This is a genomic window from Paenarthrobacter sp. 10L420 (assembly GCF_056395385.1).
In genome coordinates this window covers 968,196-1,025,866 of the sequence record NZ_JBFTJK010000001.1, presented here as the reverse complement: position 1 = coordinate 1,025,866, position 57,671 = coordinate 968,196, and the positions used below count along the sequence as shown (strand labels likewise).

The 57,671-nt window shown below is 61.7% G+C and carries 50 protein-coding genes and 3 tRNA genes (2 of these 53 cut by a window edge); 25 read left to right on the top strand and 28 right to left on the bottom strand.

Annotated elements, in window-relative coordinates:
- The 7 genes from AC1DD5_RS04880 to ilvD form a co-directional block, all read right to left on the bottom strand.
- Window positions 1-514 carry the 5' portion of an ABC transporter ATP-binding protein gene (locus AC1DD5_RS04880; RefSeq protein WP_224090846.1) on the bottom strand. The gene continues 242 nt to the left of window position 1, outside the view, so the window shows 514 of its 756 coding nt (coding positions 1-514); its start codon is at window positions 512-514; the stop codon falls past the left edge of the window.
- The gene (locus AC1DD5_RS04875; protein WP_477520691.1) at window positions 511-3,321 is read right to left on the bottom strand and encodes an FtsX-like permease family protein; all 2,811 of its coding nucleotides are present in this window, start codon (window positions 3,319-3,321) and stop codon (window positions 511-513) included. The genes AC1DD5_RS04880 and AC1DD5_RS04875 overlap by 4 nt, the downstream gene beginning before the upstream one ends.
- 210 nt (window positions 3,322-3,531) lie before the next feature.
- On the bottom strand, window positions 3,532-5,127 hold the full coding sequence (gene serA / locus AC1DD5_RS04870) for a phosphoglycerate dehydrogenase (protein WP_442003913.1): 1,596 nt from the start codon (window positions 5,125-5,127) through the stop codon (window positions 3,532-3,534).
- Between the two features lie 266 nt (window positions 5,128-5,393).
- Window positions 5,394-6,419, bottom strand: coding sequence for a ketol-acid reductoisomerase (gene ilvC / locus AC1DD5_RS04865; protein ID WP_442017130.1), 1,026 nt, complete (start codon window positions 6,417-6,419; stop codon window positions 5,394-5,396).
- A 100-nt stretch (window positions 6,420-6,519) separates the two neighbouring features.
- Window positions 6,520-7,032: an acetolactate synthase small subunit gene (gene ilvN / locus AC1DD5_RS04860; RefSeq protein ID WP_216923893.1), complete on the bottom strand. Its 513-nt coding sequence runs from the start codon at window positions 7,030-7,032 to the stop codon at window positions 6,520-6,522.
- Window positions 7,033-7,034: 2 nt separating this feature from the next.
- Window positions 7,035-8,939: an acetolactate synthase large subunit gene (locus AC1DD5_RS04855; protein ID WP_477520690.1), complete on the bottom strand. Its 1,905-nt coding sequence runs from the start codon at window positions 8,937-8,939 to the stop codon at window positions 7,035-7,037.
- Window positions 8,940-9,229: 290 nt separating this feature from the next.
- A complete protein-coding gene (ilvD, locus tag AC1DD5_RS04850) occupies window positions 9,230-10,951 on the bottom strand; it encodes a dihydroxy-acid dehydratase (protein WP_477520689.1) in 1,722 nt (573 codons plus the stop codon).
- Between the two features lie 231 nt (window positions 10,952-11,182).
- Here ilvD and AC1DD5_RS04845 point away from each other — a divergent pair, with 231 nt between their 5' ends.
- From AC1DD5_RS04845 to AC1DD5_RS04830, 4 genes are all read left to right on the top strand, one after another.
- Entirely contained in the window at window positions 11,183-12,139 is a 957-nt protein-coding gene (locus AC1DD5_RS04845) for a sunset domain-containing protein (protein WP_477520688.1), read from the top strand.
- Between the two features lie 71 nt (window positions 12,140-12,210).
- A complete protein-coding gene (locus tag AC1DD5_RS04840; protein WP_477520687.1) occupies window positions 12,211-13,356 on the top strand; it encodes a PQQ-dependent sugar dehydrogenase in 1,146 nt (381 codons plus the stop codon).
- A gap of 119 nt (window positions 13,357-13,475) precedes the next feature.
- Window positions 13,476-13,551 (top strand) — tRNA-Lys (locus AC1DD5_RS04835).
- Between the two features lie 194 nt (window positions 13,552-13,745).
- Window positions 13,746-13,818, top strand: a tRNA-Lys gene (locus tag AC1DD5_RS04830).
- Between the two features lie 51 nt (window positions 13,819-13,869).
- Here the strand turns inward: AC1DD5_RS04830 and AC1DD5_RS04825 are convergent.
- Window positions 13,870-14,328, bottom strand: coding sequence for a MarR family winged helix-turn-helix transcriptional regulator (locus AC1DD5_RS04825; RefSeq protein ID WP_477520686.1), 459 nt, complete (start codon window positions 14,326-14,328; stop codon window positions 13,870-13,872).
- Between the two features lie 85 nt (window positions 14,329-14,413).
- Between AC1DD5_RS04825 and bcp the strand changes: the two genes are divergently transcribed.
- The 7 genes from bcp (at window position 14,414) to AC1DD5_RS04790 (ending at window position 23,547) form a co-directional block, all read left to right on the top strand.
- Window positions 14,414-14,887: a thioredoxin-dependent thiol peroxidase gene (bcp, locus tag AC1DD5_RS04820; protein ID WP_477520685.1), complete on the top strand. Its 474-nt coding sequence runs from the start codon at window positions 14,414-14,416 to the stop codon at window positions 14,885-14,887.
- A gap of 63 nt (window positions 14,888-14,950) precedes the next feature.
- Window positions 14,951-15,032 (top strand) — tRNA-Leu (locus tag AC1DD5_RS04815).
- A gap of 242 nt (window positions 15,033-15,274) precedes the next feature.
- Window positions 15,275-16,942, top strand: a complete 1,668-nt coding sequence (locus AC1DD5_RS04810) for an ABC transporter substrate-binding protein (RefSeq protein WP_477520684.1) — start codon at window positions 15,275-15,277, stop codon at window positions 16,940-16,942.
- A gap of 79 nt (window positions 16,943-17,021) precedes the next feature.
- Window positions 17,022-18,527 carry a malate:quinone oxidoreductase gene (locus AC1DD5_RS04805; protein WP_477520683.1) on the top strand — a complete coding sequence of 502 codons (1,506 nt, stop codon included), beginning with the start codon at window positions 17,022-17,024 and terminating at the stop codon, window positions 18,525-18,527.
- A gap of 66 nt (window positions 18,528-18,593) precedes the next feature.
- The gene (locus tag AC1DD5_RS04800) at window positions 18,594-21,809 is read left to right on the top strand and encodes an efflux RND transporter permease subunit (RefSeq protein ID WP_442017123.1); all 3,216 of its coding nucleotides are present in this window, start codon (window positions 18,594-18,596) and stop codon (window positions 21,807-21,809) included.
- Window positions 21,810-21,946: 137 nt separating this feature from the next.
- Window positions 21,947-23,071, top strand: coding sequence for an LLM class flavin-dependent oxidoreductase (locus AC1DD5_RS04795; RefSeq protein WP_224164618.1), 1,125 nt, complete (start codon window positions 21,947-21,949; stop codon window positions 23,069-23,071).
- Window positions 23,071-23,547, top strand: coding sequence for a MarR family winged helix-turn-helix transcriptional regulator (locus AC1DD5_RS04790; RefSeq protein WP_442017122.1), 477 nt, complete (start codon window positions 23,071-23,073; stop codon window positions 23,545-23,547). Before AC1DD5_RS04795 ends, AC1DD5_RS04790 begins: the two co-directional genes overlap by 1 nt.
- Before the next feature lie 50 nt (window positions 23,548-23,597).
- Here the strand turns inward: AC1DD5_RS04790 and AC1DD5_RS04785 are convergent, their stop codons facing one another.
- Both AC1DD5_RS04785 and AC1DD5_RS04780 read right to left on the bottom strand, forming a co-directional pair.
- Window positions 23,598-24,404 (bottom strand): transglutaminase-like domain-containing protein, encoded by an 807-nt coding sequence (locus AC1DD5_RS04785; protein WP_442017121.1) that lies wholly within the window; start codon window positions 24,402-24,404, stop codon window positions 23,598-23,600.
- Window positions 24,405-24,473: 69 nt separating this feature from the next.
- Entirely contained in the window at window positions 24,474-25,337 is an 864-nt protein-coding gene (locus tag AC1DD5_RS04780; protein WP_442017120.1) for a hypothetical protein, read from the bottom strand.
- Between the two features lie 62 nt (window positions 25,338-25,399).
- Here AC1DD5_RS04780 and AC1DD5_RS04775 point away from each other — a divergent pair, with 62 nt between their 5' ends.
- The 4 genes from AC1DD5_RS04775 to AC1DD5_RS04760 all read left to right on the top strand — a co-directional run bounded on the left by AC1DD5_RS04775 (window position 25,400) and on the right by AC1DD5_RS04760 (window position 28,145).
- Window positions 25,400-26,074 (top strand): DUF1684 domain-containing protein, encoded by a 675-nt coding sequence (locus AC1DD5_RS04775; RefSeq protein WP_442017119.1) that lies wholly within the window; start codon window positions 25,400-25,402, stop codon window positions 26,072-26,074.
- A gap of 90 nt (window positions 26,075-26,164) precedes the next feature.
- The gene (locus AC1DD5_RS04770) at window positions 26,165-26,767 is read left to right on the top strand and encodes a DM13 domain-containing protein (protein WP_442017118.1); all 603 of its coding nucleotides are present in this window, start codon (window positions 26,165-26,167) and stop codon (window positions 26,765-26,767) included.
- A 25-nt stretch (window positions 26,768-26,792) separates the two neighbouring features.
- On the top strand, window positions 26,793-27,641 hold the full coding sequence (locus AC1DD5_RS04765; protein WP_442017117.1) for a fumarylacetoacetate hydrolase family protein: 849 nt from the start codon (window positions 26,793-26,795) through the stop codon (window positions 27,639-27,641).
- Window positions 27,642-27,659: 18 nt separating this feature from the next.
- Window positions 27,660-28,145 (top strand): GtrA family protein, encoded by a 486-nt coding sequence (locus AC1DD5_RS04760; protein ID WP_442017116.1) that lies wholly within the window; start codon window positions 27,660-27,662, stop codon window positions 28,143-28,145.
- 18 nt (window positions 28,146-28,163) lie between these two features.
- Here the strand turns inward: AC1DD5_RS04760 and AC1DD5_RS04755 are convergent, their stop codons facing one another.
- The 6 genes from AC1DD5_RS04755 to AC1DD5_RS04730 form a co-directional block, all read right to left on the bottom strand.
- The gene (locus tag AC1DD5_RS04755; protein WP_442017115.1) at window positions 28,164-29,330 is read right to left on the bottom strand and encodes a cysteine desulfurase family protein; all 1,167 of its coding nucleotides are present in this window, start codon (window positions 29,328-29,330) and stop codon (window positions 28,164-28,166) included.
- A gap of 5 nt (window positions 29,331-29,335) precedes the next feature.
- Window positions 29,336-30,244 (bottom strand): carboxylating nicotinate-nucleotide diphosphorylase, encoded by a 909-nt coding sequence (nadC, locus tag AC1DD5_RS04750; RefSeq protein ID WP_442017174.1) that lies wholly within the window; start codon window positions 30,242-30,244, stop codon window positions 29,336-29,338.
- Between the two features lie 10 nt (window positions 30,245-30,254).
- The gene (nadB, locus tag AC1DD5_RS04745; RefSeq protein ID WP_442017114.1) at window positions 30,255-32,000 is read right to left on the bottom strand and encodes an L-aspartate oxidase; all 1,746 of its coding nucleotides are present in this window, start codon (window positions 31,998-32,000) and stop codon (window positions 30,255-30,257) included.
- Between the two features lie 45 nt (window positions 32,001-32,045).
- Window positions 32,046-33,353, bottom strand: coding sequence for a quinolinate synthase NadA (gene nadA, locus AC1DD5_RS04740; RefSeq protein ID WP_442017113.1), 1,308 nt, complete (start codon window positions 33,351-33,353; stop codon window positions 32,046-32,048).
- A complete protein-coding gene (locus AC1DD5_RS04735; protein ID WP_431115590.1) occupies window positions 33,350-34,069 on the bottom strand; it encodes an NUDIX hydrolase in 720 nt (239 codons plus the stop codon). The genes nadA and AC1DD5_RS04735 overlap by 4 nt, the downstream gene beginning before the upstream one ends.
- Window positions 34,070-34,181: 112 nt before the next feature.
- Window positions 34,182-34,655, bottom strand: a complete 474-nt coding sequence (locus tag AC1DD5_RS04730) for an Lrp/AsnC family transcriptional regulator (protein ID WP_216923913.1) — start codon at window positions 34,653-34,655, stop codon at window positions 34,182-34,184.
- 176 nt (window positions 34,656-34,831) lie between these two features.
- Between AC1DD5_RS04730 and AC1DD5_RS04725 the strand changes: the two genes are divergently transcribed.
- The 5 genes from AC1DD5_RS04725 to AC1DD5_RS04705 all read left to right on the top strand — a co-directional run bounded on the left by AC1DD5_RS04725 (window position 34,832) and on the right by AC1DD5_RS04705 (window position 39,640).
- Entirely contained in the window at window positions 34,832-36,217 is a 1,386-nt protein-coding gene (locus AC1DD5_RS04725) for an amino acid permease (RefSeq protein WP_442017112.1), read from the top strand.
- 138 nt (window positions 36,218-36,355) lie between these two features.
- Window positions 36,356-37,408: a thiamine pyrophosphate-dependent enzyme gene (locus AC1DD5_RS04720; RefSeq protein WP_477520682.1), complete on the top strand. Its 1,053-nt coding sequence runs from the start codon at window positions 36,356-36,358 to the stop codon at window positions 37,406-37,408.
- On the top strand, window positions 37,401-38,486 hold the full coding sequence (locus tag AC1DD5_RS04715; RefSeq protein WP_442017110.1) for an alpha-ketoacid dehydrogenase subunit beta: 1,086 nt from the start codon (window positions 37,401-37,403) through the stop codon (window positions 38,484-38,486). Before AC1DD5_RS04720 ends, AC1DD5_RS04715 begins: the two co-directional genes overlap by 8 nt.
- Window positions 38,479-38,808, top strand: a complete 330-nt coding sequence (locus AC1DD5_RS04710) for a biotin/lipoyl-containing protein (RefSeq protein WP_442017109.1) — start codon at window positions 38,479-38,481, stop codon at window positions 38,806-38,808. Before AC1DD5_RS04715 ends, AC1DD5_RS04710 begins: the two co-directional genes overlap by 8 nt.
- Before the next feature lies 1 nt (window position 38,809).
- The gene (locus AC1DD5_RS04705) at window positions 38,810-39,640 is read left to right on the top strand and encodes an alpha/beta fold hydrolase (protein WP_442017108.1); all 831 of its coding nucleotides are present in this window, start codon (window positions 38,810-38,812) and stop codon (window positions 39,638-39,640) included.
- A gap of 18 nt (window positions 39,641-39,658) precedes the next feature.
- Here the strand turns inward: AC1DD5_RS04705 and AC1DD5_RS04700 are convergent, their stop codons facing one another.
- The gene (locus AC1DD5_RS04700; protein ID WP_442017107.1) at window positions 39,659-40,072 is read right to left on the bottom strand and encodes a MarR family transcriptional regulator; all 414 of its coding nucleotides are present in this window, start codon (window positions 40,070-40,072) and stop codon (window positions 39,659-39,661) included.
- A gap of 69 nt (window positions 40,073-40,141) precedes the next feature.
- Here AC1DD5_RS04700 and AC1DD5_RS04695 point away from each other — a divergent pair, with 69 nt between their 5' ends.
- Entirely contained in the window at window positions 40,142-40,825 is a 684-nt protein-coding gene (locus AC1DD5_RS04695) for a phosphoribosyltransferase (RefSeq protein WP_442017106.1), read from the top strand.
- 82 nt (window positions 40,826-40,907) lie between these two features.
- Here the strand turns inward: AC1DD5_RS04695 and AC1DD5_RS04690 are convergent, their stop codons facing one another.
- Window positions 40,908-42,242, bottom strand: a complete 1,335-nt coding sequence (locus tag AC1DD5_RS04690) for an MFS transporter (protein ID WP_442017105.1) — start codon at window positions 42,240-42,242, stop codon at window positions 40,908-40,910.
- A 249-nt stretch (window positions 42,243-42,491) separates the two neighbouring features.
- Here AC1DD5_RS04690 and AC1DD5_RS04685 point away from each other — a divergent pair, with 249 nt between their 5' ends.
- Window positions 42,492-43,238 (top strand): IclR family transcriptional regulator, encoded by a 747-nt coding sequence (locus AC1DD5_RS04685; RefSeq protein ID WP_442003884.1) that lies wholly within the window; start codon window positions 42,492-42,494, stop codon window positions 43,236-43,238.
- An 88-nt stretch (window positions 43,239-43,326) separates the two neighbouring features.
- On the opposite strand, the gene AC1DD5_RS04680 is transcribed toward AC1DD5_RS04685, so the two are convergent.
- Window positions 43,327-44,802 carry an APC family permease gene (locus tag AC1DD5_RS04680; protein ID WP_477520681.1) on the bottom strand — a complete coding sequence of 492 codons (1,476 nt, stop codon included), beginning with the start codon at window positions 44,800-44,802 and terminating at the stop codon, window positions 43,327-43,329.
- A gap of 236 nt (window positions 44,803-45,038) precedes the next feature.
- Here AC1DD5_RS04680 and AC1DD5_RS04675 point away from each other — a divergent pair, with 236 nt between their 5' ends.
- On the top strand, window positions 45,039-46,052 hold the full coding sequence (locus AC1DD5_RS04675) for an AraC-like ligand-binding domain-containing protein (protein WP_477520680.1): 1,014 nt from the start codon (window positions 45,039-45,041) through the stop codon (window positions 46,050-46,052).
- Here the strand turns inward: AC1DD5_RS04675 and AC1DD5_RS04670 are convergent, their stop codons facing one another.
- The 6 genes from AC1DD5_RS04670 to AC1DD5_RS04645 all read right to left on the bottom strand — a co-directional run bounded on the left by AC1DD5_RS04670 (window position 46,053) and on the right by AC1DD5_RS04645 (window position 53,565).
- Window positions 46,053-47,471 (bottom strand): MFS transporter, encoded by a 1,419-nt coding sequence (locus AC1DD5_RS04670; protein ID WP_477520679.1) that lies wholly within the window; start codon window positions 47,469-47,471, stop codon window positions 46,053-46,055. It abuts the gene before it with no gap.
- A gap of 87 nt (window positions 47,472-47,558) precedes the next feature.
- A complete protein-coding gene (locus AC1DD5_RS04665; protein WP_477518352.1) occupies window positions 47,559-50,567 on the bottom strand; it encodes an AAA family ATPase in 3,009 nt (1,002 codons plus the stop codon).
- Window positions 50,564-51,739, bottom strand: coding sequence for an exonuclease SbcCD subunit D (locus tag AC1DD5_RS04660; RefSeq protein ID WP_477518351.1), 1,176 nt, complete (start codon window positions 51,737-51,739; stop codon window positions 50,564-50,566). Before AC1DD5_RS04660 ends, AC1DD5_RS04665 begins: the two co-directional genes overlap by 4 nt.
- 71 nt (window positions 51,740-51,810) lie before the next feature.
- Window positions 51,811-52,728: an MIP/aquaporin family protein gene (locus AC1DD5_RS04655; RefSeq protein ID WP_477518350.1), complete on the bottom strand. Its 918-nt coding sequence runs from the start codon at window positions 52,726-52,728 to the stop codon at window positions 51,811-51,813.
- Between the two features lie 99 nt (window positions 52,729-52,827).
- A complete protein-coding gene (locus AC1DD5_RS04650; protein WP_442003877.1) occupies window positions 52,828-53,202 on the bottom strand; it encodes a DUF202 domain-containing protein in 375 nt (124 codons plus the stop codon).
- A 6-nt stretch (window positions 53,203-53,208) separates the two neighbouring features.
- The gene (locus AC1DD5_RS04645; RefSeq protein ID WP_442003876.1) at window positions 53,209-53,565 is read right to left on the bottom strand and encodes a YidH family protein; all 357 of its coding nucleotides are present in this window, start codon (window positions 53,563-53,565) and stop codon (window positions 53,209-53,211) included.
- A 145-nt stretch (window positions 53,566-53,710) separates the two neighbouring features.
- Between AC1DD5_RS04645 and AC1DD5_RS04640 the strand changes: the two genes are divergently transcribed.
- Entirely contained in the window at window positions 53,711-54,781 is a 1,071-nt protein-coding gene (locus AC1DD5_RS04640) for an ADP-ribosylglycohydrolase family protein (RefSeq protein WP_442017098.1), read from the top strand.
- An 11-nt stretch (window positions 54,782-54,792) separates the two neighbouring features.
- On the opposite strand, the gene AC1DD5_RS04635 is transcribed toward AC1DD5_RS04640, so the two are convergent.
- Window positions 54,793-55,341, bottom strand: a complete 549-nt coding sequence (locus AC1DD5_RS04635) for a DUF4395 domain-containing protein (protein WP_477518349.1) — start codon at window positions 55,339-55,341, stop codon at window positions 54,793-54,795.
- A gap of 78 nt (window positions 55,342-55,419) precedes the next feature.
- On the bottom strand, window positions 55,420-56,466 hold the full coding sequence (locus AC1DD5_RS04630) for a 3'-5' exonuclease (protein ID WP_477518348.1): 1,047 nt from the start codon (window positions 56,464-56,466) through the stop codon (window positions 55,420-55,422).
- 111 nt (window positions 56,467-56,577) lie between these two features.
- Here AC1DD5_RS04630 and AC1DD5_RS04625 point away from each other — a divergent pair, with 111 nt between their 5' ends.
- Entirely contained in the window at window positions 56,578-57,342 is a 765-nt protein-coding gene (locus AC1DD5_RS04625) for a DedA family protein (protein ID WP_477518366.1), read from the top strand.
- A 71-nt stretch (window positions 57,343-57,413) separates the two neighbouring features.
- Here AC1DD5_RS04625 and rdgB read toward each other — a convergent pair whose 3' ends face one another.
- On the bottom strand, window positions 57,414-57,671 hold the 3' portion of the coding sequence (rdgB, locus tag AC1DD5_RS04620; protein WP_477518347.1) for an RdgB/HAM1 family non-canonical purine NTP pyrophosphatase. Its footprint extends 465 nt past the window's final position; 258 of the gene's 723 nt are visible here — the last part of the coding sequence; its start codon lies off the right edge, out of view; it ends in the stop codon at window positions 57,414-57,416.

The following is a 57,671-nucleotide window of genomic DNA, read 5'->3' as shown; positions in this document are numbered from 1 at the left end:
TGCGGCGTCCGAGGCCCACCAGGTCCAGGAGGTCCTTGGCCATCTCCGTACGCTGTTCCACTTCTCCATCCGGCACGGCGGGAAGCAGCACGTTCTCGAGGGCGCTCATGCCGTCGATCAAGGCGCCGCCCTGATCGACATAGCCAATCAAGGCACGACGCCGGTCAGCGATCTCGTCGTCGCCCATGGACGCCAAGGACTGGCCTTCCCAAAACACGGTGCCCGACGTCGGCAGGGTCAGCCCTGCGCTGACGGTCAGGATACTGGTCTTGCCCGAGCCGCTTCGGCCGGCGATGCAGTGCATCTCGCCTGCGTGCAGGGTGAGGTTGAAGTCATCCACGACGTCGACTTCCTCGGCGCCGCCCTTGTCTCCGCCGTAGTGGATGGTGACACGGCTGAGCTCCAAGGGTGTGGCGTGGTCGGATGCCCGGACGATGGTGTTGGCACGTGTCTGCAGCGACTCGTCCGTGGATTCCGGGGTCGCCGTCAGCTCGGGGTTGAGGTTGTCAGTCATTTGACTACTTTCGTTGCAATCGGAATCCAGCAAATTACGGCCAGCAGCCCGGCCAGTCCGGCCCAGAGTGCTGCGTACGGAGCAAGGAGCAGCCCCAGTCCAAGGGCACCAAGGACGCCCAAGGGAAGCGCCACAGTGCCGACAAGTGCGTTTTCAAAGAAGCGGACCTGGCCCAGCATGTCCGGGTTCCAGCCCATGGCACGCAAAGTGCCCAGGTACTCGCGCTTGGCGTGGAGCTCGAACCGCCCGGTCACGAGTGTGAGCAGCAGACCCACAACTACGCCGAACACAGCGAGGATCACGCTTGGCAAGGCGATGCTCGCGGCGGCCAGCCCACTCAAGGCACTGGCTCCTGCTGCCCGGGGGATGTCGATCAACAGTGCGATCAAGGCGCCGACTGCGGCACCGAAGACGCCTACGGCCACGGCCAGCGAAACAGAGTTGAACCGGTTGGTAGTGAGCTGCCTGTTGGCGAACGTCAGGGGCGAATCAACAGTGACGAGGCGTTCATCATGCTGGGGTTCCTGGTCTACCTCCACGCGGTGACGCAGTTGCTGGGCAGCCAGCAACGCAGCGCCCACGTAGATGATGAGCATGGTCACTGAGACGATCACAGTGGCAAGGTTCCAACTGAGCAGGCTCAAGATGATCCCTGCCGCAGCCAGGGCAGCCGCGCCCACGGCGAACTCTTCGAGCACCCAGGACCTGACGCGCTTCTGCGTCCAGCCCATTGCCCTCAGGATGCCTGCTTCGCTCCGGCGCTGCCGGATGTAGCTGACGGTCGAGGCACCAGTCAGGAGCGTGGCGCCAAGAAGCGTCAGGAAGAGGAGGGTGATGTTGGTGCCTGTCAGCGAACCCGAAACGGCGTCAGCCGCGTCCTGCCGAACCCAGGACTGCTTGACTGTGCCCAGCGGAGATTCCTTGCCGGCGTCGTCCTTGCTGTACCCAGGGACGAAGATGTTGGCGTCTTCGCGGGCGGAACCCGCCACGACGGTCGCTTCAAGGCCCAGTTCACGGATCTGGGCGGCCAGCTTTTCAACGTCCGGCTGGGCCTGCTTCCACGTTCCGGTGGCGTTGGCGCGGACACGAATGGCATCGATGACGTCGGCATTGGTGTCATAGCCACGGGCTGCGGCCAGGCCGTAGTAGTCAGTGATGGCGCCGGCGGACTGGCTGACCAGACCTGTGGCGCTCAGTGATGGCTTCAGGACAGTGCCATTGGCGTCCTTGCCCTCGGCGTCCTTGCTCAGTGTCAACGGAGCTGGGTCATAGCCACCCAACGGGAGCTTGTTGACGTCACCGGCCGCGGCCTGAACGTCTGCCGGGTTAAACGTGCCGTACACCATCGGCATGGGAGTCGCGGGCTTTTTTCCGGTTTCCAGGTCTTCACGGTAGGAGCGCTCGTCCACAGGCTTGCGCTGGGTCTGGTCCACGGCTGCGCCGAAGGACGACTTTTCCGGAAGCCGGTTGACTGTCACCCAATCCCCCGGCGTTGCCGTCTTGTCCGAAGCACCATTGGAGGCTTCGTCGCCCTCCTTGTACTTCGGGGCTGCAGCAAAAGCTGTACTCCAGGTCGCCGGGTTGTAGAGCCCTTGGCTGAAGGAGGCAGTACTGCCCAGGAGTTGGCTGTGATCCGTGGAACCCGGCCATTCAAGGGCAAACGGGGCCTTGGAAACGAACGGCAGGTAGTCCTTGTCCAGGGACCGCGTTGCAGTACCGACATCCTTGACTACTTTGCCGTTGTTGTCGATTTCCTCGATCTTGACCGAGTACTTCAAATCCAGCGACGTTCCCGAGCGGACAATCAGCGGAATGGCCTGGGAGTCATCGGTCAGCAGTCCGTCACGCTTTGCCTGCTGGTACTGCGTCATCAAGGGAGCCCAGTACTTCAGCTTCACACCGAGGAAATCAGGTCCTTCTTCAAGCTGGTTCATGCTGAGGCCGCTGGTGAAGAGGCTTTCGAAATGCCGGCCAATAGCGCCTGCATTGCGGGCGTCCGCTGGCGGAGCCTTCTCCAAGGGTGCAAGGAAATCACCTGCGGAGCCCAAGAGCGCCCGCTCGGAGGCAGGATCGACGGCGACGACGGATTCCGTCACCTCCGGCGCCAGTGGAAGCGCCACCGAAAGATTGAAGAGGTTGTGCTCCGATCCGAGTGCTGGAGCCGGGAACTTTATCCCGGTCTCGCCGTCCGGACCTGCAATCCGGACGTTCGAACCACCAGCAGCTTGTTCCTGGATCAAACGGCCCTTGCCCAGGGTGCCTTCGGCGCTGGTCTTGAAAAGGGTCTGCTGGTTGACGCCATCTGAGCTTGTGGCGGAGGCCGTCAGCCGGTACTTCTTGGGCGTGTCGGACAAAACAGATTCAGCTGCGGGCCACTTGCTGGAGTCCATGGCCGAGGGGTCACCTGCAGTTATTCCACCGGCAAGGCCTGCGTTGTACCCAAGGTAGTCCATGGCATTGAGGCGCGGAGCCTCGAGGTTCTGAGAAACCCGCGAAACAAGGCTGATGGGGGCAGCGACAGCAGTCTGGCCCATGGTGCGGATTTTCTCCAGCTGCTCAAAGCTGATGCCGCCCTGCCCATTGGCAATTTCCGGCTGGATCAGTGCGCCGCCGTCCCCGTCCTGTGAGGGGTCCGGCTTCGCCTGGACCAGGATGTCGTAGAGTCCCCGCGAGTTCTCATCCACAGTCCTGTTCAGAGCGGCCTGTGACTGGCTCTGGACTAGGACGGACAAGCACATCGCGACGATCAAAATGGCCGCGGTCAGCAGCAGCACACGGCTTCTGATGAACCTTTGGACGGCGTTCATTGGGCTCCCTGAGACCTTGATTGCGGGCGCGCACACATGCTCCGCGAATCCTTGAAAAACACAAAGGAATCCCGGGCTCTATGTGCAAAAAGTAGTGGCCGGCCTGCTGCCGGGTCCGAATCCCGGACCAAGCCATTGTAAGCAGACCGGCCACCGTTGCGTGTCAGTGGTGTGTCTCCGGCACGCGAACTTGGCTGATGAGGAGCAGTCCTAGTCCTCCAGGTCCACCTCGCGGACCATGTCCGCGCCAATGCCCGCCTTGATGGCTTCCAGTACCTGCTGCGGAACAGAACTGTCGATTGTCAGGAGCGCAAGCACCTGGCCCCCCTCGGTCTGGCGTGCAACCTGCATGCCGCCGATGTTGATGTTGTTCATGCCCAGGATGTGGCCGATGGTGCCAATGACACCGGGACGGTCCGCGTAGGCCACCACCACCAGGTGCTCACTGATGGGGATTTCCACGTCATAGCCGTTGACGCCGACGAGCTTCTCCACCTGCTTGGGTCCGGTCAGGGTACCGGCAACGGAGATCTGGGAACCGTCGCTGAGCGCACCACGGATCGTGAGGACGTTGCGGTAGTCCTCGGCGTCCGGGGTGGTGATCAGGCGGGTATTGATACCGCGCTGCTCTGCGATGACGGGGGCGTTGACGTAGGAGACCTGCTCCGTGACGACATCGGCGAAGACGCCCTTCAAGGCAGCGAGCTCAAGCACCTTGACGTCCAGCGCGGCAATCTCGCCGGCAACCTCGACGTCGATCTGGGTCAGCGACGCATGGGTCAGCGCCGTGAAGATCCGGCCGAGCTTTTCGATCAGCGGGATGCCCGGTCGGATGTCCGGAGCGATCACACCGCCTGCAACGTTCACAGCATCCGGCACGAGCTCACCGGCAAGGGCAAGGCGTACGGACTTGGCCACCGAGACACCAGCCTTTTCCTGGGCCTCGTCCGTGGATGCGCCGAGGTGCGGGGTGACTACCACGTTGTCCAGTTCGAAGAAAGGCAGATCCGTGCTGGGTTCCTTGACGAAGACATCCACGCCGGCACCGGCAATCTGGCCTTCCTTCAGGGCGATGTAGAGGGCTTCCTCATCAACCAGGCCGCCACGGGCAACGTTGATGACGTAGGCCGTTTCCTTCATCTTGCGGAAGGCGTCGGCGCCAAGCATGCCCACAGTCTCGGGCGTCTTGGGCATGTGGATAGTGATGAAGTCGGAGTTTTCCAGGAGTTCATCCAAGGTGACCAGCTTGACCCCGAGCTGTGCGGCACGAGCGGCCGTGATGTAGGGGTCGTACGCCAGGATCTCGGTTTCGAACCCCTGCAGGCGGGCTGCCACGAGGGCGCCGATACGGCCCAGGCCGATGATGCCGATCTTCTTCTCGAAGAGTTCGATGCCGGTGTACTTGGAACGCTTCCATTCACCGTTCTTCAGCGCGGAGCTCGCCTGGGGAATGTGGCGGGCGAGGCTCAGGATGTGGCCTACCGTCAACTCGGCTGCTGAAACGATGTTGGACGTCGGTGCGTTGACCACCATGACACCGGCCTGCGTCGCGGACTTGATGTCCACGTTGTCCAGTCCCACCCCGGCACGGGCGATGACCTTAAGGTTCTTCGCAGCGGCAATGGCCTCGGCATCAACCTGGGTGGCAGAGCGAACCAGGATTGCGTCGACGTCGGCGATGGCGGACAGCAGCTGGGAACGGTCGGCGCCGTCGATTTGGCGGATTTCAAAGTCCGGGCCCAATGCCTCGACGGTGGCGGGTGAAAGTTCCTCAGCGAGGAGGACGACGGGTTTGGTGGCTGACACGGGGTGGCACCTTACTTTGGACAACTTTGGGACAGTACTGGACAAGGAGCGGATGCGGGGGCCGGACACGACGCCGGACCAGCCCAGAATATCGAACCTGGGCAAGGATTCCGGTGCCGGTGAACGATGTTACGGCCCCGTTGAGGTTGTTGTGAAGAAATTCACAGGACGCTGTGTTGGGAGGAGCGGCTGCGAAACAGCGACGCCCGCCCGGCTTTGTTTGCCGGACGGGCGTCGGTTCAGTGCCCAGGGCACTGGGCAAAAGGTCAGCGGGCTGCGGAGCCTTCGACGTAGTCCTGGTCCTGCTGCTGCCAGGAGAACAAGGAACGCAGTTCGCGACCAACCTCTTCGATCGGGTGCTGCTCTGCCTTGGCACGCAGTTCCTTGAACTCGACGGCGCCGTTGTCCTGGTCCTCGATGAAGCGCTTGGCGAAGGCACCACTCTGGATGTCCGCGAGGACAGCCTTCATGTTTTCCTTCACCTCGGGAGTGATGACGCGGGGGCCGGAAACGTAGTCGCCGTACTCTGCGGTGTCGGAGACGCTCCAGCGCTGCTTGGCGATGCCACCTTCCCACATGAGGTCAACGATGAGCTTGAGCTCGTGAAGGACCTCGAAGTAGGCGATCTGCGGCTGGTAGCCGGCTTCGGTGAGGGTTTCGAAGCCGTACTGGACCAGCTGGGAAACGCCGCCACAAAGGACGGACTGCTCGCCGAAGAGGTCCGTTTCGGTCTCTTCGGTGAAGGTGGTCTTGATGACACCGGCGCGCGTGCCACCGATGGCCTTGGCGTAGGACTTAGCCAACTCCCAAGCGGAACCGGATGCGTCCTGCTCAACAGCGATGATGTCCGGGATGCCTCGGCCGGCTTCGAATTCGCGGCGCACGGTGTGGCCCGGAGCCTTCGGAGCGATCAGGATGACGTCGACGCCTGCGGGCGGCTCGATGTAGCCGAAGCGGATGTTGAAGCCGTGGGCGAAGGCGAGTGCCTTGCCTTCGGTCAGCTTGTCCTTGATGGAGTCGTTGTAGATCGCGCGCTGGTGCTGGTCCGGCGCAAGGATCATGATGACGTCGGCCCATTCAGCGGCGTCGGCAACGTTCTTGACCGTGAAGCCTGCGTCCTCTGCCTTGGCGGTCGACTTCGACCCTTCCTTCAGCGCGATAACAACCTCGACGCCGGAATCGCGCAGGTTCAGTGCGTGCGCGTGGCCCTGGGAACCGTAGCCGACGATGGCAACCTTGCGGCCCTGGATGATCGACAGGTCTGCGTCGTCGTCGTAGAACATTTCAGTCACTTGCGTAACTCCTCTTGAGTGGTTTCTGGATATTGATGTGGTGCTGCGGTACTGGACGCAACGCTCGGCATGGCATGCTAACGCAGGCCTTGCCTGTTTCCTACGCGGAGCGGAGCGCCCTGTCACTCATGGAGCGGGATCCCCGTCCAACGGCCAGGGTGCCGGACTGCACGATTTCACGGATGCCGAATGGCTCGAGCACTGAGAGCAGTGCAGCGAGCTTCTCGGGGGTACCGGTTGCCTCGATCACCAACGAGTCTGTAGACACGTCGACGACGGCGGCACGGAACAGGTCTGCAGCTTGGGTTACCTGCAGGCGTGTCGCGGCATCCGCACGTACCTTGACCAGGATGTGGTCGCGTTGTACGGAAGATTCGGAAGTCAGTTCAACGATCTTGATCACGTTGATCAACTTGTTGAGCTGCTTGGTGACCTGCTCGATGAGGTCGCCGTCGGCATCGACGACGACCGTCATGCGGGACATGCCGGGAACTTCAGTGGGTCCCACAGCCAGTGAGTTGATGTTGAACGCGCGCCGGGCGAAGAGGCTGGCTACGCGGGTCAGCACGCCGGGCTTGTCTTCGACCAGAACGGACAGTGTGTGGCGGCTCATGCCTAGTCCTCCTCTTCCCATTCCGGGGTCATATTGCGGGCAACCTGAATCTGGTCATTGCTGACACCTGCGGGGACCATCGGCCACACCATCGAGTTGGGGCTGACGACGAAGTCGATCACGACAGGACGGTCATTGATTTCCAGTGCCTTTTGGATGGTGGCATCGATGTCTTCGTCCCGCTCACAACGCAGTGCAGCACAACCATACGCATCTGCAAGCTTGACGAAGTCCGGAATGCGGACGGTGTCGTGGCCGGTGTTCAGATCGGTGTTCGAGTAGCGGCCTTCGTAGAACAGTGTCTGCCATTGGCGGACCATGCCCAGCGAGGAATTGTTGATGATGGCGACCTTGATCGGGATGTTGTTGATGGCGCAGGTGGCCAGTTCCTGATTGGTCATCTGGAAGCAGCCGTCACCGTCAATGGCCCAGACCACGCGGTCCGGCTCACCAACCTTGGCACCCATTGCTGCCGGAACCGAGTATCCCATGGTTCCGGCTCCACCGGAGTTCAGCCAGGCGTGGGGACGCTCATACTTGATGAATTGCGCAGCCCACATCTGGTGCTGGCCAACGCCGGCCACATAGATACCTTCCGGACCTGTGAGCTCGCCGATGCGCTTGATCACGCGCTGCGGGGCCGTTAGTCCATCCTCGGGCTCAGTCCAACCCAAGGGGTAGGTGTCGCGCAGATTGCCCAGGAACGCCCACCATGAGTCCAGATCCGGTGCGCCGCTGAGCTCGAACTGCGTCTTCACGGCCTCGGTCAGTTCCGGGATGATCTCCTTCACGGAACCGACAATCGGGACATCGGCCGTCCGGTTCTTGGAGATCTCCGCCGGATCGATGTCCGCGTGGATCACCTTGGCAAAAGGAGCGAAGGTCTTCAACACACCGGTGACGCGGTCATCGAACCTGGCGCCGAGGGTGATGAGGAGGTCTGCCTGCTGCAGGGCGGTAACCGCAGATACCGAACCGTGCATGCCCGGCATTCCAACGTGGAGGGGATGCGAGTCCGGGAACGCGCCGCGGGCCATCAGCGTAGTGACTACCGGCGCTCCGGTTGCCAGGGCCAATTCCATGAGTTCGGCAGAGGCATGTCCCTTGACCACACCGCCACCCACATAGAGAACGGGCTTGCGGGAGGCTGCGATCAGCTTGGCAGCTTCACGGACCTGCTTGCTGTGGCCACGGACCACAGGACGGTAGCCTGGCAAGTCAACCTTCGGCGGCCACGAGAAGGTCATCTGGCCTACCTGGGCATCCTTGGCAATATCTACCAGGACGGGTCCCGGGCGGCCGGTAGAAGCAAGGTGGAAGGCTTCGGCCATGACATGCGGGATGTCGTTGGGATCGGTTACCAGGAAGGAGTGCTTGGTGATGGGCATGGTGATGCCCACGATGTCCGCTTCCTGGAACGCGTCCGTACCAATGACGCCACTGGCGACCTGGCCGGTAATGGCTACCATCGGCACGGAGTCCATGTGGGCGTCCATGATGGCGGTAACGAGGTTGGTGGCACCGGGTCCCGAGGTGGCGATGCAAACGCCAACCCGTCCGGTAACCATGGCGTAGCCTTGCGCGGCGTGGCCGGCTCCCTGTTCGTGACGGACCAGGATGTGATTCATGCTGGAGGCCATCAAGGGGTCGTAGGTGGGCAGGATCGCGCCACCGGGCAAACCGAAAATATCGTCCACGCCGAGTTCTTCGAGCGAACGGACAATTGCTTGCGAGCCGGTCATCACCGTTGGGGGTACAACGTTGTTCGGCCCAAGTACAGGAGAGAGAGGTGCAGCAGTGTCGACGACGACGGCCTCAGCCGTTCGGTCGACCTTTTCCGGAGCCTTTGGGACTCCAGCGGACTTTGCAGCCATCAGCGAGGGGCTGATCGGCGATCCTTTGCTCATCGGACTCTTCCTTAGTGGATCTTCAGTTGATGGGTCTTGCTTCGGGGAATAAAAAAACCCCTCAGCCTTGCGGCTTTTCGAGGGGTTGCGCGTGACAGTTCGTTACCAGTCGGGCTAAGCCACGCGCTTGGTAAGTACGACGACGCCGACGGTAACGAATGAGATCATGCGTTCAGTGTTCCCTCTAAGTGAGATACGTGTCAATTGACCACCATCGTATCTCACCATATGGACAGGGCTGTCCGCCTGCCGGACTCCCCTGCCAAGGCCGGGGAGTCCGGGGTCCGGCATCAGCCGCAGTAAGCGCCGGTCGAGGCGCTGTGGACCAGCTTTGCGTACTTGGCCAAAACACCCTTGGTGAACTTCGCTGGAAGGGGCTCCCAGCCAACCTTGCGGGCTTCAAGCTCAGCTTCGTCCACCAGGAGGTCGAATGAACGTGCTCCAATGTCCACACGGATGCGGTCACCGTCCTGGACGAAGGCGATGGGACCGCCGTCGACCGCTTCAGGCGCAACGTGGCCGATGCACAAACCGGTGGTCCCGCCGGAGAAGCGGCCATCGGTCAGCAGCAGCACATCCTTGCCCAGTCCAGCGCCCTTGATGGCACCGGTGATCGCAAGCATTTCGCGCATGCCGGGACCACCCTTGGGTCCTTCATAGCGGATGACCACAACGTCGCCCTTGTGGATCTCGCCATTGTCCAGTGCGTTGAGGGCCTCTTGCTCGCGCTCAAAGACGCGGGCTGTGCCCTCAAAGACGTCGGCGTCGAAGCCGGCGCTCTTCACCACGGCCCCTTCCGGAGCCATGGTGCCGTGGAGGATGGTGATACCACCGGTCTTGTGGATGGGGTTGTCCAGTGCCCGAAGGATCTTTCCGTCAAGGTCCGGCGGGTTGATCGAGGCAAGGTTCTCGGCAAGCGTCTTGCCGGTGACGGTAAGGCAGTCGCCGTGCAGCAGCCCGGCGTCGAGAAGTGCCTTCATGATGACCGGCACGCCGCCAATCTTGTCCACATCAGTCATGACGTAGCGACCGAAGGGCTTCAGGTCACCGAGGTGCGGGATTTTGTCGCCAATGCGGTTGAAATCGTCCAACGTCAGTTCCACCTCGGCTTCGCGGGCAATGGCTAGCAAGTGCAGGACTGCGTTGGTGGATCCGCCGAACGCCATGGTGACCGCGATGGCATTTTCGAACGCCTTCTTGGTCATGATGTCGCGGGCGGTGATTCCGAGGCGAAGCAGGTTCACCACAGCTTCGCCGGACTTGCGTGCAAAGTCATCACGACGGCGGTCTGCCGAGGGCGGAGCGGCCGAACCCGGGAGGGACATTCCCAGCGCCTCACCGATGCATGCCATCGTGTTGGCCGTGTACATACCGCCACAGGCACCTTCGCCCGGGCAAATTGCCTTTTCGATACGAGTGAGGTCCTCCATGCTCATCTTGCCTGCGGCACAGGCGCCGACGGCTTCGAAGGCATCAATAAGCGTGACTTCCTTCTCCGAGCCGTCCTCGAGCTTGACCCAACCGGGCATGATCGATCCGGCGTAGAGGAATACCGAGGCGAGGTCCAGCCGGGCCGCAGCCATCAGCATGCCGGGGAGGGACTTGTCGCACCCGGCAAGGAGCACCGAGCCATCAATGCGCTCGGCCTGCATCACCGTTTCCACGGAATCGGCTATGACCTCGCGGGAAACGAGCGAGAAGTGCATGCCCTCGTGGCCCATGGAAATACCATCCGAGACGGAGATGGTGCCGAACTGCATAGGGAATCCACCACCGGCGTGGACACCTTCCTTGGCGCCCTGCGCAAGACGATTGAGGGACAGGTTGCAGGGGGTAATTTCATTCCACGAACTGGCGACACCAATTTGTGGTTTGGCGAAGTCGTCATCCCCCATCCCCACCGCACGGAACATGCCACGCGCGGGCGCGGCGTGAATTCCGTCGGTTACGACCCTGCTGCGGGGCTTGATGTCCGGTTTGGTATCTGTCGCAATTTGGGTGGCGTCGCTCATGGTCCAAAGTCTATGTGTCCACGGCAGCGGCCCACGACGTAATCCTCCCGGGTTAAGCACGAAGGTAAGAATATTTCCTCGTCAGCGCGGAAAATCTGAGCCCCTTTTCATGGGATCACCAACTCCATCACAACCCAGGCTGGACGGCCCCTAAACGCTGGACACCCCATTAGCAGCCACGTAACGTCGGAAATACCACTAACTGCACCCTGTGAGCAGAAGGGCCTCACCATGGACTGGTTGATTTGGGTCATTGTTATTGTGCTGATCGTCGCGATTGTTTGGTGGCTCCTGAGCCGCAACAACGCCAGGAATTCCTCAACTGGACCTTTGGGCACTGCCCCTGGCACCGGGACTCCCGGACGGACAGGCACTGCCGCACCAGCTGCCATGGAACCCAGCGACACGATGTCGATGCCCGATACAGCCGCGGCGGTGGCTGGCGTAGCGGGCCTGGCTGGGGTTACGAATATGGGGAAGGCAGCGGCTGAGGGCAGCGGCCCCGTCGAATCCAGCATGGAATCACGCGTCGAAACCGAAGCTCAGGCTGGACCGCCGGTGGACGAACCTGTGATTGAAACGCCGGAGGTCGACGAGCCAGTGGTCGATGAGCCAGTGGTGGACACGGATGCACAGGTCACTGCCGGTGATGTCGATGACTGGGAGGCTGCCGGAACGCCAGCATCTGAACCCCCGGCGGCCGAGCCTGCGATTTCTGAGCCAGCGGCTTCCGGCTCCGGGGACGGAGTGACGGCGGATGACGTGACGCGCGCAGATGATACGCCAAAGGTGGAGGAGTCAGCGGACACCAACGCAGCAGACAAAGCTGAGTGGGAATCCTCGTGGACTGACGCAGGCGGCACTGCGATCCACCATCACGAATACACGGATGCACACTCAGCCACCCTCGCCGGCGCCGAGACCGCGGCTGCTGAAATGGACGACGAAGATTCAATGACACCAACGGGCCATCTCGCGGCTGAACATCCATATGGGGTTGGCTCAGCCAGCGCCGGAGCAGACGGCAGCGGCCCCGAGGGCTACCCGGTGAAGGCCGACGCTTCAACCATGACCTATCACGATGAAGATGCCGCGGGCTATGACGAAGCCACCGCCGATGTGTGGTTTGAATCGGCCGCACATGCGGAAGCGGCCGGGTTCCGCCCTCCCCCAAGGAACAGGCACTAAACGGAACAAGCGATATGGGCAGAGGTGCAGTAAGAGCTGACGGCCGACCCGCCACCGGTTTCTGCGGGTTGATGCCCGCCCGAACTTCGGCCAGGCTTCTGGCCGCTCTTTTACTGGCGGGCCTGTCAGCGGCTTGCACGGGTAGTCCGTCGTCGCCTGGTTCGGCCGCCACGCCTGAGGGCTCCATCAGTTCCAGTGTCCCCGTATCGCCAGGGACGGGCCCTGCATCGGAGTCAGCGCCGCCTGCTGTCCCACGAAAACTGGAGGTACAGCAAAAGGTCGACGCCGGCCTGCAGCTGCCCTGGTCCATCGTCTTCCTGCCGGACGGCACAGCCGTCGTGTCCGAACGCGATTCGGCCCAGGTCAAGAGCATTCGTAACGGCGGGGCCACAACCATTGGCGAGGTTGCCGGCGTCGAACCTGGTGGTGAAGGCGGCCTGCTGGGCCTTGCCTTGTCTCCTGCATTCGCCAGTGACCACTGGCTCTACGCCTATTTCACGTCAGCCACCGACAACCGGATCGCCAGAATGCACTTGTCGGAAGAGCCGGGAGGCGCTTTGAGGCTTGGCGGCCCTGAAGTGGTCTTTTCCGGCATATCAAAGGCTTCTACCCATAACGGTGGCCGGATCCGTTTTGGCCCTGACGGATTCCTGTATGTGGGCACCGGCGATTCGCAGCGCCGGGAACAGCCACAGGATACACACGCCTTGGGTGGAAAGATCCTGCGGCTGACTCCCGAAGGACGCCCTGCTCCGGGCAACCCGTTCGGTGAAAACCCTGTCTATAGCTATGGACACCGGAATGTTCAGGGCTTGGCGTGGGACAACGAAGGAAGGTTGTGGGCCAGCGAGTTTGGTCCGGACGTGGACGACGAACTAAACCTCATTACCCCTGGCGGCAACTATGGTTGGCCCACAGTGACAGGAGCCCCCGGCCGCAGCGGGTTCATCGACGCCAAAGTTGTTTGGCCTTCAACCTCAGACGCATCGCCCAGCGGATTGGAAATTGCCGACGGCGTGGCTTACACCGGAGCCCTTCGCGGCCAACGGCTTTGGGCCATCCCGCTCAACGGCAACAAGGCGGGTTCACCTGTGGCTTACTTCACAGGCGAGTATGGTCGGCTGAGGGATGTCGCCAAGGCTCCCGACGGGACGTTGTGGGTCCTCAGCAACAACAGAAACCCTGATTTTGCGCTGATTTTGAGGCGCTCTTCGTGAACCCAGGACCCTTGGCGCCGCCGATTTCCCTCATCCGCCGAAGTCGTGTAGAGTTACATGTCGTTGCGGAGATCGCCGAGGGAACAAAAGCCCCCGGGTTTGGGTCGAAATCAACAGCTGCACCTCTAGCTCAACTGGCAGAGCAATTGACTCTTAATCAATGGGTTCCGGGTTCGAGTCCCGGGGGGTGCACCAACGAAAGGCCCTGGAGTGATATTCACTCCAGGGCCTTTTTTCGTTGCCTTGTTCCGCTCGAACACTGCTCTTCGTGGAATGCATCACGCCGGGATAATTCTGGTTAGCCGCCGTCAAAAAGTGGTGTAGAGTTATCTGTCGTTGCGGACGTCAATGGAGAATATGACTCCTTCGTATTGACCGAAACAATAGCTGCACCTCTAGCTCAACTGGCAGAGCAATTGACTCTTAATCAATGGGTTCCGGGTTCGAGTCCCGGGGGGTGCACAGAATAGGAAAGGCTCCGGATCGTTGCTACGATCCGGAGCCTTTTCTTATTCAAGCCTGAGGGTTGGCGTCCCCCGCTGGGCGGTCGAGCGCAGGCATTCCGGCAAGTCCCCGGACCACGATCTTGAGTTCGTCGCGCAGCCGGGCGGTGTCGACCTGAACCAGGGCGAGCACGTCCTGCTCAAGCCGCACTGCCTCGGCCAAAGCTGCGGAGCCGGCGTCTGTGAGCGTCACAACGTGACTGCGACGATCCGAGTCGCTGCGCTGACGACTTACGTGCCCGTGCAGCTCAAGCCTTGCAAGAGTAGTGCCCATGGTCTGCGCCTTGACCCTGGCAACTTCAGCCAAAGCAGCCTGTGTAATGGGCCCTTTTGCAGCAAGGACTTCCATGGCGATCACGCCGGCATGCGTCAGTCCGATGTTCTTCAATTTTTCATTCCACGAGATTTCCACGAGTCGCGCAGCCGTTGAAAGCAATCGCGTCGTGGGCCATCTCTCCATATCTGGCATGCCGACAGTATATGCGCGTGGAGGCTGTTGCCGTTGCTTCTGGCCACTAAACTGGGGAGTCGCGAACGTTAGCAAGGAGCAAATTATGGCGGAACGTCTTATTCCCGGTGGCGTAGCCCCGGACTTCACTCTTCAAGACCAAGATGGCAACGACGTCAGTCTTTCGGACTTCCGTGGACGTAAGACGATTGTCTATTTTTATCCGGCAGCATCGACGCCCGGCTGTACCAAAGAGGCTTGTGATTTCCGGGATAGCCTCGCATCCCTGCAGGCTTCGGGTTATGAAGTAGTAGGAGTCTCTCCGGATTCAGTCAAGGCACTCGCCAAGTTTGCGGCGGAAGAACAACTGACGTTTCGCATACTCTCGGACGAAGATCATTCGGTGGCCGAGGCCTATGGCGCCTGGGGCGAGAAAAAGAACTATGGCCGCACGTACATGGGCTTGATCCGTTCCACGATCGTGGTGGACCCGGACGGAAAGGTCCACCTGGCCCAGTACAACGTCAGAGCCACAGGGCACGTCGCCAAGCTTCGCCGCGACCTCAAACTCGACAAGTAGCGGGTACACTGGAGGCCGGAAGAAGGCTCCGGTCAGCCCATAGGGCAGTCCAGTGGCCAGCCAGCGCGAGTGGTGAAATTGGCAGACACGCAGGATTTAGGTTCCTGTGCCTTCGGGCGTGGGGGTTCAAGTCCCCCCTTGCGCACAGCAGTTGGAACAACAGCAGTTGGAGCAACACGGCAGCAACACAGTGGTGAAGAACCACGGATTCTTCAAACACCCCCGGTTCACTGAGCATTTCATTCGGACCGGGGGTGTTTTTCCTCAAGCAGACGGGGACTTTGCCCCGCAACACGCCCGAACCGGCACCGGGGGCGTTCAACTAGACTGGAATGCGGTCTGGCCGAAGCCGGCCACAGCACTTCCGACCGGCTTGAGGGGACAAGAGTGGCAAGCAGCAAGATACGGCGGCTGGGAATACCGTTCACGGCAGTCCTGCTGATTTTGGGACTGGCATCATGTACCGGAACGCCGGGGCCCGCAGCGTCATCATCGGCAAGCAGCACGGCAGCTGCGGAGCCGAAGGCTACCTTCAATTTCGGTACAGCATCCATGCCGCTGGGGCTCGACCCTGCGATGACAGCGGATTCGGAGTCATACCGTGTGACCCGACAGGTCCTTGAGGGACTTGTAGGCGTGGACGGCACCACCGGGCAGACTACCCCGCTGCTCGCCACGGAATGGAAAGACAGCAACAACGGGCTGAGCTACGACTTCAAGCTCCGTGAAAAAGTAACTTTCCATGATGGAACTCCGTTCGATGCCGCCGCCGTTTGCGCCAACTTCAACCGCTGGTTTACGTTTCCCGCCGACCTGAGGAAACAAGCGCCCGGGATCTCTTTCCAAAACGTCTTCAAAGCCTATTCGGACGAGCCAGTGTTTTCGATCTTCAAGGACTGCAAGGTTGTTTCCGCCAGCAACGTCCAGATCAACCTCACCCGACCCTTCACTGGTTTCCTGCAGGCCCTGACGCTGCCCGCCTTTGCGATCTCCTCGCCCACCGCCCTTGAAGGGCAGAAGGCCAACGTCCTGGACAAGGTGCAAAATGGCCAGGCGGTGTCCGCCTACGCCAGCCATCCGGTGGGGACAGGTCCTTACGCATTCACGGCCTGGGACGAACACAAGATCACGTTGGCCAGCTACAAGGGCTACTGGGGCAACAGGGGCCAAATCGGCGTTATCAACTTCATTCCTTACGACCACGCAGAAACGCGCCAGCAAGCGCTCCTTGACGGCAAGATCGACGCCTACGATCTCGTGACGTCCGGAACCTTTGATCAACTTGTCAAAAAGGGTGTCCAGATCATCCAGCGTGACCCGTTCTCGGTGATGTACCTCGGTATGAACCAAGCGGTTGCACCGTTGGACAAGCTGGAGGTCCGCCAGGCCATCGAGATGGCTATTGATAAGGAATCACTGATCCGCAGGTTCTTCATCGACAACACGGCGCAAGCTTCACAATTTGTTCCCCCGAAGCTCAGTGGTTTCAACAACAACGCCCCTTCTTTGGGATACAACCCTGAGAAGGCCAAGGAGCTTCTGGAGAAGGCCGGCTACAAGGGCGAGGAACTGAAGTTCTACTATCCGCTGAACGCCACTCGGGCTTACATGCCCACACCAGAGAAGATCTACGCCGAGATCAGCCGCCAACTGGTTGCCGTAGGAATCAACATCAAGCCGGTTCCCGTGGACTGGGAGGATGGCTATCTTCAAAAGGTGCAGTCCCCTGGCGACCACGCACTGCACCTCCTGGGCTGGAATGGCTCCTATGCCGATGCTGACAACTTCCTGGGCCCGCTTTTCGGAGAGCCCAGGGGCGAGTTCGGATACACGGATTCGGAAGTCTTCCACAAGATCGAGCGAGCCCGCGCCCTGCCCAACGGCGATGACCGCAACACCCAGTACCAGTCCATCAATGCCGAGATAGCGGCGTCGGTACCGGCCGTGCCCATAGCCTTCCCTATCTCTGCGCTGGCCCTGTCCGACAAGGTGGAAAGTTACCCCGCTTCACCTGTCCTCAACGAAGTTTTCACAAACGTCCGCTTAAAGCCTTGACGATTCCCTGCAATTTCAGTATTGCGTCTGCGCGGGGATATTCTGTGACAGCCAGTGCCGCCGCTAACGGAGATTGATCGTGACCTTCATTTCCAAGACTCAACATGCCGACGTCGTCCTTATTGGCGGCGGAATCATGAGTGCCACCCTTGGTGCGTTCCTCAAGCAACTCGAACCCACCTGGACCATCTCCCTCTTTGAACGACTCGACGAAGCGGGACTCGAAAGCTCCGGACCATGGAACAACGCCGGCACCGGACATGCTGCGCTGTGTGAGCTTAATTACTCCCCCGCGGCCAAGGACGGCTCCGTGGATCCTTCCAAGGCCATCCACATCAATGAGCAGTTTCAGCTTTCGCGCCAGTTCTGGTCCCATCTGGTGGACAGCAATGTCATTGGCTCCCCCAAGGGCTTCATCAACACTGTTCCGCACATGAGCTTCGTCATCGGCGATGATCACGCGAACTTCCTGAAGACCCGGTACGAGGCCCTCAAGCCCAACACGCTGTTCCGCAGCATGGAATACACCGAGGACCAGGACAAGATCGCCAAGTGGGCGCCCCTCATCGTCAAGGGCCGGGACCGCAAGCAGCGCGTTGCCGCCACCCGCGCGGCGGAAGGCACCGACGTCGATTTCGGCGCATTGACCCGCGAACTGACCGGCTATCTGCGGAACACTGGCGCCGAGGTCAACTTTGGTCACGACGTCACCAACATCCATCGTGCATCAGGCGGCGGTTGGGATCTTTCCCTCAAACACCCCAAGTCGGGTGAGCACGGCCGCATCCACGCCAAGTTCGTCTTCGTAGGAGCCGGCGGTGGAGCACTCCACCTGCTTCAGGCCTCGGGCATTCCGGAAAGCAAGGGCTACGGCGGATTCCCCGTATCCGGCCAGTTCTTCCGCTGCACCGACGACTCCATCACCTCGCAGCACAGCGCCAAGGTCTATGGCCAGGCTTCCGTTGGCGCCCCACCCATGTCCGTCCCCCACTTGGACACCCGGTTTGTTGAAGGCAAGCGTTCCCTCCTCTTTGGCCCGTACGCTGGTTTCTCCACGAACTTCCTGAAAACCTCCAGCTACCTTGACCTCCCGCTGTCCATCCGCCCGGGAAACATTATTCCGATGCTGGCGGTGGCCAAGGACAACATGGACCTCACGGCGTACCTCATCAAAGAGGTGGCCAAGCGCCACGAGGCGAAGGTGGAGTCCTTGCGTGAGTACTATCCCGAGGCCGTTGGCGATGATTGGGAGCTGATCACTGCAGGCCAGCGTGTCCAGATCATCAAGAAGCACCCGCAAAAGGGCGGCATCCTGCAGTTCGGTACTGAGGTCATCGCGTCCCGCGACGGTTCCATCGGCGCCCTTCTGGGTGCGTCTCCGGGAGCTTCCACTGCTGTTCCGATCATGATTGAACTGCTGCAGAAGACGTTCCCCAAGAACTTCAAGGGTTGGCAGTCCAAGCTCAAGGACATGATGCCGGGCTATGGCGTGAAGCTTAACGAGAACCCTGAGCTTGCCGCCGAGCTTGAGGCAAGCACTGCACGGTCATTGCAACTTGAAGTGGCCAACGCCCTCCAGGGCTAAGCCGGCCGGGGCTGCGGCCGGGTTCCCGTCAGCCGAATTGTTCCGTAGATCTCAGGAGACTATGCAATGTTCCGTCTGGCCACTTTGTCCCTGGGAAACCGTGCCCTGATCGCGCTGATCACCGTCTTTGCGGCGGTGTTCGGCGTGATCACCATGGGCTCGCTCAAGCAGGAACTTATTCCCTCGATCGAGTTCCCGCAGATCACAGTTATCACGTCCATGCCCGGCGCTTCTCCCGAAGTAGTGGACAAGCAGCTGAGCAGGCCCCTTGAGACGGCCCTGAACAGCGTCGAGGGACTTGAGTCCACCACCTCCACATCCCGCAACGGTGTTTCGCAGATCACCATGGTGTTCACGTACGGCTCCAACCTTGACCGTGCACGGAACCAGATCGACCGCGCGATTTCCAACGCCAAACGCGTGCTTCCGGCCGACGTCGAGCCGCAATCCATTGCCGGCAACATCAGCGACTTTCCCATCGTGTTCCTGGCTGTCTCCTCTGACAAACCACTCAGCGAACTCAATGCCGACCTCCAGCGCTTGAGCGTTCCCCGACTGCAAAAGATCGACGGCGTCCGCGGCGCCGATCTGACTGGCGGCTCCAAGCAGCACATCCTGATCCAGCCCCGTCCTGCCGATCTCGCGGCGAAGGGTGCGTCCATCCAGTCGATCAGCAGCGCACTGAAGAACAACGGCACGCTGGTTCCTGTGGGCACCTTAGAGGACCAGGGCAAAACCCTATCCCTGCAACTGGGCAGCCCGGTTGATTCCCTTGAAGTCATCAAGGGCTTGCCGATATCGGGCGCAAAAGATTCCGCCACCATCGGAACTGTTGCCGACGTCAGCATCGAAGACGACCCTGCCACATCCATCACGCGCACAAATGGCAAGCCAACACTTGCGCTGTCAGTCACCAAGAAGCCCGAAGGCGACACTGTGGCGATTTCGCATGCGGTGCGGGATGCGCTTGCGCCGATGGAGGCGGAGCTGGGGAACAACGCTGCGTTCACGCCCGTCTTCGACCAGGCTCCTTTTATAGAGAAGTCCATCAAGGACCTCACTACTGAAGGGCTCCTGGGCCTGGGATTTGCCGTCGCTGTCATCCTGGTCTTCCTGATGTCCGTACGGTCCACGCTGGTTACGGCCGTGTCCATCCCCCTTTCCCTCCTGATCACGTTCATTGGCATTTCCGCCACGGGCTACTCGTTGAACATCCTCACTCTTGGTGCGCTCACCATCGCCATTGGCCGGGTCGTTGATGATTCGATCGTGGTGATTGAGAACATCAAGCGCCATTTGAGTTATGGCGAGCACAAGCTGGCCGCCATCTTGACGTCCATCCGGGAAGTTGCCGGCGCCATCACTGCGTCCACGTTGACCACCGTGGCCGTTTTCCTGCCCATCGCGTTCGTGGGCGATCTGGCAGGTGAGTTGTTCCGGCCCTTTGCGCTGACGGTAACCATCGCCCTGTTGTCATCCTTGCTGGTTTCCCTCACGATCGTTCCCGTCCTGGCTTACTGGTTCCTTCCTTCGCCTCGGCCAGATGCCGAATCAGCAATGACGCGCAGGGAGGCTGCAGCGAAGGCCCGGGAGGCCGAACAGCGGAGTCGGCTCCAGCGAGGTTACTTACCTATCCTCGCGAAGACGCAGAAGCACCCCGTCCTCACCTTGTCTGCGGCGGCCTTGGTGCTGGTGGCAACGCTCGCGGTGTCGCCGCTGCTTGCCACAGACCTGCTGGGGAGATCCGGCGAGAACAGCATGACAGTGCGTCAGGTCCTTCCGGCAGGAACGAGCCTGGAGGCTACCAGCGCTGAAGCCACCAAGGTGGAGGACATGCTCCGAGGCATGGAGGGCATCAAAGACGTCCAGGTGACCTCTGGTAACGCCCAGTCTGGCTTCGCCGCGCTAACGTCAACTGGCTCCTCCAACTCGACCTTCACGATCGTTACGGACGAGAAAGCGAACCAGAAGAAGCTTCAGGATGATGTCCGCTCCAAGCTCCAGGGCGCCGCAGGCAAGATCAGTGTGGGTTCGCAGCAGGGCGGATTTGGCACATCATCCACCGTGGACATCACCATCAAGGCCGCAAACTCGGCTGATCTTCAGTCTGCAAGTGACGCCATGGTAAAGGCGATGCAGGACGTTCCCGGCAGCACCGAGGTGTCCACCAACCTCGCCGCGAACCAGTCCGTAGTCCAGGTGCGCGTGGATCGGGCGAAGGCAGTGGCAGCCGGACTGACGGAGGAACAAGTGGGTGCCTTCCTGGCATCGACAGTCAGCCCGGTCCCCGCAGGGACAGTACGCATCGAGACCAACGACTACCCCGTCCAAATTGGAAAAGGGACACGCTTCACCAGCATCACCTCAGTCCGGGCACTGCCACTCCCGACGGCGCGTGGTCCCGTGACGCTGGAGAGTATCGCCACCGTCGAACAAGTCGATGCGCCTGTGTCCATCACGAGCAGCAACGGCCAGCGGACCGCGAAGGTAACCGTGACGCCCTCGGGTTCCAATCTGGGCAGCGTCAGCACCGAAGTGCAGAAGCGGTTGGCGTCCGTTGAGCTGCCTGCCGGCGTAACGGCCGCCATTGGTGGTGCTACGACGCAGCAAGCGGAGTCCTTCCGTCAGCTTGGCTTGGCTCTCCTGGCTGCGATCGCGATCGTCTACGTGATCATGGTGGCTGCCTTCAAATCGTTGGTGCAGCCGTTGATCCTCCTGGTTTCTGTTCCCTTCGCCGCGACAGGCGCTGTGGGCTTGCTATTGGCGACGGGCGTTCCCCTGGGGTTGCCATCGCTGATTGGCATGCTGATGCTGGTTGGCATCGTGGTCACCAACGCAATCGTTCTGATCGACCTCATCAACCAGTACCGCAAACCACACAACGGCACACCGGGCATGAGCGTGGCCGATGCCATCACCCACGGCGCCCGCCAACGCCTGCGACCCATCCTGATGACGGCATTGGCCACAGTGTTCGCGCTGACCCCTATGGCCCTGGGCCTCACCGGTGGCGGAGGGTTCATTTCGCAGCCGCTGGCAATCGTCGTGATCGGTGGCCTGGTGTCTTCAACGGCGCTGACACTCATCCTGGTCCCCGTCCTTTACAAACTGGTGGAAGGACGCCGGGAGAAAAAACAACTCCTGAAGCAGCTGCAGCACCGCCCCGAAGTCACGCCGGATACGGGAAATGGCGGGAACGGCCACGACGACTTCGTCGACTGGACCACCGGCATGGTGCCCCGGATTACGGGACGCCGGGCGGCGAACAACCCCGCGGAGTAGAGCCGCATCAGCAGCCAACAGGGCCGGGAACAATTCCCGGCCCTGCCCTGTTACAGGAACTGATACATGCAAATGCATCTAGTTTGAGATACACTGTTTACAGAGCCCGGGACCACGGGCAGGGAGAAAGGCACATCATGCAGATCGGCGTATTCAGCGTCAGTGACATCACCACTGACCCCACCACGGGCCGTACGCCCACGGAGAACGAACGCATCAAGGCCTCCGTTGCCATTGCCAAAAAGGTCGAAGAAATCGGCATGGATGTCTACGCCATTGGCGAGCACCACAACCGCCCCTTCTTCTCCTCCTCCCCAACGACCACCCTGGCTTATATCGCGGCCCAGACCGAGCGCATCACGTTGTCCACGGCCACAACCCTGATCACCACCAATGACCCGGTCAAGATCGCCGAGGACTTTGCGATGCTGCAGCATCTCTCCGATGGCAGGGTTGACTTGGTGCTTGGGCGCGGCAACACGGCGCCTGTATACCCTTGGTTCGGAAAGAACATCCAGGACGGGATCGAGCTCGCGATCGAAAACTACAGCCTGCTCCGCAAGCTGTGGGATGAGGATACGGTCAATTGGTCGGGCAAGTTCCGCACCCCCCTGCAGAACTTCACCTCTACACCGCGCCCGCTCGACGGCGTTGCCCCCTTCGTCTGGCACGGCTCCATCCGCACGCCGCAGATCGCCGAAGTAGCTGCCTACTATGGTGACGGCTTCTTCGCCAACAACATCTTCTGGCCCAAGGAGCACTACCAGCAGTTGATTGGCCTGTACCGCGAGCGCTACGAGCACTATGGGCACGGCACGGCCGACCAAGCAATCGTGGGCCTTGGTGGACAGTTCTTCATGAGGAAGAACTCCCAGGACGCCGTCAAGGAGTTCCGCCCATACTTCGACAACGCACCGGTGTACGGTCACGGTCCTTCCTTGGAGGACTTCACGTCACAGACACCCCTGACCGTGGGCAGTCCGCAGGAAGTCATCGAGAAGACGCTCACCTTCCGTGAATTCTTTGGCGACTACCAGCGGCAGTTGTTCCTGATCGATCACGCGGGTCTGCCTCTGAAGACCGTCCTGGAGCAGCTTGACCTCTTCGGCGAAGAAGTCCTTCCCGTGCTCCGCAAGGAATATGCTGCCCTGAAGCCGGCCAACGTGCCGGACGCGCCGACGCACGCTTCGCGCGTTGCTGCGGCCATGGAGGCCAGCGTCAACGAGTCCGCTCCAGCTGGAGCCCCGGGTCAGGAGGCCTGATGTCCAACCCTTCGGCGTCCTCCGCCGTTCGCCTCGCCGCCGAGACCTGGGAGTCGCTGTTCCGCTCCCAGGTGGCGGTGATGCGGAAACTTCAATCAGGTCCGGCGTTCAAGTCCCTGCCGGTCAAGGAGTATGACGTCCTGTTTACACTCTCGCGATGCCCTTCCGGCCAGCTGCGGTTGAACGAGATCAATGACAAAGTGCTGCTGAGCCAGTCCAGCCTGAGCCGTTTGGTGGACAGGCTGGAGAAGCGCGGTTTGGTGGAGCGGACAACAGCGCCCGACGACGGCCGTGGAGTACTGCTGTCCCTGACAGAATCAGGCAGCGAGTTGCAGAAAACGATTGGTCGGGAACACGTGCGCGATATTGCCCAACTCGTTGGGCCGGCGCTTACAGTCGAGGAGCAGCGGGAACTGTTGCGGCTGACGGAGAAGCTACGGGCCTCAGTGGCAGGACACCAGGCAACGCACAGGTAGGGGTGCCGCTCCCCGTCGTCTCAGGGGCGGTCATCTCAGGGCACGTCATCTCAGTGCAGGCGGACGAGGTGCCGTGGATCCTCCACAGGGAGCTCGCCGTTGACTGATGCGCTGACCTTGAGGGTCTTCAGCGACAGGCTCCCACCCACCGTGGACAAGAATGCTGTATCTGAAGAATCCCGTCCTGCCGTGATGCGAAGCATGGACTCGCGCGGCGCCAGCCCAGTCGGATCAATGATGTGCCATCCATCATCTATGTAGGCCTCTGCCACAGCGTGGAAGTCCATGGGACTCAAACCGGGTGCGTACACAGCTGCGAGGCGGGCCGGCACATCCTTGGCCCTCAAGAGGGCAATGGCCAAGTGTGCGAAGTCACGGCAAACACCGCGGCGGTGGAGGAGCGTCTCCACCGCACCGTCGGTTCCTCGCGAGGATCCACTGACGTAGCGCAGCTCTCCATTGACCCAATCACGGACAGCGTGGAGCAGTTCGGCCCCGCTAAGGCTGCCGAACTCGGCATAAGAGGTGGGCAGCAACCGATCAGATTCGGCGTAGCGGCTCGGCCGGACGTACCGGATGAGTTCCATGGGAGAGGGTGTGTCGCGGTCTGCGAAGCCATGGACCGTGGCTTGGTAGTCAACAGTCACTTCGCTGGGCTCCGTGAATTCCATGTATTGGAAGCGGCCCCCGTGATGGTCGCTGAGTTCAGCAAAGGGAATCTCGTTCCCATCAAGAGTGATGGAGAGTGTTTCCGTTACTGACTCGTACCCCGGATTGTTGGCCACGGCGATGGCCATTGCCACTTTCGTGTTGGCTACAGACTTGAAAACGAGCTTGGCAGCAACGTTGCGTTCCATTAATCTCCGGGGTGGGTTGCGGCGGGACAGCCCCGATGCCGCCGTTATATGGATCAGCCAACCGCAGGACTACAGATTGACCTTCAGAGACAGTAGCATCCGTTGGACGTTGGCGAATTCAGAATCATGGGCGACGTACTTCGCGGCCAGGTCCAAGGTGTCAAAAGTCTTTGCCGGGGCTACTTTTTCATCGGCGACGAAGGCATGGACCGCTGTAACATCCCCGAAAGAGTAGTCGCCCTTGCCGGAAGGTCCCTGAACGCGGTTCCTTAGTTCGCAAGCCTGGCCGTCGACGCCAGCCACCATGTTGGTGATGCCGAAGGAACCGAAGAATTTGTAGCCTTGGATCACGCGGAAAACGACGCGGGGATCGATGGTGTCCGGACCATCGGAGTGCGGAACATCCAATGGCGCACTGCTGATAACTATGTAGGGATGGCTTTGGCCAGCGGGGCAAGCGATAGGCCCTGCAGGAGGCAGTCCTGTCTGCAGGGTCGCGATGTATCGGCCCCCGCCATCTTTGACTTCGACCTTCAGGGCACCCGGAAGTGAGCCGGCTTCAGCCGTGACAGACTGGGCAATCCAATTCTCCGGGAGTTCGAAGCTGACCTTTTTGGCGGGATCCGTGTAGGTCTTCCAGGTCAATGCCGTGGCTGCCGGGCTGGGGTCCGAGGTGGATGCAGCAGTTGAACCGGGTGTCGCGGACGGCGTGCTGGAGACGGCGTCTCGTGACGGCGTCGTACTTTCTGATCCGGAGCCCTGGGACGGGAGGCCTGATTCGGAACTGTTTGGATGGGAACCGGAGGTCTGGGAAACCTGTGGGCCCTTGTTCTCAGTGGAACAGGCCGCGGTGGCCGTGAGCAGGATGACACTCAGTGCCACTGTGCTGAGCCGAAGCGTCGTCGTACGGTTCGGATGGGTGGTGCCGTTCATGCGCACAGCTTATCGGCGGGTAAGGCCCGACACGGGATTTGACGTCGTACTAGGCTGAAGACATGGCTCCCGATCAGCACGACGCATTCGAGGACAACATGCCCAACATGTCCGCTGTTGATATTGCGGATTGGCGGTTGCGGACCTTCGCCCTCTATGACCAAGTGCGGCAGCTCGCAGCTACAGATCCGTTCGATGCACACAACTATTGGCGCCAGGAGCGGGACCGGATGTTTGCCACCCATCCCGCGTCGGCTCTGACAGCAGAGATGAAAGCATCCTTCGCCGGGTTGCGCACGGCCGACTATGACCCCGCCTTCCGGATGTACGTTCCGCTGTCACCGGAGGGGACGGGACAGGAAATGAATGTTGAAACAGGGACCGACGGCGTAGTTCCGTTTGTGAGGATTGGAACCTTTGAGTTGCCTGGACTCGGATCCTTGGCCGTTTGGCGGCTGCGAAGCTACGGCGGCGGCATCTTCGTGCCTTTGCGCGACGCTACCGCCGGCAAAGCCGGTGGAAGCTACGGCGCCGGAAGATACCTTTTGGACACAGTGAAGGGCGCCTACCACGGTGTTCGGCGCATCGATGAACGGCAGGAGTTCATCGTGGACCTAAACTTCGCCTACAACCCGTCTTGCGCCTACAACGAAGCCTGGGCGTGCCCCTTAGCCGGACCGGCCAACCGACTCGCAGCCGAGGTACCAGTGGGTGAGCTGTATTTAGGAGACGGCTAACGCCAATTGGGCGAGGGGCCCGGCGCAGCGTCACGGAACCGTAAGTTCTGGAGCGCCCTCGGACAGACCGTAAAAGCCTAGCCTTGGAGCATGAACAGAATCGGCGGGATGATCCGTGCTCACAGGATCCTTGCCACCACGGTCGGCGCAACGGTCGTGTTCCTGGTCATCGTTGCCGCCGCCCTGTTCCAGCCTTGGCGGCTGTTTACGAGCAGCAGCGTGAACGAGGCCCTGCCGCTGGCTCCTCCCGCATCAACGTCGGCGTCCCCTTCGACTGCACCGACTACCGATTCACAGGGCAACGGCTCGCTTTCCCCCAACACGTCAGCCTCAGCGCCAGCAGGCAACACCGATCCTGTGGTGCTGGGCTTCGGCAATTTCCAATCCCAGGAGCATCAGACTTCTGGTACTGCACAGCTCCTGGAACTGCCCGATGGCTCCCGTGTGCTGAGGTTGGAAAACCTGGCCAGCAGCGATGGTCCGGACGTCAAGGTCTGGCTCAGCAGCCTTGAGGCAGGAGGCGATTGGTACAAGTATCGCTCGGATCGGTATGTGGACCTCGGCCCCGTCAAAGCCACGCACGGCAACCAGAACTATGTCATCCCCGCCGCCGTGGACCTCTCCGGCCTGCAATCGGTAGTGCTCTGGTGTGACCGTTTCAGCGTAGCTTTTGGATCGGCGCAGCTTGCCTGATGGCAGGAGGACGTAGGATGTCATCATGACTTCCCGCCTCCCCCGTCGCATCGCCCGCGTCCGCCCCCTGGATTCACAGGACCTGAACGAACAATTCTTCGTTTCCAACGACGCCCGGGACTTCGAATCGGAGGCGGGGAAGCGCTGGATTGTCATCGATTCGCCCTTCGGGGCATCAAGGGCAAACGCGAGTAGCCCGTCGCGCCATGGTTGGGAATCAGGGATTGGAGTGACTGAGGATGCTTTCACTTTCCTCGCGCCTTCAGTGCCTGCCAACGTCTTTGGTATGGCCCACAACACAGGGCAAGCCGGCAGGGACCTTCAACCACAGGCATTTCACAAGGCCGCGTCCAGCGTGATTGGTCCGGGGGAGGCGATCGAGCTGAGTTCGAACGTCGGTCATGTGGACCCGGAAGCGGAACTGACGGTCGTCGTCGGACGTACAGCGCGAGGCCTGACGCTGGAAACGGCGGGGTCGGCAATCCTCGGCTACACCATCGGGAACGATGTCTCTGCACGCGACCTCCAAAAGACCGACGAACTCTGGATCAGCGCCAAGAGCCAAGACACCTTTACGCCTGCGGGTCCCTGGATCGTCACCGAACTGGACGCCACAGATCTTTCCATCGGGATCGTCCACAACGGCACCGCGCTCAAAACCGCCAGCTCCGCGGACCTCGGCTGGAAAGTGGACGAGATCTTGGTCTACCTGTCCTCGTTCATGACCCTGCATCCCGGCGACCTGATTCTGACTGGCTTCCCCGCCGAGTGCGCACGCATTCAGCCAGGTGACACTGTGGTGTGCCGGGTGGAAGGAATTGGGGAGCTCTCCAACCCCGTCACGAAGGCTTCCTGGGAGGTCCTGCCCGCATAGTGTGTCAGGCTTAACCACATGGAGACAGCCGCAGACGCCACCGAACTGCGGCCGCCTCCCTTACAAAAGCCTCCCAGGAAGAGGCATCGCGGCCTCCTCAAGTACCCCGTGGTCCGGCAACTGCTTCGCTTCACCGGCGTCGGAATTCTCTGCACGGCGATTTCGCTTGCCCTCTACGCGCTGCTGCGTCCCTGGATCGACCCGCAGCTTGCCAACGCCGTGGCGTTGATCGTCACGTCGCTCATGAATACAGCACTGAACCGCAGGTTGACGTTCAAGATCAGCGGCAGCAGGAAACGCGGCCAGGACCACATGCATGGGTTGATTGTGATTGGCATTGCGCTGGTCATCACTGGAGGGAGTCTGGGCATCCTGCATCTCATCCACCCCGACGCTACCGTGAGTGAAGAACTCTGGACCACGACGCTCTCGGGCTTCGTCGCCACAGGCGTCCGGTTCACCCTGTTGAGGCACTGGATTTTCCGCCGCGCCCGCCACGTGTGACTAGGCGGCAACGTGTGACTAGTTGGGTTGGGGAGACGCCAGGTTCCGGACACGCCCGACGGCGGTTTCCACGGCTCCAGCAGCTTGCTCCAGTTCGGCTTCGGTGACATTTGAGGCGAAGCTGAAGCGGACGGCCGTCTGGGCTATCTCCGGGGCAATGCCCAACGCCACCAGCACCGGTGACGGCGCATCAGATCCGGCAGCACAGGCGGAGCCGCTGGAGCAGACCACGCCGAGGCGTTCCAGCTCAAGCAGGACTGATTCGCCGCTGGTTCCAGGGAAGCAGAACGATGCGATCGATGGCAGCCTCTGGCTTCGATGCCCTGTCAACAGGGCGCCTGGGACGGTTTGGAGGATGTGCGAGACGAACCGCTCCCGCAACTCAGAAACCCGCGAGGCCAGCTCCGGCTGCTCGCCAACGCTCAAAGTCAGGGCGGTGGACAACGCCACGGCCCCGGCTACATTCTCTGTTCCGGACCTCTTTCCCCGCTCCTGGCCTCCACCATGAACCAACGGCTCAACGCGCATCCGGCCCTTCGTGAACAAGACTCCGGATCCCTTGGGCGCGCCGAGCTTGTGCCCGGAAATGCTCAGCGCATCTACGCCCAGGGCCTTGACATCCAAGCTCAACCAACCGGCGGCTTGGACAGCGTCAGTGTGGAAGGGGATGCCAAACCCATGTGCTACGGCAGCAAGGTCCGCGACGGGCTGGACAGTACCAATCTCATTGTTCGCATACATGATGCTCACCATGGCTGTGTCCGGCCGAAGAACAGCTCGGAGCGCGTCCACTGTGACCACTCCGTCCCGGTCCACCGGCACCACGTCCACGCTGACGCCATGCACGCGTTCCAGGTAGCGGGCGGATTCTTCCACAGCCGGATGCTCGATGGCGCTTATCACTACCCGCTTCAGCGAGGGATCCGCTGCCTGCCGCGCGAGTGCGATTCCCTTGACGGCCAGGTTGTCCGCCTCTGTTCCACCCGACGTGAAGGTCACCTCACCCGCGCGGCAATTAAGCACCTTCGCGACGGCGGATCTCGCCCCTGCGAGCGCTGTGGCCGCCGCTTCACCCAGGCTGTGGTGGCTGGATGGGTTGCCAAACTCGCCGCTGAGGTAGGGCCACATGGCTTCGAGTACCTCGCGCCGGACCGGCGTGGTGGCTGCAGCGTCCAGGAAGATCATGGAAGTCAGACTGCTTTCAGCGCTGCATCCATGCGCGGCTCTGCGTCGGTTCGCAGCTCAATATCCAGCCCGAGATCCAGTGCCGAAACACTGTGCGTGAGCCCGCCGATCGAGATGACGTCCACGCCCGTTGCCGCGATCTCTGCCACGGTGTGAACGTTGACGTTGCCGCTGGCTTCCACGTTGGCCCGTCCATCTACCTGCTTGACGCCTGCCCGCAGTTCATCAATAGAGAAGTTGTCCAGCATGATCGTGTCCACTCCCGCGGCCAGCACGGGTTCGATCTGATCTGCGCGGTCAACCTCAACTTCAAAGTGCGTGGTGTGTCCCAGCTGGGCTTTGGCGGCTACGAGCAGTTCGGTCAGTTTTGCAGGGTCTCCGCCAGTCATGACAGCCAGGTGGTTGTCCTTTGCCAGCACAGCGTCCGAGAGGCTGTAGCGGTGGTTCGCTCCCCCGCCGCAGCGCACGGCATAGCGTTCCAGCACCCGCAAGCCGGGCGTTGTTTTACGGGTGTCCGTGATCCGGGCGCGCGTTCCTTCAACGAGCCTGACGAACTCTGCCGTCTTCGTGGCAATGGCGCTCATCCGCTGCACCAGGTTGAGTCCGACCCGTTCCGCCAGCAATACCGAGCGTGCGCTGCCGGTGACGCGGGCGAGGTGGGTGCCCGCGTCGAACGTTGCACCGTCGGCCAGCAGCAGCTGGACGTCCGTGTCCGGGTCGACGAGCTTCATGGCATCCCGGAACACGGTTCCACCGCTGAACACGCCCGGGACGCGGGCATTCAGGACCGCTGTGGCACGCGCCCCGGCGGGGATCAGCAGCTGTGAGGTGATGTCGCCGCTGGGCGCGTCCTCCGCGAAGGCCCTTTCCAGGATGTCTCGCACGGGCGCCGCGGGAAGGGTCAGATTGGTCATGGAGATCAGGTCAGTCATTGACGAGGCTCGCTTTCCGGCTCATGGTGTAACGCTTGTCAAAATCGTCGACGGCGGCTGGTTCCCTCACGCCGTCGCTGCGGTAGTGGGCCCCAAGCGACTCCCGCCGCCCCCGCGCCGCCCGGACCAACAGCTGCGCCGCAAGCAACAAATTGGAGTCCTCATGCACTCGAACATCAAGGGAATCAGGAACACTCAGAGGCAGATCATCGCTCTCCCCCGCCCAATTCCCAAGCTCGGCCTCGGCTTCAGCCAACAGCACCCCGGTCCGCAGGACCCCGGCCTTGGCAGTCATCAACCGGCGAAGTGCCTGCCGCGAAAACCCGCCTGGAAGTGCTGTCGCTGGGGCGGTTGCGTTGAAAAGGCCGCTGCGATAGTCGTCTGGCGGGGTCCCGGCAGCGTGCGTAAAAGCGAGGCCGCCCGCGGCCGAGTTAGCACGCAGAGGGACTCCGTTAGGCGACCCACCGCGGTCCCCAGCCAGGAAGGCAGAAACAGCCCGCCGCCCGAACACGAGCCCTTCGAGCAAAGAGTTGCTCGCCAGCCGATTAGCCCCTTGAACCCCGGTGCAGGCAACTTCGCCAGCGGCCAACAACCCAGGAACAGAGGTCCGGCCGTAAAGGTCGGTCACCACCCCACCCATCCAGTAATGCGCCGCTGGAGCGACGGGCACAGGCTCACGGCTCCAGTCAAAGCCGGCTTGGCGGGTGCGTTCGCTGATGGTGGGGAAGCGCTTCTCAAGGAAGCCCTTCCCCCGCTGTTCCTCGATCACGGTCGCATCGAGGAACACGTGACCGTTGGGGTCACCGAGTGCTGCAAGGTGCAGGGCTATGCTCCGGGAGACGACGTCCCTGGGGGCGAGCTCGCCGTCCGGGTGGTAATCGGCCATGAACCGGCGTCCAGTGGCGTCCACGAGAATGGCGCCTTCGCCGCGGACTGCCTCGGAGATGAGCAGGGGGTCAGTGTTGCCTTCGGCTTCGAGGGCATCCCCTGTACGGACCATGCACGTGGGGTGGAACTGGAAAAATTCGAGGTCGGCCACTGCGGCGCCGGCCCGCCATGCCAAGGCGAGCCCGTCTGCTGTGGCGACTGCCGGATTGGTCGTTTGTGCGAACAGTTGACCGGCCCCTCCTGTTGCGAGGAGCACGGCGTCGGCGTAGTAGCCAAGTTCCCTGCCGTCATGGAGGAAGTTGACGCCCACCACGCGACCGTCGCTCCGGGACAGTGAAGTCACCTGCGCATGCCCGATCACCTGGATTCTTCCAGCCGCCTGGAAGTCCAGCACGGTCTTGATCAGGGCGGCCGCAACACGGGCACCTGTGGCGTCGCCCCCGGCGTGGAGGATACGCGGGGCAGAGTGGGCGGCTTCGAGGCCCAAGGAGGGATCGCCGTCGTCGTCAAGGTCGAAACGGACGCCGAAGCGCTCAAGTCCCGCAATGTCCATCCGGGCCTCGGTGCACAGCACCCGCACGGCTTCCTCGTCGCAGTGGCCCGCGCCGGCATTGAGGGTATCGGCAATGTGGGCAGCAACGGTGTCCCCCGGAGCTGGCTCGTCCAGAACGGCCGAGATGCCGCCCTGGGCCAAGTATGTATTGCTGTCCGCGAGCGCGCCCTTGGTGAGCAGCACCACTTCGGCTCCGGCTTCGGCGGCCAGCAGGGCTGAGTACAGCCCCGCTATGCCACTTCCGACGACGATCAGCCGCTTGGGCTGGTGCCCTTCAGCGAGGCTTCCTGAGGTCATGTGAGGCTCGATTCGGATCGTCCGGAGAACCGGTGTGGGTAACGGTTAGGCAGGCTTTGCGGCCAGCATGCGCTCCAGCGCAATTTTGGCGTTGTCCTGTACGGCGTCATCCACAGTGATGCGGTTGACGATGCGTCCTTCGACGAGTTCCTCAAGCACCCAGGCAAGGTAACCCGGGTGTATGCGGTACATGGTGGAGCAGGGGCAGATCACCGGGTCCAGGCAGAAGATGGTGTGCTGTGGGTTTTCCGCGGCGAGCCGGTTCACCATGTTGATTTCGGTACCGATGGCGAAGGTGGTTGGTTCGGTGGCCGCAGCGATGGCCTTCTTGATGAAGTCGGTGGACCCGGCAGAATCGGCAGCGTCCACAACTTCCATGGGGCATTCTGGGTGCACGATCACGTTGACGCCGGGGAAGTCGAGCCGGGCTTTTTCGATCTGGCCCACGTTGAAGCGCTTGTGCACCGAGCAGAAGCCGTGCCAGAGGATCACGCGGGAGTCCAGCAACGTCTGTTCGTCGTTGCCGCCCAGTTCCTTGCGCGGGTTCCACATAGGCATCTGCTCCAGGGGGACGCCCAACGCCTTGGCGGTGTTGCGGCCCAGGTGCTGGTCGGGGAAGAACAAGACACGCTGCCCGCGCTCGAAGGCCCATTCCAGGACCACCTTGGCGTTGGAGGACGTGCAGACAATTCCGCCGTTGCGGCCACAGAAGGCCTTCAGCGCAGCGGAGGAGTTCATGTACGTGACGGGAATGACCGGGACCCGGCCGTGGGCATCGGTGTCCGTGCCGAAGATTTCTTCGAGCTGTTCCCAGCATTCCTCTACGGAGTCCTCATCGGCCATGTCTGCCATGGAGCAGCCGGCCGCCAGGTTGGGCAGGATGACTGCCTGTTCGGGTGTGGAGAGGATATCCGCCGTCTCTGCCATGAAGTGGACGCCGCAGAAGATGATGGCTTCGGCGTCGGGCTTGGTCAGTGCAGCATTTGCTAGCTGGAAAGAGTCACCCACGAAGTCGGCGTACTGGATGACTTCGTCACGCTGGTAGAAGTGCCCCAGGATCACGGCGCGGTCCCCGAGCGTCTTTTTCGCAGCCAGGATACGGGCATCCAGTTCGGCATCCGTCGCCCGCTTGTACTCGTCCGGGAGCTGTCCCTGGCGTGGCGTCTCCTTGGGAGCGACATCGCTGCTGGAGGCTCCCGGCCCGTAGGCGGGGGCACCGGCAAGAGCCTCGGCAAGGTCATACTCCCAGGGCCCTTTGGCCAGGGCCGGGCTGCAGGTGGATCCCGCGCGGGAAAGGCCCTTCTCGGCTTCCTCACGTGTGATCAGCTGGACGGCAGTGTTGACGCTGCTCATGGTGTACTCCTGTTATCTGGCCCGAGACCGGGCGTGCCGGTGAAGCGGTAGAGGCGTGGCGGACGGTGTTTTCCGCCCTGCAGGTATTCACCGGTTTCTTCAATGTCCGGTGTGGCTTTGATATGGCGGCGGAAGTTTGCCGGATCCAGTTGGCGGTCCAGCACGGCTTCATAGACTTCACGGACCTGCGCGAGGGTGAAGAACTCACCCAGCAGGTGGTAGGCGATGGAACCGTAGGCCATCTTGTTGCGCAGGCGCCAGAGTGCGTAGTCCACAATCGCGTTGTGGTCGAAGGCGAGTTCGCCGAGCCTGTCCGCCCGGAACCACCGGACATTTTCCGATTCGTCCGCGAGGGCGGCTTCGGTTGGCTGGACGAGTGCCCAGTAGACGATCGATACGACGCGCTGGCTGGGCGAACGATGCAGACCGCCGAAGGCGTAGAGCTGCTCCAGGTACTGCGGTGCCAGCCCCGTGGTTTCGCGGAGGTTGCGCGAGGCGGCGTCCTGGAGGGATTCATCGTGGGCCAAGGGTCCGCCGGGAAGGGCCCACAGATCCTTGTAGGGCTCGCGGATCCTTCGTACAAGCGGCAGCCAGAGTGTGGGGCGGCCGGATGTTTCGCTGGGACGGAGGGCGAAAATCACCGTTGAAATGGCCAACGACGGCGGCGCCAAGCGGCGTTCAGCAACGTTCGCTGAGATCGGGTTCACGGCGTTCACCTCGCTTCGTCGCCGCCTGGAGATCTTCCTCCACGCACTGGAATCTTAGTTAAAGTCATATTGACTAGAACTAATGGTACGACTTCGCAGCCTCTTGGCAAAATGCCCTGCGTCACACTGACTTGGCGGCAGCTTCCATCAGTGGCAGGGTCCGGCCCTGGATGTGGCTGTTGAGCACAATGACGGACGAGCAACGCACCACGGATTTGGTGGCGATCATCGCGTCCAGGACCCGCTGCATATCAGGATTTGAACGCGCTGCGATGCGAACCATCAGATCGGAATTTCCCGTCACGGTGTGCACTTCAATGATCTCCGGGATGGCGCTAAGGCTCTGGATAATGGCGTCGTGACCGATCTCCTGGGTAATGGTGACCGAACAGAACGCCACTACGGGGAACCCGAAGTTGGCCGGATCCGGTTGTGGGACCCAGGAGCCGATCACTCCGTTTTCGATCATTCGGTCAATCCGGGACTGCACCGTAGCCCTGGCAACCCTCAGCACGCGGGACGCCTCCAACACAGAGGACCTCGGCGAATCCGTGAAAAAACGTACAATTTTTGCATCAAGCGCATCGACCAGCATCAAAGTTCCTGTCCCCGGGGATTCTTACCCATCACATCGCCACAGCAAAAAGTGATGTATCTTACAAACTGCGAGAATTATTCCACGGCTCTTGCTGCGTCGTCGACGCCCAGCTTGCTCAGCCCAAGAGGCAAGCTCGCTACACCGAGTATGAAATCCATAGAAGGTAGACACGTATGACAACGAAGTCCATCGCGGCTCCTGCCCAAACATCCGGCCTTGGCCATTCACTCAAGCCACGCCAACTCACCATGATGGGGCTTGGGAGCGCCATCGGAGCAGGCCTCTTCCTCGGCTCCGGCGCAGGCATCCAGGCCGCCGGCCCGGCGGTCCTGATCTCCTACCTCGTGGCGGGAACCCTGATCATCCTGGTCATGTGGGCCTTGGGCGAGATGGCCGCGGCAAATCCCAACAGCGGAGCATTCTCCGTCTACGCCGAAAAAGCCATGGGCAAGACCGCTGGCGGCACCATTGGCTGGCTCTGGTGGCTTCAACTGGTGGTGGTCATCGCAGCCGAAGCACTTGGCGCGGCAGGCCTGCTCTTCACCGTGTGGCCAGTGATTCCGGTGTGGGTGCTCGCCCTGGTGTTCATGGTGGCATTCACGGGCATCAACCTCGTGGGCGTCCGCAACTTTGGCGAGTTCGAATTCTGGTTCGCGATTCTGAAAGTCGCGGCAATCGTCATCTTCCTCCTCATCGGCGCCGCCCTGCTGTTCGGCTGGCTGCCCAACGTTGCCTCGCCGGGCCTCTCGGCCTTCGGGGACTTCGCCCCCAACGGAATCGGCGGCATCGCGGCTGCTTTGTTCGTGGTGATCTTCGCGTTCGGTGGAACGGAAATCGTCAGCGTCGCCGCCGCTGAAACCGAGAACCCCGCACACAGCGTCGGCAAGGCCATCCGGACTGTGGTTTGGCGCATCCTGGTCTTCTACATCGGCTCCGTTTTCGTCATCGCAGCAGCTCTTCCCGTTGGTTCAGAAGGACTGAAGTCCCCGTTCGCGGGAGTACTGGACCTTGCGGGTATCCCTGGTGCCGGCACCGCCATCACCCTGGTGGCCGTAGTTGCCCTGCTTTCCGCCCTGAACGCCAACTTGTACGGCGCTTCAAGGATGATCTTCTCCCTCTCAGAGCGCGGCGAGGCTCCGGGCTTCCTGTCCAAGCTGAGCGACTCCAAGGTGCCGGTGGCCGCCGTCGGGATTTCCGTTGCTTTCGGCTTCATCGCAACCGTCCTGGAACTGCTCTTCCCCGAGCACGTACTGCCGGCGCTCCTGAACCTCGTGGGCTCCACGTGCCTGGTGGTGTGGGGCACAGCTTTGGTCTCCCAGTTCATCCTGCGCCGCAGGGCCGACCGCGAGGGAACCGAATTGCCGCTGCGCATGAAGGGCTTCCCGGTCCTCACGGTCGTTGGAATCGTCCTGCTGGGCATCATCCTCGTGGTGGGCTTTGCCAACCCTGAGAGCGCCGGCCAGCTGATCGGTACGTTCATCCTGATCCTGGTTATCGCCGCTGGATGCTTCCTCAACGCCAAGTCGAAGGCCGGTAAGCAGCCACTGCATACCAAGTAGCCGCCTGCTTATTGAAACCAAGAGGTCCTGCGCAGTTTGTTTTGCGCAGGACCTCTTTCCGTATCCAAATTGTACAAAGTGTTTCGTCGAAACTTAGCTGATTGCGCACGCCCCTCGCTGGTGACTAGGGTCACAGCCATGACTACCAAACCCGTGCTCGGCGCCGTCGATGAGGATGCGGCTCCGCTTACGCACGAACAACTGCGTGAGCTCTACTCCCTGATGGCCTCCGTCCGTCACCTGGACACCGCGGCCGTTGCCTGGCAGCGCCAAGGCATCATTCCCGGCTATGCGCCCCAGCTGGGCCAGGAAGCCGCGCAGGTAGGCAGCGGATATGCCGTTGACCGGACCCGCGACTTCGTGTTCCCCACATATCGCGAGATGGGCGTGGCCCGGGCCATGGGCCTGGACATGGTGGGCTATATGTCCACGCACAAAGCCACGTGGCATGGCGGAATGTACAACCCGCTGGAATCCCGCTTCGCCCCCATCCAGGCCGTTGTGGCCGGATCGGTATTGCATGCTGTTGGCTGGGCCCACGGCCAAACCCTCTCCGGAAAGCCCGACGGCGAACGCGGCGTTGCCATGACATACTTCGGCGACGGCGCATCCTCCCAGGGCGATGTCCACGAGGCCATGAACTTTGCTGCTGTGATGAAGGCGCCAGTGGTCTTCTTCATCCAGAACAACGGCTGGGCAATCTCCGTGCCCACAGAGCGCCAGGTTGCCGGCGGCTCAGTCGCTGCGCGCGCAGCCGGATACGGGATTCCTTCGCTGCAAGTGGACGGCAACGACGTCGTCGCAGTCCATGAGGCCACGCGTTCGGCTTTTGCCCATTGCCGCGCCGGTAACGGTCCTGTCGTCATTGAAGCCATGACCTACCGCCGCGGGCCCCACTCCACGGCGGACGACCCCGGGCGTTACCGCAGCCTGGAAGAGGAACGGCTCAGTGCGGGCGAGGATCCCCTTGAGCGCTTCAAGCAGCGCCTCCTCGACGACGGCATTGCGGATGACGCATTCTTCGCCCTGGCACAGCAGCAGGCCCAGGAGGAAGAGGAAGCCATCCGCGGCGGCATCGAAGCACTTGGGCCCCGTCCCGGTGCCGAGATGTTCAGCCTCGTCTTCCAGGAACCAACGCCCACCCTTCAATCCCAGGCCACTGCATGGCGCAAGGAGTCCGAACATGTCTGAGACAGCCACGGTACTATCGTTCGCTCCCGGGTCAGTCACGATGGACACCGAACCCGTGCTGCACCTTTCCATGCAGCAGGCCCTGAACCGCGCGCTTGACGAGATTCTGGCCGACAATCCCAAAACGATCATCTTCGGCGAGGACTGCGGCCGCTTGGGCGGCGTGTTCCGGATTACCGACGGCTTGCAGGCCAAGCACGGTGAAGAACGGGTCTTCGACACCCCGCTGGCCGAGTCTGCCATCCTGGGCATGTCGGTAGGACTGGCCATGGCAGGCTTCCATCCCATCCCCGAAGTACAGTTCGATGGCTTCGCCTACCCGGCCATCAACCAGATCGTGTGCCAAATCGCCCGGATGAACTACCGCAGCCGTGGCACACTCCCGATGCCAATCACGCTCAGGGTTCCCAGCTTCGGCGGAATCCGCGCTCCGGAACACCACGGCGAAAGCCTTGAAGCGCTGTTTGCGCACGTTCCCGGGCTGAAGGTGGTTTCGCCCTCCAACCCACACGACGCCTATCACCTCCTCAAGTACGCTGCCACGCGGCCGGATCCTGTCATCTTCATGGAACCGAAATCCCGCTACTGGCAGAAGGGTCCGGTGGACTTCAGCACTGCGACTCCGGGTCAAGCACCTCAGGATCAAGAAACGCCCGACGGCGGCAGCCTCACCGGTGCGCGGGTTGCGCGGGAAGGCGGTCACCTGACACTCGTCGCGTGGGGCGCCATGGTTGCACGGTGTCTTCAGGTTGCCGAACTCGCAGCGGAAGATGGCATCGACGTCGAAGTCCTGGACCTGCGTTGGCTGAAACCAATCGACGCCGAAGCTCTGGCGAAGTCCGTGGGAAAGACGCGGCGCGCCGTCGTCGTCCACGAAGCTCCCTTGACTTCAGGCCTCGGCGCCGAGGTCGCCCAACTGATCACGCAGCATTGCTTCCAAACGCTGAAGGCGCCCGTGGAGCGCGTGACCGGATTCGACGTGCCTTATCCCTCCGGTGATCTGGAGGACGAATACATTCCCAACATCGACCGCATCCTCTTTGGGATCCAACGCGTACTGGAGTACCGCCGTGGCTGAAATTTCCTTCCCGCTCCCGGATCTGGGCGAGGGCCTCATCGAAGCGACCGTCCTGGATTGGCTCGTATCACCGGGTCAGCAGGTGGAGCGCAACCAGCCAATTGTGGAGCTGGAAACCAGCAAGTCCGCACTCGAATTGCCCAGCCCGCAGGCGGGTAAAGTGGTGCGTATTCACGGGGCGCCGGGCGAGACCATCAACGTCGGCGAACCGCTGATTGTGTTCGAGGTTCCGGACGACACCGCCGGGATCGTGGGCACTGTTCCGAAGGACGAAGCACCCAAGCGCCGGGTCCGCCTGAGCGCCGTACTCGATGAGGACTGACATGATGACCGGCAGGCACACCGTGGAACAGCACAGGCACACAGTGGAGGGCACAGACCCCGAATTGTTCGTGGAAGTCCATGAGCCGGCCACCGACGCCGGCCTCCGCCCCATCCTGCTGATCCATGGCTTTTCGTCCTCGAGCAAACTGAACTGGGCCGACAGCGGCTGGATCACCACCCTCCAGGAGGCTGGCCGCCGGGTGATTACGGTGGACCTTCCCGGCCACGGTCAGAGCCACTCCCCCGAGGATCTGGACTCGTACACGCCCAGCCGGATCCGTGCGGACCTCCTCCAGATTGTCACGGACGCCGGGGCGCGTCCGTTGCGCGACGGCGATCCTTCCACGGGACTGGACATCGTGGGCTACTCCTTGGGATCCCGGTTGGCTTGGGAGTTCGCCGCAACCCAGCCGGACCTGGTTCACCGGATCGTCCTGGGCGGACCGAGTTCAGCAGATCCGTTGGCAGCCTTCGACCTCGTCGCAGCACAGCGGCACTTGGCCGATGGCACACCCATTGAGGACCAGTCCACCGCCGGGTTGCTGAAGATGGCACAGTTGCTGCCCAGCAATGACCTGTTTGCCATGCTGTCGCTCATCGAGGCCATCAAGGGTGAACCGTTCGATCCTGCCGAGGCTGCACCGCACGTACCTATCCTCTTGGTTGCCGGCGAAAAAGATGATCGTGCGGCCACCATGCCGGAACTTGCGCACCTCGCCGGCAAGCGGGGGGCGCTGGTAGAGACCCTCGTGGTCCCGGGACGCACCCACACGAACGTAATCACAAGCAGGGCTTTCAAGGACGCTGCCATCGAATTCCTTGGCGTGTAGCGATGTGCGCCAGCGGCGCTAACGGCTCAACCGCTCCGCGTTAAGGCTCATTCGCTCCAGGACGCTCAATGCCATGGCATATTCATCGATTCCTATGCCCATGGAAAGGTCCTGGCGGGCGGCTTCCACATAGCGGAGGGCCTCGTGGTATTTCTCCCGGCCGAGCTCGCTGAGCGCCAGGCGGTCATCAATCATGGTGATCATGCCCCTGCCCACCAACGAGGCAAGCTCACGCTCCCGCAGTCGTGTGTCATCGCCCCAGAACGGGCGCAGGATCTCATCCAGCTCATCAGGACGAACCGTTCCCTCGGCCAGAGTGCCCAGGGCCTGCCACTGGCGGCGGCTCAGCTTGACCCGGGCCAGCGTGGCATCGAGTTGGAGTTCCAGGGCGGCGTCGAGCCTCTTGATCCAATATCCAATGGGCTTGTTCACAAGCCCATGCTTCCAGCGGATGCCTTAACCGGCAAGCTTTGAACGGTAGGCTGGAAGCAGCCAAATTACGTGGAAGTGGGGCAAATGGGCATGCGTTTCAAGGACCGGGCGGAAGCCGGGCGGCGCCTGGCCGAAGGACTCCCCCAGTTCAGGGAACGGCCGGACACGATCGTCCTTGGCCTCGCCCGCGGAGGTGTCCCCCTGGCCGTGGCCGCCGCCTCGGCGTTATATCTGCCCTTTGGTACCATCTTGGTCCGCAAACTGGGGATACCCGGGCGCGAGGAGACTGCCTATGGCGCATTGGCGTGGTGCCAGGGAGACGTCGTCCGCATCGTCAACAAGCCGCTCAAGGAACATGTCCTCGCCCAAGGCATCAGCCAAGCCGCGTTGGATGCAGTCGAAGCACATGAACGCGCCGAACTGCTTCGGCGCGCAAGGCAATACCCAGGAATCGAGAACGACCTTCGAGGTATGACTGTCATTCTGGTGGACGATGGCCTTGCCACCGGAGCCACCATGCGTGCTGCCGTGGAGGCCGTGCGGGCATCGGGTGCCCGAACAGTGGTCGCCGCCGTGCCCGTGGCTTCGCTGGAAGCCGCAACATCCTTGGCACGGGTCTGCGACTTCATGATGTCACTGCACACGCCGGGTAAATTTCATGCTGTTGGCTCGTTTTACGAGCGTTTTGAACAGTTGACGGACGCCGACGTCGTGGCGCAGCTCGACGGCGCTGAGGCTCCGAGGGCGAAATAGCGGTTAACGCCCGAGGCGGGCCCGGTGTCACAACCGCGCCCGCCCGGCGAATCAATTTATTACGGATGGATCTGTCGCTGGCCTAGTGGTGAACGCTGAAGCCGAGGGGACGGCCCTTGGTTTCCTTGGCAAGAATCACGCCCACGGCTGAGATGATGCACAGGCCCATGATGTACAGGCCGACTGATCCGGACCACTTGGTGGCGTCCAACAAAGCCTGGGCAATCAACGGGGCGAAGGCACCTCCGAGAATGGCACCCAAGGCGTAGCCGATGGAGATTCCCGAGTAGCGGACGTTTGCGGGGAACATCTCGGCGTACATGGCTGACATGGGCCCATAGGACAAGCCAAGCCCAATGGTGAGGACGAACAAAGCTGTTCCGTAGAGCACGATGTCCCTGGAATCGATCAAAGCAAACATGGGGATCATCCACGCGAACACCAGGCCGTAACCGAGCAGGAAGGTCTTTACGCGGCCAATCTTGTCCGAAAGCCAGCCTCCCACCATAGTGAAGATGAGCCACCCGAAGGAAGCAACCGTGGTGGCGAGGAGGATCTGCGGCGCCGGCATCTTCAGCGACTTGGTGGCATAGGAGATAAAGAAGGCGATCAACAGGTAGCCTGCGGCGTTGTTGGCGATGAAGATAAGTGCCGCGAGGATTACCTCCTTCTTGTTGTTCCGGAACAGCTCACTCAGGGGCGCCTTGCTTTCCGCCTTGCGCTGCGCGATCTCCTTGAAGACCGGGCTTTCCCCGACTGCGCGGCGGATGAGGTAGCCCACCACGATCAGGACCACGGAGAGCAGGAACGGCACCCGCCAACCCCAGGCGGCAAAGTCTTCCTTCGACATGCCCGACTGCAGGAAGAACAGGAGACCGGTTGCCAGGATCATGCCGATGGGCACGCCGATCTGCGGGTATGCGCCGAAGAGTCCGCGCTTGGTGATCGGAGCGTGCTCCACAGCCATCAGAGCGGCACCACCCCACTCGCCACCGGCCGAGAAGCCCTGGACCACCCGCAGGGTGATCAGCAGAATGGGAGCCCAAAGCCCGATTGTCCCGTAGGTAGGCAGCACGCCGATCAGGGCGGTCGCCGCCCCCATCATGACAAGTGTCATGACCAGGACTGCCTTGCGTCCCAACCTGTCGCCGAGGTGGCCGGCAACAAAGGCCCCCAGTGGCCGGAAGAGAAAGCTGATGCCGATGGTGGCGAAGGACAGAATTTGCGCCACTCCTGGATTCGATTTTTCCAGCGGAGTCAGGAACAGCGGCGACAACAGCGTTGCCGTGAGCTGGGCAAAGATGAAGAAGTCGTACCACTCGATTGTGGTGCCAACCAGGGTTCCTGCCAGGACCCGGCGCTCTTCGCGCTTACTGCTTGGGCCCGACGCAGAGTCGACTGTGGAGGTTGCGGTCATTGGAACTCCAGGGGTGAGGGTGACTGGTCGGCGCGTGACGTGCATTAACCGACAGAACGGTCAGTTAGGAAATCGTACTACATGCAGTGACCCAGCACACAGCATTTGCATCGGCACAACGAGGAGTGTGAGGCATCGAGATCCACTCTGTTCCATAGTTGAATAGCCGATTCGTATATGGAACGATATCTTGGTGAGACGCGCAACACAAGAGTTGTCCGCCCCCGCGCCTTCAGGCGCCAACATAGGATGGTTCGCATGAGTCCCCGCAGCGACGTCAAAAGTCCGCAGGAAGCAGCAAGCCAGGCCCCGCCGTCGCAAACCCTTTCACGGGGAATCCGCGCACTTGAGATCCTGGCCGAAGCCGAACGCCCGCTCAGCATTGCCGAACTCGCCGAGGCACTGGGGGTGCACCGCTCCGTTGCCTACCGCATCCTCCGAACGCTGGAGGACCACTCGCTGCTGATCAGGGACGATTCAGGCCGCGTCCAGCCGGGCCCCGGACTGGCGGTGCTGGCACGTGGCGTCTCGCGCAACCTGCAAACAGCTGCTCTGCCCGAGCTCACCCAACTGGCGAACACCCTGCACATGACCGCATTCCTGGCTGTTTGGGACCATCAGGAATGCGTTACGTTGGTCACCGTGGAACCGCGCCACTCGGGCGCCGCACTCGCCCAACATCCGGGAAGCCGCCACCCCATCGGCATTGGCGCACCCGGTATCGCCATCCAATCGACCATGACCGAGGACCGCTGGCACCAAGTAGGAGCAGGTATCCCCTACCGCGCCGAAGCGCACGAAGCCCGGCGCGCCGGCTACGCCACCAGCCACGACGAAGTCATCGCTGGATTGTCATCGATCGCCGCTCCCATCCATGTCCCGGGCGGAAGGCCGGCCGCTATCGCCGTCGTCTATATCCGCCTCGACCAGGACGCTGACGCCGTAGGTAAGGAGTTGGCTGCGAGCGCTATGCGGATCGAGAGCCAGTTGGCCTGAATCGCGGGAACCCAATACTCAACACGAAGAAAGCCCCGGCACCCGCCGGGGCTTTCTTTCGTGCAGTGCTTCCGCGTTCGAAGCGACTTCAGTCTTCCGAACCGTGGCCGATCCGGGCATAGAGTCCGGGCTGCGAGCGCCGCAGTCGCAGCCCCCACGCGATTCCCACGAGCCCCGGCAGCAGTACCACGAGCGGCAGGACGAAAGTTGCCGCCGTCGATTCCGTCTGGCCGAGAAGGACGTTGAAGTTGGCGAGGATGAGCACAAACACTACCGCCAGGAGCACGAAGCCAAGACCAGGCGCCACAACCCGTACCCAGAGGCTGGCACCATGCTGCTTCCGGCGGAAGAAGCCAATCACGGCGACGGACACTACGGTCATGAGCAGGACCAGCCCCATGGCGCCGCTGTTGGTCAGCCAGGTAAACATGGTCAGCACGGGATACAGTTCACCAAGCTCAGAGCCCGATCCCGCGATGGCGAAGGCAACAGTCACGACGACGGCAATCACCGTTTGCGCCAGCGACCCCGCGAAGGGAGCTCCGCTCCCTGTGCGGACAGCTGCGAAGAACGGCGGGATGACGCGCTCCCGGCCGAGGGAGAAGAAGTATCGCGCCACAGCATTGTGGAAGCTGACCAAGGCAGCGAAAAGGCTGGTCACGAACAGGATCTGCGCTATATCGCTCAAGAGCATGCCTCCGTTGGTACCCAGGAAGGCGAAGATCATATCCGGACCACTGTTGGTGGCTGTTTCAATGACTGCTGAAGGGCCTGCGCCTACGGTCATCGCCCAGGCTGAGGCGGCATAGAAGAGAGCGATGATGGCAACCGCTGCGAAGGTGGCACGGGCAACAGTGCGCTTGGGATCTTTTGACTCTTCGCCATAGATGGCTGCGGATTCAAAGCCCATGAAGGCGGCGATTCCGAAGGAAAGAACGGCGCCGATGCCGGGGACGAACAGGCTTTCAGGGCTGAAGGAGGCTGCAGAGACTCCTTCGGGTGCCACGGCGAGGCTGATGAGGTCATAGGCGATGACCACCAGGAATTCCAGGGCCACCAGGACACCCAACACCTTTGCCGACAGATCCACCCGGTTAACACCCAACCAGCCCACGATCGCGATGCAGACCAGCACAGGGATCCACCAAGGAACGGTGATGCCCAGCCTTGCCGAGAGAAGTGAGGAAACGGTAAAGCCGAAGAGCCCGTAGATGCCTACCTGCATGAGGTTGTAGGCCATCAAGGCGACCAGCGAGGCTCCCACACCGGCCGGCCTGGAAATGCCTTGGGCAATGTAGGCGTAGAAGGCACCGGCGTTGGTGACGTAACGGCTCATGGCCGCGTACCCCACCGCGAAGAGCCCCAGGATCCCGCCGAGAATCAAGAACGAAAGCGGGACACCCGTTACCCCGGTGACAGCGAAAGTGGTGGTCACCCCGCCCGCGAGGACGGTCAGCGGCGCGGAAGCCGCAATAATCATGAAGGTCACGGCCGGGACGCCCAGACGCCTCCTGGTGTCTGCGGCCCCAGCTATCTTGCCCTTGACGGGGTTATCCACGCTCATAGTGTGCTCCTGCCTCGGTGCCGGACGGAGATTGCGCGGCACGGTGTCGGTCATTCCGCAATCTTCCTCCGACAAGGCGGCGCGTGACTTGTCTCACACGGCAAGGAGTTTGTCGGTGCACGCAAGCACAGCCCGCGTAAAGTCCCCCGGTGTAGAATCGTGGGCAAGCTCACGTCCGCGCTGGTGGCATTCTGTACCGGCGCCATCAGGTACGGCGGGCATTGAAAGGGAATTTGATGACCGTCGCGGCTGATACCGGCCCCGCAACCGTGCACACAGTGGTGGCGGATTCGTTCCAGGAATGGAGCCGCGCCATCTCAGCATCCTTCGTGCCGTTACTGGCCAAAGCCCCTCAACACGCCAAAGGCGCTCCCTTCCACGGGACCATGCGGGCTCGGGTCCTGGGTCAAATTTCGGTGGTCGAAATAACGGCTGGCCCCCATACGGTCCTGCGAACGCCTGAGCTGATAGCCAAGTCCACCGGACGCTTCTTCAAGCTCAGCATCCAGCTCTCCGGCTCTGGCCGCCTGGTTCAGGACGAACGCGAAGCGGTGCTCGGTCCCGGGGACCTCGCCATCTACGACACCTCCCGCCCTTACCAATTAACGTTCGACGACGACTTCCGCACTTTGGTGCTGATGTTCCCACACGTCCTCCTCGACTTACCGGCCGAAGCCATGGGCCACGTGACAGCCCTGCGGATTCCAGGCGACGAAGGTCTCGGCGAACTCATCAGCCCTTTCCTCGTAAGACTGGCCGATAACCTCGAAGCCCTTTCAGGGGCGAACGGCCTCCGCCTCGTCCATAACGCATTGGACCTGGTCACTACCCTGTTCAACGGGGAACTGGACCAGCTCATCGAGACAGGCCGCGATCCCCACCTCCTCCTGCTGGGTCGGATCCATGACTACATCGAGGCCAATCTGGGTGACCCCGAGCTTTCCCCGGGAACCATAGCCGCCGCCCACTACGTCTCCACACGGCACTTGCACGATCTTTTCCAGGAGATCGGCACCACTGTGGCAGCGTCCATCCGGCAGCGCAGGCTCGAACGCTGCAGGCGCGACCTCCTGGACCCCGTCCTGGCAGACCGGCCCGTCACCGCCATTGCGGCGCGATGGGGATTCACTGACGCAGCCCACTTCAGCCGGATCTTCCGGGCTGCATTCAGCAACTCCCCCACCGGCTACCGCAACAGCCACTTGAGGGAACCTTCGCCGGGAACCAAAGGGCCGACGTCGGGCATTTGACTACGCCTGAGGTCGACGCTTCATAACCAGATAAGTCAGAACTCCCAGCACCAACAAGCCCGCTGCGGCAGCCATGGATACGACGAAGGCTGCACTGGGACCCTGGGTCTGCGCCAACTGCCCTGCAAGGTAGGAACCGAGCGCCGTGCCTGCCACGATCCCACTGGCCAAGGCTGTCATCACCGTAGCCATGCGGCCAGCAGGGGCCACCACGCCACCGATGCTGAACACCGTGACCATGACCGGCCCCACCGGGATTCCCAGCAACAGCAGCACGAACACCATGGGCCAGATGCCAGCCGGAACCAACAGCAGCAAGGCGAACAATGACATCGCAAGGGCCGCAGCAACCCACCGGGAAGCAAGGCTAAAGCGCTGCGGCCAGAACGCAACGGACAGCGCCGCCACCGCGGAGCTCAAACCCATCACGGAGTAGAGGAGACCAGCAATTTCCGCAGTAGCGTACTGGGCAGAAAAGGCGCTCAGGGCATTCTGCGTAGCACCAAAAAAGGTGCCCATGCACACCATTGCCCCAACCGGCACAGCCACGACCGCGCCCGCCCAGCGGCTCCTCCGCTTTGCTGCGGGTTCACTGAAACTACCCACGACGGCGGCAGCAGCCTTACGCGGTGCCGGCACCACGGCCTGCTGGCTGGGGTGGACGGCGAAGGCGGGTACAAGCGTGATGGTCATGGCCGCTGCCAAGGCCAGAGGCAGCCAAGGAGCAATGAGGCTGGCCAGAATTCCAACCAAGGCCGGTCCGAGCACGAAAGTAACCTCGTCAGCAGTGCCCTCATAGGAAAGGGCGGTGTCCAGATCGGCACGGCTGGCCGCGACGCTCCGGCCTCCGCTCCTTGCCACTGATGATTCTGCTGCAGGAATCTCTTCCGTGGAAACAGTGGCCTTGTGCACTGATGACAGATTCCGGGTGGTCAGCGCCATCCAGCGAACACGGGCCATGGGGCCGACCTGCGGGCAGCTCGCCCCGGCGAGGAAGCCTGCGACGAGCACGCCCGTAGCGTCGAGTACGGAGACATAACTTGGGGTCACGTAGGCCGCGGCGAGAAGGCCGAGGACGGCCAGGGTGTTAACAACTGCCGCGACAAGCAAAACGATGCGTTGGCCGGCGCGATCGGCCAGCGAGCCGAGGACGGGAGCTCCGACGGCCGAACCGATACCCACTGCTCCGGCGGCCATCCCACCGATTGCGTAGGAATGACTTACCGCTGTGACCAGGGTCAGTGTACCCACGGTAAGCATTGCCAACGGGAGTCGTGCGAAGAGGCCGAGGGGCAGGAACCCCGGCCCGGCGAGCTCAGGCAGCCGCGCGAACCTCCCCGGCAGGCGGGATCGATGCGTGGACGAGGTGGTGCTCAATTGCGAAGGCAGTGGCTTGGAGGCCAAAGAAGATTTTTCCATTGTTCCGGGTTCGCTAAAGTCTGCGCATCGTCCCTCCTCCCGATGCGCGCGACCCGGTGTAACAGATCAAGTCTATCGGATCCGGTCTCAGGCAGGCATTGCTTCGGCAACAACGACCGTGGAACCATGGCGGCCCTTGACCACGTGCAACTGGCTGCTGATGCGCTGCTTCATTTCTGCCACGTGGCTGACCAGCCCGACAACCCTGCCGCCGTCGCGCAAACCCTCCAAGGCATCCATCACCTGTTCCAAGGCTTGCTCGTCCAGGCTCCCAAACCCTTCATCGACAAAGAGCGTTTCAATGTCCACTCCACCGGCCTCCTGCTGCACAACATCAGCAAGGCCAAGGGCCAATGACAAGGAGGCCATGAAGGACTCTCCGCCGGAGAGCGTGGACGTGTCACGGCGCTGGCCCGTCCATTCATCCACCACTTCCAGTCCGAGACCGGATTTCTGGTTGCGTGCAGCCCGGGCGTCAGTGTGTTGCAAGGTGTAGCGACCATCGCTCATGGCAACGAGCCTCTCCGAAGCTGCGATGGCCACTTGCTCCAGCCGAGCAGCCAGGACATAGCTGTTCAAGCTCATGCGGTAGTTGTTATCTCCTGCGCCACGAAGCGTGTCCGCCAGCCCACCCAACACGTTGGCATACTCGCGCGGTTCCCTTCCTGCCTCGGCAGTGTTTTGATACTCAGCGCGGATCTTCTGCACAGACAGGGCAGCTTTGCTCGCGAGCCCCGCGGAAAGCGCCAATGCTTTGGCTGCTTCCATGGCGTGGGCAGCCTCAGTCTTGGCGACCCTGATTTCGTCCTCCGGAAGGGGAAGTTCGCCGATGCTGACTTCCTTCGCTGCCATGACGAGTTCCTCGCCGGCAAACAGTTCATCCAGTCGGGCAGCTTCGGCCTCGAAATCCGCGAGGGCTTTCTCCAATGCCACAACATCCTCGGGCGACATGAGCTGGCGACGCACATCCTCGATTGATGAAAAACCGGACCCGGGCAGTGCCCTTTCCAGCGCAGCGAGCGCCTCCAGGCGCGCAGCCCCGGCACGTTCGAGTTCATTCGCGGCATCCACAGCAGCCTGAAGCAGCAACCGCTGGGACGTGAGAGCTTCTGCCCGCTCACGAAGGCTGGCGAAGCCCTGCCTCAGGTCTGCTAGCTCCTCTTCAAGCGCAAGGTACTGCTCCTGGAGTAACTCGACAGCAGAGCTTGCTTGCAAGGCGGCATTCGTTGACCCAGTATGATCCTCCTGCACGAGGGTAATGCGTTTGTTGAGATCCTCATGCCGTTTGCGGAGCTTATCCAACGCGCCTGAGGCCTTTCGGGCTTCGATCGCCGCAGCTTCGGATGCGAGCAAGCGGGCGGCGCATTCTTCTGGATCTGCGGAGCCACCCTGGGCAGCCAGGCCTGCCAGCAACTGTGCGGCTCTAGATACCTGTTCCGCGATGCGTCCCAGCGCCTTCTCGCTGGCCTCAAATAGTTTGCTGGCTTCTTCCTCTTCCTGGGCGATGGAAAGTGCCGAACGAGCTGCGGCGGCGGGATTTGGGTGCTCGTTGCTGCCACAAACGGCGCAGGGCTGCCCAGGCACGAGGGCTGCCGCGAGCTCTCCGGCCGCATTGGCCAAGCGTGCCTCCCTCACATCAAGCCACGCTTGCCTGAGGTCCTGCATTTTGTTGCGAGCACGGGCGTGGCGCTCAGTGAGATCCTTCGACTCGGCGGCGGCAGCTTCATGACGGGACACAACCGACACTAGTTCGGCCGCAGCGGCTGCCTCCCGTTCCATGTCATCGACGCGGGCAGCTGAGGGTTCCAGGTCTTCCATCCCGGCCTTCACCGCTGATTCCTCGGCTCGAAGGCGTTGCAGGGATTCTGCTGCTGCTTCGGCGGCCGCCAGATGGCTGGAGTGCTCTTTTCGTTTGGCTGCGAGTCGGGTGGCCACGTCCTCCATGCGCCGCTCATCTGGAAGGCGGGCTTCCAGGACGGCAAGGGTGGTCTTTACTGTCTCCAGCGCAGCAACAGGATGTGGCGCGTCCAGGCCCTGGGATTCAAGCTGCTCCCGGGATCTGTCTCTATCCGCCAAGGCAGACCGGTACTTACGCTCCGTGGCGTCCAAGGCGTCCAGTTGTCCCCCAAGGACGGCCGCACGGCGATGTCCTCCGAGCTTTTCCTTGTTTTCCAGTGCCCGCGCAGCAGCTAGTTCATGCAGGACCCGCCGCTGCATCCCAGCAGCAAGCCTGGCATGCCGTTGGGCCTTCTCCTGGTCCTCCTGAAGTTGTTCCGCAAGCCGTATGGCTCGGGCATCAGCTGCGGTAGCCTCGTCTTTACGTCGCCCACCTTCTTCCAGCAACTCCATCTCCAAGGCCGCGAGCCATGCCTCAGGCGCCTCGACAGCTGTCTCTACATTTGCCAGCGCATCGGAAAGGCCAAGCTGCTCCCGTTCCGCGGCTGCCCTTCCAAGCAGCATCTTCAGTTCAGCAGCATTGTCCTGCACAGCGCGTGAAGCTTCGGCCGCCTGCCGCGCAATTTGCTTCTCCACGGACTCGAATCGCTGCGTCCCAAAGAGTTTTTGGAGGAGCTCGAGCCGATCATTGGCTTTGGAGCGCAGGAACGCGGCAAAGTCACCTTGGGGAAGCATCACAACGCGCGTGAACTGGTCCCGGTCCATACCCAAAAGCTCGGAAAGCTCGGCGCCGACTTCGTCATTACGCGAAGATTTTTCCTCCCAGACCCCCGAAACCCACTCGCGGAGCAGTGTCTTGGCTTGTTGGGTTGTGAAGCCGTTCCGGCCGCGCGCGCTGGGGCGTTCCCAGGCCGGGGAACGGCTGACTTCGAAACGCCTGCCGCGGGCCGAGAATTCGCACACCACGCGGGGTTCGGCACCCGACGCTGCATGATCGCTGCGGAGGCGCTTACCTTCCTGGCGTGCACCCGGAACGGAGCCATAGAGGGCGAAACAGATGGCGTCGAGGATGCTGGTCTTGCCAGCCCCGGTGGCGCCGTTGAGCAGAAACAACCCCTGTGCACTGAGTTGATCAAAATCAATGTGCTGCGCAGTGGCAAAAGGCCCGAAAGCCTCAATTTCGAGTCGATGGATCCTCACAGTTCAGCCTCCTCCAGGCGCACGGCCTCGAGGGCGGCGCGCAGGGCAGCCTCTTCCGCAGCTCCGGGACTGCGATCCCGAACGTGTTCCAGGAATCCGCAGCAGACCTCGAGGTCGTCCTGGGCGGCAGCGAGCCTGCTGCTGTAACTGACCTTGTCTTTGGTCCCAGCACCCTCGGGGTCGAAGGACAGGACCAAGGTGTCAGGAAAGCGGGTTCGTAGCTGCTCCATGGCCTGGGCGGGCCGCTCGGCATCCGTGAGGGTGATTTGGCAATAGGCAGCTTCAGCCCAGGCGTGCTCGTCTGATTCAAGGAGATCGTTCAGCTTGCCTCTCAACACGGCCAGGCTCCTGGCAGCTTCCCAAAGAACTTCCTGGACACCGATGGTTCCATCGGCATCGATATCAACCAACCAACCGCCCTTGCAATGTTTGGCCTCGGAGAACGAATAGGCCAGTGGGGAGCCGGAGTAGCGGACATTCGGGGCAAGTTCCTGCCGGCCGTGCAAGTGACCAAGTGCGGTGTAGGCAAAATCCTCGAAGAGATCCAGGGGCACTGCGCCCAACCCTCCGATGCTCAAGTCCCGTTCACTGTCAGAAGTGATACCTCCACTGGCAAAAGTGTGTGCAAGGACCACCGGATGCACTGCGCCTGATGCACGGCGGTCCTGGAGGTCGCGCCGAATCCGATCGGTCGCTTCACGGGTGACCTCGTAATGACTCGCGGTCTCCACTTCCAGCCGCTCCGCGACAAGCCGCGGTTCCAAGTAGGGAATCCCATAGATCGCAAGTGTGGCGCTGCCCTCCCCATCTTTTCCGAAGGGAACGAGCACGGGAACGTCCAGGTCCTCCACCCTTGTCCTGAGGTGAACGCCGCCACGTTCGAGCAAGCGGGACGCGAATCCCAGCCGAATGGCGGAATCGTGGTTGCCGCTGGTGAGCACTACGGTGGCCCCGGCTTGGGTAATACGGACCAAGGCGTCGTCGAGAAGTTTAACGACATCGAGTCCAGGCAGGGCGCGATCATAGACGTCACCCGCGATGAGGACGACGTCTACAGACTTCGCTTCTACGAAGGACACGAGCTGGTCCACAAAACCGCGCTGGGCTTCAAGCATGCCAACGCCGTGGAATGACCGGCCGAGATGCCAATCGGAGGTATGGAGTAACCGCATATTTTCAAGCTAACTGGGGGCACCGACAAAAAAGCGCAGACAGGCCGTCCGGCGTCGATCCTGTCCGGCTGCTAGCCCTTCTTTCCGTCAAAGAAGTCGCGTGCGTCATCTGCGGCAGCTTCTTTCCGAACGGTGCTGGTCTCCACTTCCTCTGCCTCTGCCTCTGCCTGGAAATCATCAGTGTCATCCACGTCGAGGTGCTGGTCCCGGCGGCTTGGGAACGACTCCAACGTCACATTATCTCCAGTGCTGGTGTCAGCGGAGGCGTAGCCAAATCCACGGAAGGCCAGTCCGGCCAGTGCGGCCCCCATGAGTGGAGCAACCCAGAAGAGCCACAATCCACCCAAGGCCCAGGAAGGGCTGAAGAAAGCCAGCGCAGTTGCGCGTGCGGGATTAAACGGAAGGTTGCCAAGGACCTGGCCAAACTGCAGCAACACGGCGACGCAAAGGCCTACAGCAAAGGGAGCCACGGCAGGAAAGGCACGGCGTCCGGCAGTCGCTCCAAGGAATACCGCAACCAGCAAGGCGGAGCCAACAACCTCAACGATCAAGACCCCTGCCATCTGGGTTTGGGCAGCAGCATGCTCGCCATAACCCGCTGCCACAGAGCCGAAGGCGGCCCGCGCATCCGTCAAGACCGGAACCGTGAGAACCACTACGTAGGCCAGAGCTGCGCCGATCACGCTGCCGATGATTTGAGCCGCAAGGTAGGCAACAGCCGCCACCGCGCGGATACGGCCGGCAATCAAGTTGCCCAGCGTGATTATTGGATTGAAGTGACCGCCGGAAACATGACCGAACGCAAGCATGGCAACTGTCACTGTCAGGCCGGTCGCAAGGGCTGCGGGTAGGGGCGCTGAGGAAGGGTTCGAGAAGATCGACACACCCACGGCCACGAGCACTACAAACATCGAACCGACGGCTTCAGCCGACAGCCGCGCGAACAGCCCCGGTTCGTGGTCGGTCGTGGTTTGCACAGGAGAGGTCATGTCGAATGGTTCCTTACGATTGGTTTTGGGACGGCCCTTGAGCATCCTGCCAGTTGAGTCTGAACAGTTGCTGAGTCCCTGCTAACTCCCGATCCGAGCTTAGCCGCCCAAGGCGATGGCGGCGATCGCCGTTCCGCCCAGCCCTATCACGGCAAGGGTGCTGACAAAGATGAGTCGTGCCGAAGCTGCTTCGTTTCCAGCATGAAGCTGCCGTGAGCGGACCCACACGACACAAGCCAGGACAATGGTGGCGGCAGCAGCCATGAGGGCGCAGATTCCTTGATAATCCAGCCCCGGAAGGCCCGCAATCACACGGCCGGTGGAGGGCTCGGAGGTAAGCCAACTGCGCCAGATGAACAGGTCCACCACCACGAGCGAAATGAGGGTGCGCCGCCAAGCCAATGTGGTCCGTTCAGGCTGAAGGCCAGGATCACGGACGTCCATGGTCAACTCGCCCGCCTGCTCATCGCGCAAGCCTGGTCATCGCGCCACCAAAATCAACACGGCGAAAGCGCATGCCGCCACGGCCACCACGATCGTCATGAGCAGCATGACCCAGGAGAACGGCAAGGCTTCGTCGTTGCGCATGGCAGCTTCCATCTGCCCCCACCTGCGGTAGGACAGCGCAGCCAGGCCTGCTCCGATAAGGGACAGGAGGACACAGAGGACGATCCTTACAGGCTGCGGGGCAATGTTCGGCGCCAACTGATCAATGGCAATAGACCCTGCCAGCAATGCCAAAGAAGTACGGATCCAGGCAAGGAAGGTGCGTTCGTTCGCCAAGGAGAACCTGTAGTCAGGTGTCTTGCCTGTTCGTCGCCAAGCCGGTTCACGCACGTCGTCTCTCCAAGTTTTCCTAGTGCTGGGCAGCCTCCCCACCATATCAGCGGCCGTTCACATCGGTTGCGTTCGCCATCCGGTGCCTACGCACATCAGTTACGGACCCCAACAGTTACATAGCAGGGCGCGGTAAGTTGATTGCATGAGTTTTGAAGCGTCCTCCCCCGCCGCCCCGTCGTTTGAATCCCGAGTCCACGGGACGCTGCTGGGAGGGGCGTTGGGTGACTCCCTTGGCTACGCAGTGGAGTTCGACCGGCTTGATGCAATTCGTGCCCGTTACGGATCCGCCGGGCTCACGTCCTTTGACCAGCTCGACGCCGTCGGCCAGTTTTCGGACGACACGCAAATGACGCTGTACACAGTGGATGGGCTGGTGGACGCCCTCGAATGGGCCAATGACGGTGTCGCGGCCGACGAGATCGCCTGCCTTTGGCTGGCCTACCTTCGCTGGCTCGCAACCCAGGACGTCGCCGTTTCCCCTTCCGCTCCCGTTCCACAACCGCGGTGGATTGATGGCCAGGAAGTCCTGCGCCATCGTCGGGCCCCGGGAAACACGTGCCTCAGCGGATTGGCCTCAGGAGACATGGGCACAGTAGCCAGGCCAGTCAATCCCGATTCCAAGGGTTGCGGCACTGTCATGCGTTCAGCACCCTTTGGACTCGTGCCCCATATCTCCCGTGAAGCCGTCTACAAACTCAGTTCAGATGCTGCATCGTTGACGCATGGACACCCATCAGCGCGGTTGAGCGCTGCTGCCTTCAGCTTATTGATCCACAATATTGTGGCTGGCAGCGACATCCACACGGCAGCTACGGCCGCCCTGGATTACGTGAGCGGCGTGCCCACCAAAGCCCCCGAACTCCCTGAGCGTTTGGAAACGGCATTGAGGTTGTCATTGGAGCCCACTCCCCTCAGTCCTGAAAAGCTGGTAACCACTCTGGGTGAGGGCTGGGTGGCGGAGGAGGCACTCGCCGTCGGGCTTTATGCCGTCCTGTCCACGCAAGGGAGTGAGCCGACGGAGCATTTCCGCAAGGCTGTCGCGGTGGCCATCAACCACAGTGGGGACAGCGATTCCACTGGTTCCATCGCGGGAAACATCCTGGGCGCCTACTACGGCGAAGCATGCCTTCCTGGCCAATGGCTCGGGGCGCTGGAAGGCACGGAGGTCATTCGTGGCATGGCGGACCGGCTACTCGCTGTCACTACAGGCTGATCGGCCCTGGGTCAGCTGCGTCGCAGCGCAATGTTATCGCAGGCTTCGCACACCTCGGCGGGAATCAATCCGCGACGCTGGAGGAAGCCAAAGATCGCGCAACCCAGGCAAAAGCCGACGAACGCCTCCAGCGAGGCCGCCACGATCAACAGCGCGAGAAGGATCCACGCGGCAGGCTGGAACCCTGTGAAGAAAAGCACGACGGCGGCACTGCTCAAGGCGGCTCCGATGCCTTGCGCAAAGCGCTTCGGAGGGCCGGCCACCAACTTGGCGTGCCCGACGCGTGGGGCCAAAACCTTGACCGAGAGCAAGGCGAGCGGCGAAATCCGGGGGCCGAAAAGGACACGGAGCCAGAATCCGATTGCGACGGCAACCAAGCCCAAGGACGAGCCTGTCAGCAGTGTTGCGACAGCCAGCAGTACAACCAGTCCGGCCGTGATCCGGGCGGCATATTCATTGACCGGGTTGGGAAAGGCGAAGACGGCCCGCCAATCAATCCCGGCTTTCCCTGGGCCAACGGCTTGGCGTACCGATGACTGGGACATGTTGGCCTTGGTCATGCACCAAGGCTAGGAGCGCGGCTCCCCGGACAGGAAGCATTGTTTCGCACTATGACCCGGCCGCCTGCCAGGCTGGAGTTAGTTCCCGCCCACCATTTGCAGGAATTCCCCTTCCGAGACAACCTCGATCTGTTGACCTTTCGCGTGGAGTTCCAAAACCCGCTTCGCCTTTCCTGTAAGCCGTCCAGCGCGCAGGTCTCCGGCCACGAACCCGTCGCCCACCACAAGGACAGTAGTGCGTGCGGTCACCCTGCTTTCAGGCCTTGCACCCATCTCTGCAGCACGTGACTTAGCCTCGGGACGCGTCATGATGAGGTCGCCCGTGAAGACCACCGTCTGGCCGAACAATGGATGCCCCGGTTCGGCTGTGGGATTCGGCAGAGGATTAGGGCCTTCCTCCGGCCACGCCGAGAATGGACGACCGAAACCGTTCATGGCACCGTCAAGGGTCTGCTCCGCGGGGCTGCCTGCCTTCTTACCCGCGGACCCCGTGCCTGCGAGAGCCTTGCCTGCGAGAGCGGCAAGGGTGGGCTTGGAGAGGCCACTCATGGGATCGAAGGCAGGTTGCCTGGGCAACGTGAGACCCAGCGAAAGATAGAGTTCGGCGATGCTGTTGGCGTTGTTCCGACGGGCGATGTCCACCAGGATTCCTGCACAGGCGCGTGCGTCCTCGGCGGCATCGTGGTGGTTGACCAGGGGTACTCCGGCTTCCTCGGCCGCATATGGCAGGGAGTTGGACACCAAGGAGTAGCAGCGGCGGGACAGCATCACCGTGCAGACGTACTCGTAAGCTGGGCCCGCAAGCCCGGAAACCTCTAAGCCGGATCGGATAACGCCGAGATCAAAGGCTGCGTTGTGTGCCGCTAGAACATCGTTGCCGATGAAGGCGCCAATTTCAGGGAAGAGGTCCCCGAACCTGGGACGGCCGGCAACATCTTCGGCACGGATGCCGTGGATGCGGGTGTTGTGAAACTCGAAATGGTCATGGTTCTCCGGCGGCCGCATGAGCCAGGAGGCTTCTTCCACCACCACACCGCCACGGACTTTGCTGAGGCCAACCGAACACGGCGACCCCCTGAAGCCGTTGGCTGTTTCAAAGTCGATCGCCGTAAAGTCCAATGCCACTGGACAAGGTTACAGGCGCAAAGGGTGCGCTCTTGCCGATTTCCGCGGCGGGGCGGCCTTTCCTGCCCGACGACGGCCGTCCAGTAGGCTTGATAGGTGATCTTTACTGCGATGAGCGATTTAGCCGTATCCACTTTCGGAGGCGCAGGACCGGTGCGTCCACCCATGGCCTCGTTCCTGCCCGACTGGCTGAACCCCCAGGTCTTCCTGGCTGATCCAGCCTTGGCGCCGTGGGTCGTGCTGCTGGTTTGCGGCATTGTCTTTGCCGAAACCGGCCTGCTGGTGGGCTTCTTCCTGCCCGGCGATTCCATGCTGTTTACCGCTGGCCTTCTTGTAGCTACAGACACCATCAAGTTCAACATCTGGGCTTTGGCGGCCCTCATCATCGTTTCTGCGATCATTGGCAACCAAACCGGCTACCTCATTGGCTCAAAGGCCGGCCCTGCGATCTTCAACCGCCCGGACTCCAGGCTGTTCAAGAAAGAAAATGTCGAAAGCGCCCACGCCTTCTTTGAAAAGCACGGCGGCAAGGCCCTGATCCTTGCCCGCTTTGTCCCCATCATCCGTACCTTCGTTCCGGTGATTGTCGGCGTGGCCCAGATGGACAAACGCAAGTTCTTCCTCTTCAACGTCATCGGCGCCACATTCTGGGGCGGCGGCGTCACCTTGCTTGGATACCTTCTGGGTGACCGCGTTCCGTGGGTCAGCAGCAACCTGGACATCATCTTCATCGTCATTGTCCTGATCTCGGTCATTCCCATCATCATCGAGGTAACCCGCGGCGTCGTGGCCAAGCGTAAGGCTGCCACGGAAGGCAGCAACCCCGTGGAGGAATTCATCGAGGAGCACGAAGGCGGAAAGCACCGCGAGAAGTAAGCCTCCCGCACTTGATGCCATACAGGAGAAGGCACCCCGCGCAAGGCGGGGTGCCTTTCTTCGTTGTACTTCTAACTGGAATGAACACCCGAGAGTGCAGCAACGATCGCGGGGAGCAAAGCCCGGAATGCCTGGCCTCGATGGCTGATGGCGTTCTTTTCCTCGGATGTCAGCTCGGCGCAGCTGCGGTCCATTCCCACCGGCTGGAGCACGGGGTCATACCCGAACCCACCCTCGCCCCGTGGCTCGCGCAACAGCGTACCTTCGAGCTGACCGTACTCAACCGTTTCGTGGGTGATTCCATCTGCTCCGGGCACTGCCAAGGCTGC

Bases quoted from the DNA above. Each gene is read 5' to 3' on its own strand.
- ilvN (WP_216923893.1), bottom strand. From the start codon at position 7,032: ATGAGCCGCCACACACTGTCCGTTCTGGTCGAAGACAAGCCCGGCGTG.
- AC1DD5_RS04825 (WP_477520686.1), bottom strand. From the start codon at position 14,328: ATGCCAGATATGGAGAGATGGCCCACGACGCGATTGCTTTCAACGGCT.
- AC1DD5_RS04760 (WP_442017116.1), top strand. From the start codon at position 27,660: ATGGAGACAGCCGCAGACGCCACCGAACTGCGGCCGCCTCCCTTACAA.
- AC1DD5_RS04840 (WP_477520687.1), top strand. From the start codon at position 12,211: ATGCCCGCCCGAACTTCGGCCAGGCTTCTGGCCGCTCTTTTACTGGCG.
- AC1DD5_RS04770 (WP_442017118.1), top strand. From the start codon at position 26,165: ATGAACAGAATCGGCGGGATGATCCGTGCTCACAGGATCCTTGCCACC.
- AC1DD5_RS04725 (WP_442017112.1), top strand. From the start codon at position 34,832: ATGACAACGAAGTCCATCGCGGCTCCTGCCCAAACATCCGGCCTTGGC.
- AC1DD5_RS04845 (WP_477520688.1), top strand. From the start codon at position 11,183: ATGGACTGGTTGATTTGGGTCATTGTTATTGTGCTGATCGTCGCGATT.
- bcp (WP_477520685.1), top strand. From the start codon at position 14,414: ATGGCGGAACGTCTTATTCCCGGTGGCGTAGCCCCGGACTTCACTCTT.
- AC1DD5_RS04705 (WP_442017108.1), top strand. From the start codon at position 38,810: ATGATGACCGGCAGGCACACCGTGGAACAGCACAGGCACACAGTGGAG.
- AC1DD5_RS04640 (WP_442017098.1), top strand. From the start codon at position 53,711: ATGAGTTTTGAAGCGTCCTCCCCCGCCGCCCCGTCGTTTGAATCCCGA.
- AC1DD5_RS04775 (WP_442017119.1), top strand. From the start codon at position 25,400: ATGGCTCCCGATCAGCACGACGCATTCGAGGACAACATGCCCAACATG.
- AC1DD5_RS04855 (WP_477520690.1), bottom strand. From the start codon at position 8,939: ATGAGCAAAGGATCGCCGATCAGCCCCTCGCTGATGGCTGCAAAGTCC.
- nadC (WP_442017174.1), bottom strand. From the start codon at position 30,244: ATGACCAATCTGACCCTTCCCGCGGCGCCCGTGCGAGACATCCTGGAA.
- nadB (WP_442017114.1), bottom strand. From the start codon at position 32,000: ATGACCTCAGGAAGCCTCGCTGAAGGGCACCAGCCCAAGCGGCTGATC.
- AC1DD5_RS04765 (WP_442017117.1), top strand. From the start codon at position 26,793: ATGACTTCCCGCCTCCCCCGTCGCATCGCCCGCGTCCGCCCCCTGGAT.
- AC1DD5_RS04755 (WP_442017115.1), bottom strand. From the start codon at position 29,330: ATGATCTTCCTGGACGCTGCAGCCACCACGCCGGTCCGGCGCGAGGTA.
- AC1DD5_RS04685 (WP_442003884.1), top strand. From the start codon at position 42,492: ATGGTTCGCATGAGTCCCCGCAGCGACGTCAAAAGTCCGCAGGAAGCA.
- AC1DD5_RS04800 (WP_442017123.1), top strand. From the start codon at position 18,594: ATGTTCCGTCTGGCCACTTTGTCCCTGGGAAACCGTGCCCTGATCGCG.
- AC1DD5_RS04795 (WP_224164618.1), top strand. From the start codon at position 21,947: ATGCAGATCGGCGTATTCAGCGTCAGTGACATCACCACTGACCCCACC.
- AC1DD5_RS04660 (WP_477518351.1), bottom strand. From the start codon at position 51,739: ATGCGGTTACTCCATACCTCCGATTGGCATCTCGGCCGGTCATTCCAC.
- AC1DD5_RS04730 (WP_216923913.1), bottom strand. From the start codon at position 34,655: ATGCTGGTCGATGCGCTTGATGCAAAAATTGTACGTTTTTTCACGGAT.
- AC1DD5_RS04635 (WP_477518349.1), bottom strand. From the start codon at position 55,341: ATGACCAAGGCCAACATGTCCCAGTCATCGGTACGCCAAGCCGTTGGC.
- AC1DD5_RS04690 (WP_442017105.1), bottom strand. From the start codon at position 42,242: ATGACCGCAACCTCCACAGTCGACTCTGCGTCGGGCCCAAGCAGTAAG.
- ilvD (WP_477520689.1), bottom strand. From the start codon at position 10,951: ATGAGCGACGCCACCCAAATTGCGACAGATACCAAACCGGACATCAAG.
- AC1DD5_RS04680 (WP_477520681.1), bottom strand. From the start codon at position 44,802: ATGAGCGTGGATAACCCCGTCAAGGGCAAGATAGCTGGGGCCGCAGAC.
- AC1DD5_RS04790 (WP_442017122.1), top strand. From the start codon at position 23,071: ATGTCCAACCCTTCGGCGTCCTCCGCCGTTCGCCTCGCCGCCGAGACC.
- AC1DD5_RS04720 (WP_477520682.1), top strand. From the start codon at position 36,356: ATGACTACCAAACCCGTGCTCGGCGCCGTCGATGAGGATGCGGCTCCG.
- AC1DD5_RS04785 (WP_442017121.1), bottom strand. From the start codon at position 24,404: ATGGAACGCAACGTTGCTGCCAAGCTCGTTTTCAAGTCTGTAGCCAAC.
- AC1DD5_RS04670 (WP_477520679.1), bottom strand. From the start codon at position 47,471: ATGGAAAAATCTTCTTTGGCCTCCAAGCCACTGCCTTCGCAATTGAGC.
- nadA (WP_442017113.1), bottom strand. From the start codon at position 33,353: ATGAGCAGCGTCAACACTGCCGTCCAGCTGATCACACGTGAGGAAGCC.
- AC1DD5_RS04675 (WP_477520680.1), top strand. From the start codon at position 45,039: ATGACCGTCGCGGCTGATACCGGCCCCGCAACCGTGCACACAGTGGTG.
- AC1DD5_RS04625 (WP_477518366.1), top strand. From the start codon at position 56,578: ATGAGCGATTTAGCCGTATCCACTTTCGGAGGCGCAGGACCGGTGCGT.
- AC1DD5_RS04655 (WP_477518350.1), bottom strand. From the start codon at position 52,728: ATGACCTCTCCTGTGCAAACCACGACCGACCACGAACCGGGGCTGTTC.
- AC1DD5_RS04875 (WP_477520691.1), bottom strand. From the start codon at position 3,321: ATGAACGCCGTCCAAAGGTTCATCAGAAGCCGTGTGCTGCTGCTGACC.
- AC1DD5_RS04715 (WP_442017110.1), top strand. From the start codon at position 37,401: ATGTCTGAGACAGCCACGGTACTATCGTTCGCTCCCGGGTCAGTCACG.
- AC1DD5_RS04780 (WP_442017120.1), bottom strand. From the start codon at position 25,337: ATGAACGGCACCACCCATCCGAACCGTACGACGACGCTTCGGCTCAGC.